Here is a 57,671-nt window from a genome sequence, read left to right on the forward strand (position 1 = left end):
CGGTGCGCGGCTGCCCTCGCAACGCCGCTATCAAGCGCGCGCGCTCAGCCTCCGCGAAGGCGTGCGGATTCCGCGCGACCTGCATCGGGACCTGCTGAAGTTGCTGGAGTAAGCCGGCGCAGTGCGGCTGCGCGGGCAAGCGCCAGGCGCCGCCCGCCCTCACGGCTGCGCAGGCGACCAGACGCCACGCCCATCGATCCGAAAGCCCTGCGCGTCCGCGTCAACGGTAACCAGACATAACGCCGATCGACGGGATTGCCGGGATTCCCCCGGCCTTCGATCTACCGGCAGTGTCGTACTCGCCAGACCCGTAATAGGCGCCGTCACGGTCGCGCAGCCGGCCGGCGCCATGGGCGTGTTGATCGCTACGCACCGGCAATCGCGCCACAACGCCCCAGGGCGGATCCGCTCGGCACCGGCGGCAGCCATGCAAGGGGCTGCCGCCAGCATCGCGAACCCTCACATCACGGCGCGCCTGGGCAGACGCCAACCGGAAACGGCATCTGCAACATCCTGGTTCGCACCGGCCGAACGCGCGCTCGCGCTTAGAACTTCACCGTCGCCCGCGCCCAGTAGTAGCGGCCGAGCAGATCGTAGGTGGCCACGTCGGTGTTGGCGTTGGTGACGTTGTTGGCGTAGTACAGCGGCGGCTGCTTGTCGGCCAGGTTGTCCACGCCCAGTTCGACGCGGGTGTGCCAGGGCTTGAGGTTATAGCCGACCTGCACGTTGTGATAGACGTACGAACCGATGCCGCGCACCACGGCCGCCTGATCGGCGTCGGCCGACAGTCCCTGCCGCGTATCGGCGCTGCCGATCTCGGTGCTGCCGATGTAGCGGATGCGCCACGCCGCGCTCCAGTCGCCCAGGTTCCAGCTCAGCGTGCCCAGCCCGCGCCAGCGCGGGAAGTTGCCGTAGGCGTAGGTGTACTTGCCGGCATTGTGGATGGTGACGGTGCTGGCGTCGGTGGTGTCCGGGTTGATGTCGTAGCGGATCACGTAGGTGCCGTTGAGGCTGGCGTTGAAGCTGCCCCACGCGGTGTCCGGCAGGCGGTAGTTGAGGCTGAAGTCGGCGCCGCTGGCCCACAGCTTGCCGAGGTTCACGGTCGGCTCGGCGATGTAGTTGATGGTGCCGTTGTCGTTGCGGTGGATCAGCGCGCAGAAGGCGCTGGACGCATTGGCGTAGCACTGGTTGAGCACGGTCTGCGCCGACACCTGGGTGATGGTGTCCTGCAGGTTGATCTTCCACAGGTCCGCGCTCATCGACAGGCCGTCCAGCCAGCCCGGGTCGTAGACCACGCCGAAGTCGTAGGACTTGCCGGTCTCCGGCTTGAGCTGGTAGCCGGCCACCACCGCGCCGGACGCCTTGGCGCCGACCTGGTTGTCGGCCTGCTGGTAGCTGCCGTCGGTGGGCACGTTGGCGCAGGCGGCGGCATGGCCGCCGGTGTAGCCGTTGCACGGATCGGTGACCGACGGCGAATCGCCGACCACGCCGGAGTACAGCTCGTTGATGTTCGGCGCACGGAACACCTGCGACACGGTGCCGCGCAGCAGCAGGTTCTCGATCGGGCGGTATTCCAGCGAGACCTTGCTGTTGGTCTTGCTGCCGACGGTGTCGTAGTCGGAGAAGCGGCTGCCCACGGTCAGGTTCAGCGAATGCACCAGCGGCAGGTCGGCCAGCAACGGGAACAGCGCCTCGGCATAGGCTTCCTTGACGCTGAAGCTGCCGCCGAGCACGGTGGCGCAGAATTCGATCACCCCGCACATGCCGTTCTCGTCGCCGGTCCACAGCGGATCGGCGGCGGTGGAGGTGCTTTCCTTGCGGTAGGACACGCCGGCCGCCAGGCTGACCGTGCCGGCCGGCAGGTCGAACAGGTTGCCGTTGGCGTTGGCCTCGAACTGCTTGACCGTGTAGACGCTGGTCACGATCGGGTTGACCACCAGCGCTTCCAGCGCGGCCTTGTTGCTGGCGCTGTTGAGGTTGAAGATGTCGATCGGGGTGCAACCGGCGATCACCGCGCCGGCGCTGCCGCACTTGACCGTGCCGTCGCTGTCCAGGAACGAGGGCCCCACCGCGGCGTTGAAGCCGGCGTAGTCGAGGAAGCCGTAGTTGATCGACTTCTGCTTGACCTTGCCGTAGTTGACGCTGGCGTCCCACTGCCAGGAGCTGTCGCCGAAGCTGCCGCGCAGGCCGGGATTGATCTGGAAATTGTAGGTGTTGTACTCGTAGCGGCGGTTGCCCAGCACCGTGGCGCGGGTGTTGAAGTTGTTGTACGAGGTGCCGGTGCTGCGGTCGGTGCCGAAGTTGACCCCGAACGGGTTGTAGTAGCTGTCGGCCGAGACCAGGAAGTTGTCGCCGTTGGCGAAGATCGGGATCGGCGCGATGATCGAGGACGAGGTGGTCTTGCTGAAGTAGGTGTTGACGTAGCCTTCCAGGTGATCGTTGAAGCGGAAGCTGCCGATCACGAAGGCATTGGTGCGTTCCTGCGGCGTCTGCAGCAGGTTGTACGGCTGGTAGTTGTAGGAATCGGTGGAGGCGACGTAGCAGTGGTACTGGCTGGCATTGGTCGGGCTGGCGCTGCCGCCGTTGAAGGTGACCCGCGAGCAGCCGTTGCTCGCCGCCAGCGCCTTGGCCGCGTCGGAGCCGTCGTTGAAGCTGATGCTGCCGGTCGGCGTGGCCGAGGAACCCTGCTTCACCGGCACCCCGTCGATCAGCGACAGCGCATCCTTGGAATAGCTGCGCGCGCCGGCCGAGACCGGATCGATGTTGTGGTAGGACAGGCCGGCGACGATGCTGCCGCGCTCGCCGGTCTTGCCGGCGGTCAGCGAGAAGTTGCGGCGGTTGCCGTCGCTGCGCGAGCTGGTGCCGAAGTCGGTGCTGCCTTCGATGCCGTCGAAGCCCTTGCGCAGGATGAAGTTGACCACGCCGCCGATCGCGTCCGAGCCGTACACCGCCGAGGCGCCATCGCTGAGCACCTCCACCCGCTCGATCATCGTCGCCGGGATCGCGTTGACGTCGTTGCTGGCCAGGCGCGTGCCATTGACCAGGATCAGCGTGCGCTTCTCGCCCAGGCCGCGCAGCGAGATGGTCGAGGCGCCGGTGCCGCCGCCGTTGTTGGTATTGGGGTTGGTCGCGTTGCCGGCGATCGACGGCAGTTCCTGCACCAGATCGCCGAGCGTGGCCTTGCCGGTCGCCTCGATCTGCGCGCGGCTGATCGTCACCACCGGATTGGCGGTCTCGGTATCGACGCGGCGCAGGCGCGAGCCGGTGACCACGATGCTGTCCAGGGTCTGGGGCTTGCCGTCGTCCGCGCTCGCCTCCTGCGCCAGCGCCGACCAGGAGGTGCCCAGCGACAATGCGGCGACCACGGCCAGTGCCAGCGGTTGCGGCACCGATGCGCGGCGATGGGAAGGATGGGGTGCGTGCGGGAACGACATGGGAATCTCCTGAGCGATGGCGACACGTGGCGTAGGCGAAAACGAGGGGCCGAACGGGTCCGCGCCGGCTTGCGCCAGCGGACGGAACGTGCAGAGAGCGACGCCGCTGCAACAGCGGCGCCAGTGATACGCATCCTGCGTCGCGGCTTCAGCAAGGCCGGACGCAATCGCGGGGATGCTTGCTGTCCTTCGCACGCTGCACGTGCGCAGATCCCCGGTCCTGCGGTGGGTGGCGAAGGGCGGTGGCGGATCCTGTCCCGCGCACCGGCCGCTGGCCGGAAAACAAAAGATCATCACGTTTTAACGATGCCATCACAATGTGCCCGTAACCGCGGCCGGCGTCTTGACGCAATTAGCGGTTCTGCATGCGGAATAACGCATGGTCGCGACATGGCGGCGCGATCGCGCGACAGATCGGCAATCTTGTCCGTTGCCTTCGGTTCAGCCAGGCCGCCGTTGCATGCCGGATCGGCGCTGCGTGCAATTCGGCATACAAGGCGTGTGCGACCGCGCCGACGGCGGCCGTCCTTGGCCAGTGCCGGCAGGCCCGAAGCTCGCGCAGGCAGGCGTGCCAGCGTGGCGCACCGCCACCGTGCCGGCATGTCCCGCGTTTCTGTCGGGCTCAGCGAGAGCGTGCAGCAGTCGGCGGCGACAGCCGCAGCAGCACCACGCCATGCGCGGCGACCTGCAGGTTGCGCAGCTCGCTGGCGGGCCGGTTGCCGCCGCGCCACAGATCGCGCCAGCGACGTCCGTGCAACGCGGTGCCGGCATCGTCCGCCGACAGTGCCACCCGATGTGGCTGCGTGTCGCGATTGAACACACCCAGCGCGACGCCGCCATCGGCCAGCGGCTTGCGCCAGATCTCGATCGCGCCATCCTTGCGCACCGCCCTGCCCTGCACGCCCAACGCATCCTGATCGATCGCCAGCACGTCGCGGTTGCGCAGCAGCGCCAGCGTCGCCGGCGCCATCTGCCGCAGGTCGTTGCCGAGCAGCAACGGCGCCGCCGACAGCGCCCACAGCGCCAGGTGCGTGCGGTACTCGTCCGCGCTCATGCCGCCGTTGCCGACCTCGAGCATGTCCGGATCGTTCCAGCCGCCCGGCCCGGCGTCGGCGGGATCGCCGTTGCGCTCGAAACCGATCGCGGCCATCTTCGCGTAGGTGTCCTCGATGTCGCCGGTGGTGCGCCACAGGTGCCCGCCGACCTCGCGCCCCCACTGGCCGACATGGTCGCGGCCGTACTGGCACAGGCTGTAGACGATCGGCCGCCCGCTCGCGCGCAACGCCTGGCCCATCTGCAGATAGGCGCGGCGCACCTGCTGCGGCTCGCGGAAGACGCCTTCGCCCGAGCACAGGTCGTACTTGAGGTAGTCGATGCCCCAGCCCGCCCAGGTGCGCGCGTCCTGTTCGACGTGGCCGTAGCTGCCGGTGTAGCCGGCGCAGGTCCTGGGACCGGGCGAACTGTACAGGCCGAGCTTGAGCCCCTTGCCGTGCACGTAGTCGGCCAGCGCGCGCATGTCGGGGAAGCGCGCGTTCGGCTGCAGGACGCCGGCGCGGTCGCGCTGACCCTGCCAGCCGTCGTCGATGTTGACGTAGACGTAACCGGCATCGCGCAATCCGGAGGCGACCATGGCATCGGCGATGCGGCGCACGGTGGCGTCGTCGATGTGCTCGGCGAAGCGGTTCCAGCTGCTCCAACCCAGCGGTGGGGTCCGCGCCAGGCCGTCGCCCGGCAACGCCGCATAAGCCGGCAGCGGCGCGACCGGAAACGCCAGCCGCGCCGCATCGGCCTCGCTGCCGCGGCTAGCGTGCACGTCGACCTGCTCGTCCCAGATGCGCCCGGCCAGGTGCAGCTGGCCGTGCTCCAGGGTCGCGGTCCACGGTTGCGCCGGCAGCCGCGGATTGCCGTTGTCGATCTGGAAATGGGCCACGTCGCCGTCGATGCGCAGCTGCTGCATCGGCACGTCGCCGTACCAGTCGGTGGTGATGCTGCCCTGCACCTGGCCGTCGCGCTGGACGATGCGCAGGTAACGCGGACCTGGAAACGACGGCCCCTGCGCGATCACCCAGATGCCTTGCAGCGGACTGGCCGGCGCCATCGCCGCGGCCGGCGGCGGCGCATGCGCGCAGCTGCCGCAGCCAGCCACGGCGAGTGCGAGCAGGCCGCGCCACAGCCAGCGGCGGGCGCGGTGAACGGAGCGCGAGCGCGACGCCATCGGGGGATCTCCTGTCAGGGAACGGCGCCGCCGCGCGCAGGCGCGGCAACGGCGCTCATGCGCTCGCGGCCGGGATCAACCAGCCACCGAACAGCGGCCCGGCGGTATCGCCGTGCTGCGGCTCGATGCGGAACGTCAGCTGCGCCGCAGCGCGGGTCAGTTCCGGCGGCAACGGATAGTCGCGATCGACGAAGTCGATGACCTGGCTGCGGTCCACCTGCACTTCCGCCGCCAGCTTGCCGTTGACCAGGAGGTTGAAGCGGCCCTTGTCGCTGCCCCAGAAGCGCAGGCGCAACGCCAGCGGCTGCGCGCTGCCTTTCATCTGGAATTCGACGAAGCCCTTGCCGCGCACGTCGCGGCATTGCTGGCGGCGGTAGGCGCCGCCGAAGGACGTATCGCTGCGCAGCTTGTGCGCCTGCTCGGAGGCGTCGTCGCCGAACTGGATCATGTCCACCGCGGTGGCCTGCAGTGCGGCGCGCTCGGCCTGCTGGCGCGCGCGCCGCGCCGCTTCCTGCGCCCACTGCGCCGGTGCCATGCGCTTGAAGTACAGCGCGCTGCGGCGTTCGTACTGCGCGTAGAACGGCACCAAGGTCAGCCCCGGCGGCTGCGTGGCGGCGGCCAGGAAATGCCCGGGCTGCGGCAATTCGGCGAATCCTGCCAAGGGATCGGCCGCGGCCACCAGCGCCGGATCCGGCGCATCGTAGGGCTCGGCGACCGGGCCCAGATCGGCGGCCAGCGCCAGCGGACCGCGCATCACCACCACCGTGTCGGCATCGCCGGCGGCATGCTCCAGGCGCAACGGCATCGCCAGCTCCAGTTCGATCACGTCGCCGCTGCGCCACTGCCGCTCCAGCGCCAGGTAGCCATCGGCGGACGTGCCGCGCTGGGCCTTGCCGTTGACGCGCAGCGTGTAGCCGTCCTGGCACCAGGCCGGCAGCCGCAGCAGCAGGCGGCGCGGCGTGCGTGCGCCGGCGCGGCGCAGTTGCAACCGCACCTTGCCGTTGTCCGGCACGCCGCTGTCCAGCTCCAGCGCCAGATCGCGCTCGGGCCAATCCAGGGTCGAGGGGATGTACAGGTTGACGTAGAGCGAGGCCGCGTCCTGCCAATAGATCGAGTCGCCGAACTGCGCGTGCGCCTCCATGCCGCTGCCGACGCAGCACCAGAACGAATCGAACTTGTCGGAGAAGCCGCGCTCGCCGCCGCTGATCATCGGCGTCATGTAGGTGAACATGCCGGTGGCCGGATGCTGCGCGGCCATGGTGTGGTTGTGCAGGGTGCGCTCGTAGTAGTCGAAATAGCGCGCCTGCGGCGTCCACTGGTACAGGTGCCGGGTCAGCTTGAGCATGTTGTAGCTGTTGCAGTGCTCGCAGGTCTGCTCGGTCAGGAACGCGGCGATGGTGTCCGGTTCCTGGAAATACTCGCGGTCGGCATTGCCGCCGATGACATAGCTGTAGTGGCCGGTCACCGTCTCCCAGAAGAAACGCGCCGCGGCCGCCGCATCGGCATCACCGGCGACCTCGAACTGGCGCGCCTCGCCGATGAACTTGGGCACCTGGGTATTGGCATGGATGTGCGGCAGCTCGTCGCGGCCGGCCGCGGCCGGATCGATCACCTTCTCGTGGCGCAGGCGCTTGCCCAGCGCGACCCAGCGCGGATCGCCGGTGCGCGCGCCCAGTTCGATGTAGGACTCGTTGAGGCCGCCGAACTCGGTGTCCAGCAGGGTCTGCATCTGCGCGTGGTCGAGCGCGTCGAACACCCCGCCCAGATAGCCGGCCAGCGGCAGCAGCACCTGCAGCGCCTGCGCGTTGCCGGCCAGTTCGTGCGCATCGAGCAGGCCGGCGAACAGTTTGTGCACCGTGTACAGCGGCGACCAGCTGCCGTTGAGATTGAACTTGCTGCCCTTGATGACGCCGCGGCGCACCTCTTCGAACACCAGCTTGCCGCTGTCGATGGCGCCCTTGTCGTTCTTGCGGGTGAGCCCGCCGACGTAGCCGTCCGGATCGCGCGCCTGCGCGCGCGCCAGTTCGGCGACGATGTAGTCGATGCGCTGGCGCAGCGCCGCATCGCGGGTCTGCGCGTGCATCTTGGCCAGCGCGCTGAGGTAATGGCCGAGCGTGTGCCCGGCGATGGTGTCGCCTTCCCAGCCGCCGTAGACCTCGCCCTTGGGCGGCAGGCCGGCGTACTGCAGGAAGTTGTGCAGCAGCCGGTCCGGCTCCAGTTCCAGCAGGTAGCGGCGGTTGGTCTGCAGCGAATCCAGGAACAGCGACGGCTTGAGCGTGACCTGCTTGAGCGGCAGCGCCTGCACCGCGCCGGCGCTGGACGCGGCGGCATCCAGCGGGAAACGCAGCAATCCCGCGGCCACGGCCAATGCGCTCCATTGCAGGAAACGGCGCCGCGACGGATCCAGCGCCGCCGCCGCGTCCGCGGACGCGGTGTGCGCGCAGTGCGCCGTGTGGACATGTCCGGAGCGCGCGCTCATCGGGCACCGCGCGAATGGATGACCACGGGGAACCGAGGGGAAAGGCGAGACGGCATTGCTTGCTCCTTTGCGCTTGGCGGCGGCAGGCGCGGGCCCGACCGCGGCCACGAACGGGCGGCCTGTCGCCACTGTGTCATCGATACGTCATCGCGTCTTGTCGCCACGGCTGCGCGAACATGCGGATTTGTGCCGAATCGCGTCCGCCGCTCACAGCGCCAGGCGGATCCCGCCGTAGTACATGCGCCCGATCACGTCGTACACGCCGGCGTGGTAGCCCAGCTCGAAGTTGGCGCCGCCCGCCTCCGCCCCCGGCACCCGCGGCGGCGCGCGATCGAACAGATTGCTGACCCCGCCGAACAGTTCCAGTCCCGACTTGAGCCGGTAGTAGCCGGACACGTCGCTGTAGAACACGTTGCCGGTCCACACCTTCTGGTAGTCGGTATCGGTGATCTGGGTGCTGTTGCGCATCTTGGAGAAGTGGCGCAGCGACCAGGTCGCACCGGCATGCGCATTGGACCAGGTGCTGCGCAGCACGCCCTTCCAGGACGGCGAGCCGAACACGCCGGCGAAGCGGGTGACCTCCTCCGGCTGGTCCGGATCCAGCGTGTAGTCCTGGCGGATCAGGTGCGTGTAGTTCAGGTCGAACGACAGCGCGCCGGCGTTCTGGCCCCAGCGCTCGGCCAGGTCGTAGCGGTACTGCGCGGCGAAGTCGACGCCGCGGGTCAGGTAGCGCGACAGGTTGAGCTTCTGGGTGACCACGTTGAGCAGGTTGCCATCGGCGTCGCGGCTGACGAAGGAACAGAACGGGTTGTCCAGGGTCGGCGCGTCCACGCACTTGTTGATGACGGTCTGCGCCGGGAACGAATCGATCGCGCCGCGCAGGTCGATGTTGTAGTAGTCCACCGACAGCGAGAAATCCGGCAGGAAACGCGGACGCAGCACGATGCCGACGGTGCGGGTCTTGGCGGTCTCGTTGGCCAGGTCCAGGTTGCCCTTGGTGATGATGTCGCGGTACAGCCAGTAGGTGCTCTTGTCCGACGGATTGAGCTGCGCGCAGTTGGCTGCGGTGTACTGGCTGCGGTCGCTGCGGTAGCGCTGGTTGTAGGTGTTGCACGGATCGGTGATCCACATGCCGCCGATGCTGCTGGCGGTGTACAGCTCGCCGATGTTGGGCGCGCGCACCGCCTTGCCGTAGGTGCCGCGCAGGGTGATGTCCTGGATCGGCGCCCAGTCGATGCCGAACTTGTTGGTGACCGTGCGGCCGGCGGTGTTGTAGTCGGACACGCGCACCGCCGCGTCCACGCCCAGGCGCTGCGCGAACAACCGGTCGGCCAGCAGCGGCAGGTGCAGTTCGCTGTAGAGTTCCTTGACGTCGTACTGGCCGACCAGCGGCAGCTGGGTGGTGCCCAGGCTGGCGTCGTAGGCCGGATTGGCCGGATCGTACTGGGCGATCGCGCCGATGTCGTTGCGCTCCTTGCGGTACTCGCCGCCGAACGCGATCTGCGCTTCGCCGCCGGGCAGGTCGAACATACCGCCGGAGGCATAGGCCGACAGCACCTGCTGGGTCATGGTGGTGGTGGCCCAGTCCGAGGTGTAGCGCAGGTAGGCGATCTCCCGCGCGGTCAGGCGCTTGAACGGGTTCAACGGCACGCAGCCGTTGCCCGGGTCGGTGAGCGTGCTACGGCAGATCGCACTGCCGTCGGCGGCGGTGGTGGAATCCACCGCCAGGTAATAACGCGTGTAGGACACCGTATCGATGTCGCGGTTGCGCTGCTCGGTGCGGCCGTAGGAGTAGTACGCGCTGTAGTTCCAGGCGCGGCCGCCCAGGCTGAAGTCGCCTTCCAGGCCGACCACGCCCTGCAGCAGTTGGCGCCGGTACTGGCTGCCGCCCTGCCCCAGTTCGTCGTCGAAGTGCCGCGCGAAGTAGACCCCGTCGGTGATCGTGCCGCCGTTGGCCGCGCGCATCGCGTCGGTGACGAACGGGCTGTCGGCCGGCACCGCCTCGCTGCCGAACGCGCTCAGCGCGCGCCACGCCGATTGCGAGGTGGTGCGCGAATAGCCGAGGTTGGCGAAGAAGCGCAGGCTGTCGCTGACATCGAAATTGAGCGTGGCGCGGCTGGCGAAGCGATCCGACGGCACCGCCAGGTACCACGAGTCGTAGCGGCCGCCGTACTCGCCGCCGTCGGTGAGCAGGCTGCCCAGTGCGGTGGACGGATCGGCCAGGCTCACCGGCACGCTGTTGACGTAGCCGCCCGGGCCGAGCACCGGCGCGCGCAGCTGGCCGTCGGCGGTCATCGCGTAGTGGCGGCCACCGAGGATGAGCTGCGCGTCCTCGGCGTTGTTGATGTTGCGGTTGTTGTCGGAGATCCAGTAGCGCTGGTTGCGGTTGTTGCGCGTGTACATCGGGTAGCCGGTGGCGGTCCACGGCCGGTCCTGGCCGGACACCGAATCGGGCTCGCGTTCGTAGAAACCGTAGACGGTGACGTTGCCGCGGTTGTCGGCGAAGTTGTGCCCGAACAGCGCATCGACGCTGTTGCTGCGCATGTCGCCGCGGCTGGAGATGCCGTAGCGCGCGCTGGCGTCCAGGCCCTGGAAATCCTTCTTCAGGATGAAGTTGACCACGCCGGTGACCGCCTCGGCGCCGTACAGCGCCGAGGCGCCGCCGGTGATGACTTCCACCCGTTCGACCAGGCTGGAGGGGATGTTGCTCACGTCCACCGCCGAGGTGCCCGGGATCGCCGGCACCTGGCGGCGGCCGTCGACCAGCACCAGGGTGCGCTGGGTGCCCATGCCGCGCAGGTCCAGCGCGTTGACGCCGGGGTTGCCGGCCAGGTTGCTGGTCTGGCTGGTCTGGGTCAGCGCCAGGCTCGGCAGCTGATTGACCACATCGGCGATCTCGGTATAACCGGCCGCGCGGATCTGCTCGGCGCCGATCACGGTCAGCGGCGTGGGGCCGTCCAGCGCGTCGTTGCGACGGATGCGCGAACCGGTGACGACCACGCTGTCCAGGGTCTTGGCGTCGGCGGCGCCGTCGTTGCCGTCGGCGGCCGCGGCCGTGTTGTCGCGCACGGCAGCGGCCTCCTGCGCCGCCGCCGGCAACGCCGCGAGCAGCGCCATGGCGATCGCGGCGCACAACAGGCTGCGCCCTTGTCCGCGTCGATCGCGGCAAGCGGACGGCAGCTGGGGGGAAGGCAAGCGAACGTGGCGCATGGGCGGTCTCTCTGATGGCCGGCCTGCATCGAAATCCAGGCCGCACGACGCCATGCCCTCGCGGCGCGTGGCGGCGAGAACCGGCATCGATCGATGGAGAAGGCCGTGCATCCCCGCACGGCGCAGAATGCGATGCGCGTTGCCGTACATCGCACTTGCAGGGTTTCACGTCGGCAGGTGCAGCGTCTTGTGGAAAAACTTCACCTTTGATGTGGAAATTTGTCGATACGTGTCAATAGATCGCATGGCGCGCCACATCGACGCACTCCACACGGCGCAGATGCTTGCGCAACCGTCAGCGCGCGACCGGCGCCGACGCTGTGGCCTGGCGGTTCCAGTCGGGCGTCGGCGCCTGCTGCAGCCAGCGCACGAAGAAATCCGCCAGGCGGCGCCGGCCGTAGTCGCCGCCAGCGCCGTGGTCGCCGCCCGGCACCACCAGCAGGTCGAAATCCTTGCCGGCCTTGATCAGGCGATCGGCGACCTGGAAGGTGCTGGACGGATCCACGTTCTGGTCCATGTCGCCGGTGACCAGCAGCAGATGCCCCTGCAGTCGCGCGGCGTTGTCGACATTGGACGAGGCCGAATACCACGGCCCGACCGGCCAGCCCATCCATTGCTCGTTCCACCAGATCTTGTCCATGCGGTTGTCGTGGCAGCCGGAATTGGCCACCGCGGCGACGTAGAACTCCGGATGGAACAGCAACGCGCCGAGCGCGCTCTGGCCGCCGGCGGAGGTGCCGTAGATGCCCACGCCCTGTTCGATCGCGTACCACGGATACTGCGCCGCCACGGCGCGGTGCCAGGCGATGCGGTCGGGGAAGCCGGCATCCTTGAGGTTGCGCCAGGCCACGTCGTGGAACGCGCGCGAGCGGTTGTTGGTGCCCATGCCGTCGACCTGCGCCACGGCGAAGCCGAGCGCGGTCAGCGCCGGCACGCGCGCGCTGAAGGTCTTGGGCACGAACGAGCCGTGCGGACCGGCGTAGATGTTCTCGACCACGCGGTAACGCTGCTGCGGATCGAGCCCCTGCGGGCGATGGATCACGCCCCAGATCTCGGTCTTGCCGTCGCGGCCGGGCGCGTGGAACGGCAGCGGCGGCACCCAGCCGGCGGCGCGCAGCCGGCTCAGGTCGGTGCGTTCGACCTGCTGCACCAGCGCGCCATCGGCGCTGCGGCGCAACTCCAGCACCGGCCCCAGGTCCACCCGCGAATACAGGTCGAGCAGCCAGCGTCCGTCGGGCGACAGCACCACCTCGTGGTCGGCCTGCACCGGGGTCAGCGCAGTCAGCCCGCTGCCGTCCAGGCCGATGCGATAGGCGTGACGGTAGTAGGGATCCTCGCCAGGGGTCATGCCCGAAGCGGTGAAATAGATCTGCTGCGCGGCCTCGTCGACGCGCTCGACCTTGCGCAGCACCCACTCGCCGCGCGTGACCTGGCGCGGGGCGCCGCCATTGCGCGTGTCGTACAGGTACAGCTGCTCCCAGCCGTCGCGTTCGGAGGCCCACAGGGTGCGCGCGCCATCGGCGAAATCATGCCGATAGCGTTTGCCGCCGTTCTCGTGGCTGCCGCTGAGATCGGAATACTCGATGAAGGTCGGCGAGGTTTCCTCGATCAGGGTGCGCGCCTGCGCGCTGCGCCCGTCCGCCTCGATCACCCGGTAGCGCTGGTGGCCGCGCTCGTTGTACTCGAAGGTGAAGCCGCTGCCGTCGCTGCGCCACTGCGGCCAGCTCAGCGCGAACGCATTCGGGAACAGCGTCGCCGGCACCGCCCGCGCCTGCCGCGTGGCCAGATCGAACAGCACCGGCTGCAGCACCGGCAGCGCATCGCCGGGCTTGGCATAGACCTGCTGGTGCAGCTTGGGCTGCAACTGGTCCGGCGGCGCCGACTCGATGTAGTAGTGCGCAACGGCGCCGGTTTGACCCGGTAGGCGACCAGCCGGGTCGAATCCGGCGACCAGGCGATGCTGTCCGCCGCGTAGTACTCGGCGGCGCTGCCATCGTGGCTGAGCGCGACCGGCGCGCCGCCGGCGGCTGGCGCGACCACCACGTTGCCGGCCTCGACCCAGGCGCGTCGCTTGCCGTCCGGTGACGCCTGCGCATACGCCGGCCCCTGCTTGAGCGGGATGCTCATGTCGTAGGAATCGGGCGGCAACGCGCCCATATCGGTGCGCGTGCAACGGTACTGCGGCAGGTCGCACTGCCAGCGCACCCGATCGCGCTCGAAGGCGAGCCGGTGCGCATCCAGCTTCACCTCGTCCAGCTGCAACGCCGCCGCATCGACCGGCTTGCCGCTGGCCGCGGACATCGCCGCCGCCAGCCGCGCATGATCGAACGCGGGTTCGTTGCGGCCGCCATCCACCGCGACCCGGCGGTACTCGATCGCCGGTGCGGCGCCGCTGCGCACCAGCGAACGCCGGTACAGGAAATGCCCGGGATCCAGCCATACCGGCTGCGACGGCTGGCGGTCGACCAGCGCCTCGTAGCCTTGGCTCAGCGCCTGCGCGCGCCGATAGTCGTCCGCGCTCGGTGCGGCCGGCGCGCATGGTGCCAGCGCCGCCAAGACGAGCAGCAGTGCGCCCGGTGCGACGACCCGCCGCCTGTTTCGATCCGTCTTCATCCGTCAGCCACCCGATGCATCAAAGCGCGTCGCAGCGCTGCGCATCCGCAACGCCGGCCTGGGCCAGGCGCTGCGCGCGCGTGGCCCACATTTCCCATTCCTGCACCGCCAGCGCGGCATAGCGGCCGTCGCCGCCGGAGGCGTCGAACACCGCGCGCACGCAGCGCGTGGTCACCGGCGCGAAGCGCAGCGTCTGCACGCGGCCGGCGACCGCCCCCGTTGCGGCCTGCGCCAGCGGCAGCCACTGCCCGTCCTTGCGGTATTCCAGATGCCAGCGCGCCGGCGGCGCCACGCCCTCGTTCGCGCCGGGCGGATGGTCGGCCCAGAACACGATGCGGCTGCGCTGCAGCGTCACCGGTTGCGCCCAGCTGTACTGGAGCCACTGCTGCGGCGGATTGTGCGCGCTCCAGCTGCCCCACATCTGCGGCGGCAGCGGATTGCGCTTGACCACGCCGTCGTTGAGCGCGGCGATCCAGTACTGGTGCGGGATGTCCGGGCCGTTGGAAGCGCCGGCGGATGCGTAGCGGGCGACGTTGCGCTGCACCGGCTGCGGCGGCTGCGGCGCGCGCGTGGCCAGCACCGGGCGAATGCGCGCCGGCCGCTGCGTGTCGTCCCAGTCCAGCCGGTCGATCGCCACGCTGCGGCGGAAATGGCCGCCGCCCTTGGCGTCGGCGGTGTGGTAGACCAGATACCACTGGCCCGTGAACTGCACGATGCCCGGATGCGAGGTGGTCGAGGACACCGGCGGCAGGATCACCCCGCGGTAGGTCCACGGCCCCAGCGGCGACGGCGCAGTGCCATAGGCGATGCAGGCGTGATACAGCGTCGGGGTGCAGTCGGAATCCGGCCCGGCGCGGTTGCCGGCATAGGCCATGTAGTAGGTGCCGTGGCGCTTGAACAGCCACGGCGCCTCGAAATAGCCGTCCAGCGTGGTCACCGCCACCGCCGTGCCCTTGGGTGTGACCATGTCGCGTTCCAGCTCGATCCCGAACAGCTTGCCGAAGGTGCCCCAGTACAGGTACACGCGGCCGTCGTCGTCGACCAATACGGTCGGATCGATGTTCTGGATCGTGTTCCTGACCGGCAGTGACTGCGACAGGATCGGCCCTTGCGGGTGCGCGTCGCGCCACGGCCCCAGCGGGCTGTCGGCGACCGCCACGCCGATCGCGAACGGATCGGCGTTGGGCGAGTGTTTTTCTTCGACCGGCGCATACAGGTAGTAGCGGTGGTCAGGCCCCTGCACGATCTGCGCGGCATAGGCGCGGCCGGCGGCGGCCCAGGCGAACACCTGCTCGGGGCGCAGCAGTGATGGGTAGTGGGTCCAGTTGCCGCTGCCGACGTCGGCGGTGACCAGCATCTGCCAGCGCTTGAGTACGAAGTCGTTGACGTCGGGCGGCGCCTCGTCGCGGCCGGCGATGATGTACAGCTTGCCGTCGGCGACCAGCGGCGCCGGATCGGCGGAATAGTCGCGGCCGTCGGCCAGGATCGGATTGCCGGCGCTGTGCACGTTGCGCGCGCGCAACGGTGCGGCCTGCGCTGAGGCAACGGCAAGCGCCAGCAGCAGGCAGGCGCCGATGCGCGCGGCACGGCGCAGGCTCATGGCGCCACCGCCGCATCGACCACGATCTGCAGCCGCACCGGCAACTGCCCGCTGCCGCCGCGCCCCTGCGCGCTGCCGACGATGCTGGACGTGCCCGGCGCCGCATACGCGGCCGGCACCAACGGCGGCCACTGCACCGGCACCCGTTCGCGCGAGCCGTCGTTGTACTGCACGCCGACGAACGCCGGCAGCGCCGGCACCTGCCCGGCACGCACGTGCAGTGGCGGCGGCGCCTGCACCGTGTTGATCTGGCCCGGCGCGGTGGCGCGCACCCAGATGCTGGCGCTGACCGGCAGGCCACCGTCGGCCAGGCCCTGCAGCTGCACGCGGCCTTCGCTGGCCAGCGCCGCCGCGTCGAGTTGCGGCCAGCGCACGCCCAGCCAATCCCAGCTGCCGTCGGCGAAGTAAGCGGCGATGCGCTGCGGCAAGGCCGGCGTCTCGCCCGGCGCCACCCGCACGTCGATCGGCTCGACCGTGTCGGCGCGCTCGGCGAAGACCTGCCATTCGTCGATACCGACCGCGGCATGGCCGTCGCCCTGCGCGGCGGTGTCCAGCACCGCGCGCAACGCGGTGGTGGTGACCGGTGCGAACGCCACGCGGCTCGCTTCGCCGCGCGCGGCGACCGGATAGCCGCCGCGCACCGCGATGTCGCGCCACTGCTCGCCATCGCGGTATTGCAGTTTCCACGCGCGCGGCGGCGCCACGCCGCCGTCGGGCTGGTCGTCCCAGAAGTAGACTGCGGCGCCGTTCAAGCGCTGCGCTTGCCGCCATTGGTACTGCACCCACACCGAGGCCGGTTGCGCGCGGCCCCAGCTGCCCCAGCGGCGATCCGCGGACGGCGCTTGATCCGGCGCGGGCAGCAGCCCGTCGTTGAGCGCCTGCAGCCGGTGGTGGCCGGCAGTGACCTGCGCGCTGGCCTCGGCGTCGCCCTGCACTTCCAGGCCCTGCCCGGCCGGCAACGCCGCGGCGACCACGGCCACATCGGCATGGCCTTGCAACGCGCCATCGTCGGCCTGCAGCCGCAGCGTGTAGGCGCCGGGCGCGGTGAAGCGCACGCCGGTGCTGGCCGCCTGCGGCTCCTCGAAGATCGCCGCGCCGCCGGGCGGTGCCTGCAGCACGCTCCAGCGCAGCGCCAGGGTGCCGTTGGGCAGCGCGTCGTCGCCGACGCGGCCAATCAAACGCAGCGCGCCAGCGCCGACGCCGTCCTGCTGCCAGGCCTCGACCTGCGGCGCCTGGTTGGGCTTGGCCGCCGGCACCCGCGCGCCGCTGGCATAGGCCTGGATTTCCTTGATCCCGGTGCGCAGCGCGCCGGCATGGGTGACCAGCACGCGCAGCCGCTGCACGCGCAACGCGGGGAAGCGCACGCGGTTGCGGTTGCCCTGCGCGATCGGCGCGTCGCGCACCTGGCCGGGCACGGTCTTCCAGGCATGGCCGTCGAAATACTGCAGCACGTACAGCCACGGCGGCGCGTAGCCGGCGCGGGTGCCGGAAGCAAAGCCGTGCTGCTCGCCTGGCGGCGAGGAGCTGCGGTAGAAGTACAGGCGCACGTCGTCCAGCACCTGCGGCCGGCCCAGGTCCAGTTCGATCCAGTCGCTGCGCGACGGCGACCCGGCCGTGCCCCAGAACGGCTCGTTGGCGGTGCTGCCGTCCACTGCCGCCGCGGCCGGGAAGCCGTCGGCGGCATAGCTGGCGCTCACCGTCGCACCCTGCGCGAGGTTGTGCGCGGTCGCCGGCAGCGTGGTATCCACGCCGGCATCGGCCAGCACGGCGGTGATCCGCGCATCGGCGGCGAAGCGCACCTGCGCCGGTGTCTGCAAGGCGATGGACTTGGAACTGACCACACGCAGCTGCGCGGCGTCCGCATTGACCGCATCCGGCAGCGCCTGCACGCGGCCGCTGGCCGGGTCGTAGAGCACATGCGCCAGGCGATCGACGGTGAACGCCAGCTTCCCGTCCAGGTACAGCGAATAGCCCTTGGGCACCGCGCCGCCGTAGTGGCGGCCGTCGCGGTCCCAGACGATGGCCAGGTCGCGATCGCGGTAGCGCACCGCGTCGGCGGCGAAATGGTCCCAGCCGATGTCGATCGGATACAGCTCGATCCTGCCATCGCTGCGCGGACGCAGGCCCATCGCGTCCTCGATCACGGTGAAATTGGTCGCGCCGAGCTGGGTGTGGTGGATCCACGAGCGGTAGCCGATGCTGCCGCCGTCGGCAGCGCTGCCCTGCGCCCAGAACTCGTTCTGGTCCGGGTAGCGGTTGTCGCCGTCGATGTAGTGCGCCCAGGCGTTCCAGTACAGCAGCTTGCGGTAGCTGCCCGCGTCCAGGTAGGGGCTGGGATAGTCGCGCAGCGCGCTGCCGAGCAGGCGGAAGGCGACGGTGGAGTTGATCACCGAGAAGTTGTTGCTGCCGCCGGCGCCGCGCGCCTGCCGGTCGGCCTGGTTGGCGGTGTAGAACGGGAAGATCGGATACTGCCGCGCGTCGGCGAACAGGCGCAGCGCACGCACGTACTTCGGATCGTAGTCGGCATCGCCCTGCCTGGGCATCAGGCCGACGCTGAACGGGTAGTAGTTGTTGGTTTCCTTCCAGTCCACCGGCAAGCGCGCGCCATCGGCCTGGCGCTGCTTGAGCAGGTCGCCGTGCAGGCCCATGCCGTCGGCGCTGGCGCTGTGGTCCTGCCATAGCACGTCGAGCACGGCGCGGCGGATCTTCGCCGCCAGCGCCTGCATCCGCGCGGCAGTGGCGGTATCGCCGGCGAGTTGCGCGGCCTGCGCCGCGGCCAGCGCGTTGGCGTAGACGTAGGCGCTCTCGCTGCGGTCCATGCGCGGCTCACCGTGCTGTTTGGCCCAGTCGAAGGACACCGCGTCGGCGTCGTTGCCGGTCATCGCCGCCCAGTCGTACTCGATCAGGCCGTTGCCGTTGCGGTCGTAGGCGCGCAGCAACGCGTCCACGTCGGCGCTGGCGTAGCGCGCCAGCCTGGCCGCCACCGCCGGCGGCCCGCCGTGCAGCTGGTAGGCACGCCACGCGGCGGCGCTCAGGTATTGGGCGTAGGAGTTGGACCAGTTCTCCGGCGCGCCGGGATTGTCCACGTACTTGCCGCCGCCGGCGGTCTCGCCGGCGCCCAGCCACGAGCCGTAGGCGTAGCTGGGATCGCGCAGGTACTTCAGGTCGTCGATGAACATGCCGGTGGTCAGCACGATCGCATTGTCGTAGCCGAGCACGCCTTCGATCGCCACCGGGAACTGGTAGTCGTTGCCGGGCACCGCGGCGTCGAGGAAATTGAAGCGCAGCAGCCACCAGCGGTAGAACAACGTCTTGTCGATGTTGTCCTCGGGCGTGTCCAGGTACGGCAGGTTGTCGGCCCACCAGCGGTTGTAGGCGACCACGTGCTCGGTATAGGCCTGCTGCGGCGATTGCGCGGCGATGCGCCGGTACTCCTGCAGCGACGCCGGCAGTTCGCGCGTGACCAGCCCGAGCTGCACCTTCAGCGCGGCCGCCTCGCCGGTCGCCGGCAGCGCCACGCGGCGCGCGATGGAATTGCCATCGACCGCGAAGCCATCGCCGGACAGGCGCGGGAACACCGTGGTGATCGCGTTGTGGGTGGCGAATGCGCCGGTGAGCTCGGCGCCGTCGGCATGCGTGGCCATCGGCGAGATCGCACGCAGGGTCAGCGTGCGCGCCACGCCGTCGCTGCTGGACAGCGTGGCCTCGGCCACCGCCACGTTCTGCTCGCTGATGAACTTGACCAGGCGCAGCCGCACGCCAGCGCCGGCATCGAGATACACGCTGCTGAAGTAGCTCGGCGTCTGCCGCCGCTGCGCGCTGTCCTCGACCAGCTGCAGCGGCTTGCCGTCGAGCTCGGCCTGCAGCCGGAACAGCGCGTCGTGGCCGGTCTTGTGCGCGTAGGCGACATCGCCGACGAAGCCCGGCTGCTGCGGCTGGTGCGTGTACATGTACGCGGCGCGGCCGCGGCTGAACAGCCAGTTGTTGCTGTCGTCGAAACCGCCGCCGGTGCCGCTGCGCGCGAGCATGCGGTCGATCCAGAAATCCTTGCCCGGCGCAGTGCCGGCGCCGGCCGCCAGGTCGGCGGCGAACACCCGCTGCAGATGGCCGCCCGGCGCGAAGGCCACGCCGCTGTCGGGGATCGGCGTGGGCGTGCCCTTGAAGCGTGGGTAGCCGAGCGCGGCGTTGTCCTGCACAGCCTGCGTCGCCGGGGCGACTGGATCGGCCTGCGTCGGCAGACTCGGCAACATGCCCGCGCCCCCGGCCAGGGCCAATGCCAGCCATACCCGCGGCAGCGTGGCGCCCAGCCTGGAAGAATCAACCATCGATTTCATGCAATCCCATCACGGCAGCGGATACAGGCGCCGCAGTGCGCCGTTGCGCTTCGCCGGCGGCCGCAAGCGGCACCAGCGCAGCGCAACGGCGACCGCGACCGCGATGCTCAGAACTCCCAGCGCAGCTTGCCCCAGGCGTAGCGTCCGACCGTGTTGTAGGTGGACGCATCGGTATTGGAGGCATTGGAGTAGTAGCCATAGTAGAGCGGCGGCTTCTTGTCGAAGACGTTGTCCACGCCCAGCGATGCGCTCAGGTGCGCCTTGTCGAACTTCCGGCTCACCGAAACGTCGTGATAGATGTAGACCGGCACGCCGAAGTAGACGCACTTGCCGCTGGCATCGGTGTTGTAGCAATAGCCTTCGAAGGCGCTGCCGACGGTGCTGTGGCCGACGTAACGCGCCGTCCAGCTCGCATGCCACTGCGCGTAGTCCCAGCCGACATTGAGGTTGGCGCGCCAGCGCGGCAGGTTGCCGCCGGTGCCGGAGGTCTCGCCGACATAGTTGTGGCCGTCGTCGCCGACCAGGTACTCGGACATGTAGGTTGCATCCAGGCCCAGGCGGAAATTGCCCCAGCGCTCGGTGTCCCACTGGTACTTGGTGGCGAAGTCGTAGCCGCGGATCTGCACCTTGTCGTAGTTGATCGCATACGGCACGGTGACGCTGCTCAGCTGGCCGGTGGAACTGCGTTGCACCAGCGCGCAGAAACGCGCGTCGCCCTTGTAGCACTGCTCCAGCACGTAGGTGTAGTCGGTGCCGGAAATCATGTCGGTCAACTCGACCCGCCACGCATCCAGGTTGGCCGAGAAGCCCGGCAACCAGTCCGGATCGTAGACCAGGCCCACGTCGTAGGAATGGCCGGACTCGGGCTTGAGGTCGAACCCGGCGTTGGCGTCGCCGGTGACGTAAACCTTCATCGTCCCGGTGTTGACGAAGCTGCCGTCGGTGGGCACGTTCTGGCACGCCCCCGCGGGCGCGCCACCGGTGTAGCCCTCGCACGGATCGGTATAGGTGCCGACGTCGTTGGTGCCCTGGTACGGCGAGCCGTACAGGTCGCCCAGCCCCGGCGCGCGGAACACCTGCGCGGCGGTGCCGCGCACCAGCAGGTCGGGGATCGGGCGCCACTCCAGCGCCAGCGAACTGTTGGTGGTGCCGCCCCAGGCGCTGTAGTCGGAATAGCGGCTGCCGATGTCCAGGCTCAGCGAGTGCACCAGCGGCAGGTCCTTCAGCAGCGGCACCAGCAGCTCGGCATAGAGCTCCTTGACGTTCTCGGCGTGGCCCTGCTGCATGATGCAGCCGTCCATGTAGTCGCAGGCGCCGTAGGCGTCGGCCATCGCCACCGAACTCTGCGTGCCCTGGTGGAAATCGTTCTTGCGGTACTCGGCGCCGAACGCGGCCTGCAGGTCGCCGGCCGGCAGCGCGAACAGCGTGCCGTTGAGCGCCAGGTTGACGTTCTTGCTGCTGCTCTCGTCCTTCAGATCGACCGGCAACAGGGTCGAGTTCAGCGCGGCGATGGTGGCCGGATCGGACAGGTTGAAGACGTTGTCGTTCTGCATCACCTCGGCCAGCTCGGAGGTCACCGCAAAACCGTAGCGCACCAGCTTGTCCTTGTACTTGGCGTAGCCGACGCTGGCATCCCACTGCCAGCTGGAATCGCCGAAGGCGCCGTGCAGGCCGGCGACCAGGTTGGTCTGCGCCATCGACGAGACGTACTTGCGGCTGAACAGCGAGGAACGCAGGTAGTAGTCGCTCAGGTCCGAACCGAACGGATTGTAGGGATTGGCGGCGATGTCCACGCCCAGCGAACTGGCGCTGATGCCGTAGGGCTGCAGGTGCGAGGTGGTCTTGCTGTGCGTCCACAACAGGTCGACATAGGCCTGGATGCTGTCGGTCACGTCGTAGGTGGCGCGCATGGTGAAGTTGGTGCGCTCCACCGGGGTGATCATGTACTGCGTGTCGTAGTAGTTGTACCTGTCGCCCGATTCGCTGCCGAACGCATGGAAATCGGCGGCAGTCAGCGTGCCGGCGCCGAGGTTGCTGTTCGGGGTGAGTCTGGAACCATCGCTGAGCACGGCGCGGGTATTGCTGCCGGTCATGTTGCCGATGACGCCGTTGGTGTAGCTGAGCTGGCTCCGCGCGAAGCTGCGGTCGCGGTTGTACAGCGCGTTCTGCGAGTTGTGGCTCAGCCCCAGCATCACGCTGCCGCGCTCCCAGGTCTTGCCCCATTCCAGGTCGAAATTGCGGCGGATGCCGTCGCCATGGCCGCTGATGCCGTAGTCGGCTTCCAGCGCGACGCCGTCGTAGCCCTTCTTGAGGATGATGTTGACCACGCCGCCGATGGCATCGGAGCCGTAGATCGCCGAGGCGCCGGCGGTCAGCACTTCGATATGGTCGATCATCGAGGCCGGGATCGAATTGAGGTCCACGCCCGGGCTGGCGCTGACGCTGCTCGCCGGGCCGCTCATGCGGTGGCCGTTGAGCAGCACCAGGGTCCGCTCCGGCCCCAGGCCGCGCATCGACACCAGCGCGCGGCCATGGCTGAAGCTGCTGTTGATCGAGGTGTTGGCCTGGTAGCCGGCCATCACCGACATGTTCTGCAGCAGTTCGCCGACGGTGGACTTGCCGCTGTCCTCGATGCGCTGGCGGTCGATGGTGACCACCGGGCTGGCGGTCTCGATGTCCACGCGGCGGATATGCGAGCCGGTCACGGTGACGGTATCCAGCGTGCTGGCCGCGGTCTCGGTGGACGTGGCCTCCTGCGCCAGGGCGCAGGGCGCGATGGCGGCGAGCGCCAGCGCGGTGCCGATCGCGGCGGCCAGCGGACGCGGCCGCTGCGACCAGCGCGGGCGGATGGAAGGCGATGCAACGCGGGCAGACAAAGACGACATCGGATTCTCCTTTGGGCTGCGATGGCCGCCGGTCGGCAGCCACGGCAAGCCGATCCAGGGACGGTCACGCTGAGCGCAAGCGGTCGTTGGCGAAGGGAGTAAGGCGGGACGCCGTACGCAACAACCGCGCTGGGTGGGAGATCCCAACGCCGCTGATGCGACAACGCGAAAAGGGTCCATTGCGCTGCGTCCGGCAGCCTGTCCATCGTGCGGAAATCTCCCCCATGGATATCACCGCATGGACACAATGTGCGCGTAGCGTAGTAGGGCTGTCTTGTCGTATTTATCGGTGAAACATGCGGAATACCGCACTGAATCGCCCGCGCAGGGACGTTTCCGACTTTTTCGCCACTCAGCCGTAGGCGGCCGAAATCGTCATCTGCCGCGCTCCTCCGGCGGGCACCAGCACGCGTTCCTTGCGCGGCCCGGACAAGGCCACCGCGCGCCCGTCGATCAGCACCTCGCGCAGCTGCGTGCCGGCCGGCACACGCAGGGTTAGCCAGGTGCGTGCCGGTGCCTGCTCAGGCAACCTCAGCGTGCCGTCGATGCGCTTGCGCGCCGGATCGCCGCGCAGGCTCAGCGACACGGCGCCCCAGCGCGTCGGCGCGGCGGCGATCGCGATCGCCTCGCCGCTGCCCAGCCACGCGCGCGGCAGCGCGCGCGCCAGGAACAGTTCCTCGCCGGCGCTGTCCTCGAACACCAGCATCCAGCGCAGCAGCAGCGGGATGGTCATCTGCGCCGGGATGCAGAACAGCGGCATGCCGCCGGTGATGCCGCTGACCTCGCCCGCGGTCCAGCTGCCGCGCGTGTGCACGTGGTAGCGGTGCGCGTACAGGAACAGCAGGTATTCCTCGATCCGGTCCAGGCGCAGCAGCTGCTGCGCGTAGCCGTAGGAGATGAAGCCGAGCAGGTCGCGCCCGTCCGGGGTCGGCGGGGCGATGTTGCCGACCACGCCGAGGCTGGTGCCGCCGTGGCCGCGCACGCAATCGATGACCAGGTGCGCCAGGTCGTCGGGCAGCACGTCGGCCTGCAGCAGTTCGGCGTAGGCGCGGTGCGGCCAGCCCTGCTCGCTCGGGCTCTCCTGTTGCAGCGACTGGCGGAAGGTCAGCTTCACTCCCGGCAGCGGGCCGATGTAGGCCGGCTTGAGATCGCGGCGGATATTGGCACGCAGGGTCTTGTGCAGCTGCGCGGTCAGTTGCTGCGCGCGCCGCCGCCACTGCGCCGCGGTGGCCTGCGCGCCCGGCCCGGCGATCGTGGCCCACACCGCGGCGATGTCCTGCCAGCCGCGCACGGCCAGCGCGCTGTTGGCGTAGTACGGCTTCCACCACAGGCTCGGGTCCGGGAACAGGCAGGCATCGGATTCGTTCCAGCCGTGGATCAGGCCGTACCCGGGCGCCTTCGCCGGCAGCTGCAGGCTGGCGTCGTGCAGTTCCAGCAGGATCTGGACTGTCGCCTCGATCTTGCCACGGTGCTTGCGCAGCAATGCCGCATCGCCGGTATAGCGCAGGTAGCGCGCCAGCAGCGACAGGGTCAGGCCGAACTGGCCGGTCTCCGCGCCGCGCATGTTGACCATGCCGTCGTCCTGCACGAAGTCGCTGAAGTAGCCGTCCAGCACCGCGCCGGCCTGGGCGAAGCGGCCCCACTCCAGGTTCGCGTACAGCGAGCTGGTGAAGGTGTCCTGGAAACCGTCGTATTCGTTGCCGTAGTAGTCGCGGTCGACCGCGCCGTATTTCGGATAGGTGCCGCCGGGGCGCACCACCAGTTCGCGGGCGAAGGCGAAGCGCGCCATGTCGCTCCAGCTGGCATCGGGCAGCTGTGCCTGCACGGTGTCGGCGAGCAGGCCCTGCCAGTAGCCGGCGAAGGCCAGCAGGCCGCGGTAGAAGTCCTCGGCGCTGCGCGGGCCGCGCCGCGGCGGGTAGTCGGGATAGCTGTAGCCGTACACCACCTTGGTCACCTGGCCATGCTCGACCAGCGCGCTGCGGTGCCAGGTCTGCACGATGAAGCGATCGGTGGCGAGCACGTCGGCGAACAGCAGCACGTCGTAGTAGCGGCCCTCGCCGGCCGGCACCACCTTGCGCACCGCCGGCATCCAGCCGCCGATCAGGCCTTCGTGGCGGCGTGCGACCAGCTCGGCCTTGCCCAGTTCGGGGAAGGCGTGCAGCGCGCGATAGGCGCGGGTACGGCCGTCCGGATACACCGGCATGGTGTCGGCGCACTCGCGGGTGCCGACGAAGGTGGTCCACGGCAGGCGCCCGTTGTAGTCCTTGGGATCCAGTTGCGAGGCCGGCGGCGGCGCCGCGTCGCGCACTTCCTCCGCGCGCGGATCGCCGTCGCGCAGCAGACGGTCGGCGAGCAGGTCGGCTTCGGCCAGCGCCACGTCGGCAAGCTTCATGCCGAAGTACGGCGCCTGCGCACTCGGGTAGACCGCTTCGGTGCGCTTGCCCAGCACCAGCGCGCCGCCGGGGCCGAGCAGGGTCAGGTCGCCGTCGGCGCTGCGCAGGTCTTCGTACACCTGCCACTGCGCGCCGGCCTCGACGAAGCGGCATTGCAGGGTGTGGCCGGCGAGCGCATCGGCGGCCAGCGGCTGCAGCCGCGGCGATGCCGGCGCGGGCGACGCGGCCGGCGTGGCGTTGGCGGGCGCGGCGATGCCCCCGGCCAGGGCTTCGACACCGGCCACTGCGCCGACCGCCAAGCCCTGACGCAGGAAATCTCTCCGATCCATATAGCGTCCCCCGATGAGCAATAGCGCATCATCGTGCGCCGCAGGGGCCGTCACGTCTTGTGTGCTGTGTCGAGGATCGGTGCGGAAAACTGCATAGCGTTGGCGCTGCGGGGGCAGTTGCACGAGGCTTCGCCCGTACCCTCATCCGCCCCTGCGGGGCACCTTCTCCCGATGGGAGAAGGGAACAGCGCTGGCCCCTCTCCCGTCGGGAGAGGGGTTGGGGTGAGGGTCCGGCGCGAAGCGTCTCGCGGAGTTGGGTGCACGAGGCTGCGCACGTACCCTCACCCGCCCCTTCGGGGCACCTTCCCCCAAGAAGGGGGCCATGGTCCCGGTGGGAGGAGGAAGCGCGTCCTGGCCTCAGGCCAGGACGTCTAGCAGGCTGCCGATGGTGTCGTCGGCCGCGCGCAGCACCCGCGCGTTGGCCTGGAAATCGTTGCGTGCGGACAGCCCGCCGACCATGTCGTCGACCAGGTCGCTGCCCTCGCCGCCCGCCGCCTGCACCTGGACGCTCACGCCGCCGCCGGGTGCTTCCTGGTTGGCCGTGACCTGGCGCTGGAAGCCCTCGGTGGCGGCGTTGGCGACATTGTTCGCGCGCGCCTGCAGCCCGGAGGCGGCGGCGCGCATGCCGGACAGGGCGATCGAGGACACCGAAGCGATGGAACTCATGCGCGTTTGCTCGTCGGGCGGCCGGGTTGCGGCCACAAGGTCAGTAGGTTCCCACGGTCACCCGCAGCACGTAGGGATCGGCACGCCGGAAGTTGAGCCCGTAGTCGGTCTCGTCGCCGTTCAACAGGCGCACGAACCGCCACTGCCCATCGACGTAGCGGCCCTGCTCCACGCGCAGCAGTTGCCCGTATTTGCCATCGGCACGGTCGCGCACAAATTCAACCCGGGAATTGAAACCTGTGACCAGGAACACGTTCGGCTGCAATTCCAGCACCAGCGCGCGGCCGTCGTGCTGCGGGGTGCCGGGCAGGATCGCCGGCGCCTCGCCCCAGCCCGGCGCGCCGAACGACACCTGCGCCTGCCACGGCCCGAAGCGCAGGCTCTGCTTCGGTACCCCGGCCTTCTCCACCGCCGCCTGCAAGGTGCCGGCGAACGCGCCGGCGGCCAGTGCGCGCTGCAGCGGCGCGAGCAGGCCGAAGCCGGCCGCATGCGCGGCGAGCGCGGCCTGGTTGTCCGGCGTGTCCTCGTTGCCGTCGATGCCGAACACCGAAAAACCGATGCCGCCGCGGCCGAGCACGTGGAAGTGGTACGGCGCGGTGGCCGCCTCGAAGCCGGTCTCCGACACCCAGGCCGGATTGTCGGCGCGCGCGTACTGGCCGACCACCTTGGTGTACTCGTCGTAGTCGCTGGTGTAGATGTCGGTGCCGATGAAGTCGATCGCCGGCGTGGCCAGGCGCCACAGGTCGAACACGTTCCAGGTGGCGCCGCCGGCCGGGTATTCCTCGCCCGCTTTGGTGCGGCCCTTGTAGCGCAGCCAGGTGTTCACGTACAGCGGCAGCGGATACGCGGCCTTGCCGGCGGCGGCGACCTGCTGGATGTAGCTGGCGTTGCTCCAGGCGCTGAACATTTCCTCGGCATCGCGGCCGAACACCTGGCTCCAGCTGCCGGCCGGCTTGCCCAGGCGCTGCAGCACGTCCGCCGGCACCGCGGCATCGAACGCACGCTCGCCGGCGGCGCCATGGTCGCGCACGGTGCCGATCGCGCCGGGTTCGTTCTGCACCTGCACCGCGATCACCGTGTAGCGGCCGGCGTCGATCCTGCGCAGGTGCTGCATCAGCGCGGCGAAGGCGCGCGCATCGGCCTGCAGGTTGGCCGCGGAATGCGGCGACAGCACATCGACCGGTTCGCCCTTGGCGTCGCGCATGCGCGGATAGGTGGCCGGATCGCGCTTGATCCATTCCGGCACGTAGTGCATCTGCCCGTTCTTCCAGGTGCCGAACCACAGCACGATCAGGCGCAGCCCGCGCGCGCGGCTCTGCTCGACCAGCGCATCGACGTTGCGGTAGTCGTAGCGGCCCGGCTCCGGTTCGAACTGCTCCCAGTACACCGGCGCCTCGACCGTGTTCGCATGCAGCGCCTGCACCGCGTCCAGCGCCTGCGGCAACACCTGCGGCCAGGCGCTGGAGTTGTGCAGCTGCGCGGCCATGATGCTGTACGGCGCGCCGTCGACGAACAGCGCGTGGTGGCCGTCGCGGCTGACGTAGCGCGGCATCTCTTCGGCAGTGGCCAGTGCGGGCGCCAGCGTCAGGAACGCGGCGAGGATCAGGGGGCTGTGGGGTCGGGACCCGGGACGCGGGACGCGGGAGTCGGAAAAGCCAAGAGCGCGGCGCTTCGACACGATCGGCTGTGGCTGTTGCCGGTGCTGTTCCGGGTCCCGGGTCCCGGGTCCCGAGTCCCGCCGCAAACATCGCCACATCCTCATCTCCCCTCTAGTTCGCATTCCAGCGCGGCGTCGGCGCGCCCAGCAGATGCCGCACGAAGAAGTCGTACTGGCGCCGCTGCACGTAGTCGATCGGACCAGTGGAGCGGCCGACCGAATGCTCGCCGCCGGGCACGTTGAGCAGGTCGAACTCCTTGCCGGCCTTGATCAGCGCATCCACCACCTGCGCGGTCGAGGCTGGATCGACGTTGCTGTCCTGCTCGCCGACGATCAGCAGCAATTCACCGCGCAGCCTGGCCGCGTTGTCCACCCCGGAGGCGGCGGCGTAGCTGGCGTCCACCGGCCAGCCCATCCACTGCTCGTTCCAGCTGATCTTGTCCATGCGGTTGTCGTAGCAGCCGGCGAACGCCACGCCCACCTTGTAGAAGTCCGGATGCCGTTCCAGCGCGCCAAGCGTGCTCTGCCCGCCGGCCGAGGCGCCGTAGATACCGACCCGGCTGATGTCGTAGGACGGATCCTTGGCCGCCAGCGCCTTGTGCCAGGCGATGCGGTCGGGGAACCCGGAATCGCCGAGGTTCTTCCAGGCCACGTCGTGGAACGCCTTGGAACGGTTGGCGGTGCCCATGCCGTCGATCATCACCACGATGAAGCCCAGGTCGGCCTGCGCCTGCATGCCGATCTGCTTGTCGCCGCCGGAGTGGTAGCCGAACGGCCAGAAGGTCTTGGGCACGAAGCTGTCGTGCGGGCCGGCGTAGATGTTCTCGATCACCGGGTATGTCTTGCGCGGATCGTAGTCGCGCGGGCGCACCACCATGCCCCAGATGTCGGTGCGGCCGTCGCGGCCCTTGGCCACGAAGGTCTGCGGCGCGCGCCAGCCGGCGGCCTGCAGCTTGCCGATGTCGCCGCGTTCCACCACCTGCAGCAGCGTGCCGTCGATGGCGTGCAGTTCCATCACCGGCGGCAGGTCCGGGCGCGAATAGGTGTCCACGTAGTGGCGGCCGTCGTCGGCGATGGCCACGTCGTGGTCGGCGTCGGCGGTGGTCAGCCGGGTCAGGTGGCGGCCGTCGAAATCGACCGCGAACAGCTGCCGGTAGTACGGGTCCTTGCCCGCATCCATGCCGCTGGCGGAGAACCAGATGCGGCGCTGCGCGTCGTCCACGCGCAGCACGTCGCGCACGATCCACGCGCCCTTGGTGATCTGCGTCTTGACCTTGCCGGTTTCGCCATCGAACAGATAGAGATGGCGCCAGCCGTCGCGCTCGGAGATCCACAGGATCTCCTGGCCGAGGCCGTCCACGTCGTGGCGGTAGCTGCGGTCGGCGTAGACGAAGGTCGTGGCGTCCTCGCCCACCGCCACGCGCGCGCGGCCGCTGGCCGCGTCCACCGCGATCGCGCGCATGCGCTGGAAGCCGCGCTGCACGTAGTCGAACACGAAGCTGCGGCCGTCCTTGCGCCACTGGATCGGCGACAGCTGGTAGGGATTGGCGAACAGCGCGTCGTCGATGGCGATGCGGCGCGCGCCGGTGGCCGTGGACAGCGCGGCGATGTCGAACAACACCGGCCGCTCGATATCCACCGCATCGCCAGGCTTGGGGTACAGCTGGGTGCGCACGCGCGGCTGGCCGCCGCCGGGCGGCGCCGCCTCCACCCGCGTCACCCGCCGCGCGAAACCAGGGCGCACCTTGTACACCGCCAGCCGCAGCGAATCCGGCGACCAGGCCAGCGTTTCCGGATCGTAGAAATCGTCGGCGCGGCCGTCGTCGCTCAAGCGCACCACGCGGCCGTCGGCGACGCTGCGCAACACGATGTCGTTGCCGTCGGCGAGCGCGTCCCAGCGCCCGTCCGGCGAGCGATGCGGCGTATTGTCGGCGGCCACCGCCGGATCGCGGACCACGCCGAAGCCGCGCGGCCGCGGCTGCGGGCCGGCCTCGGCGCGCGCGCAGACATAGTCGGCGAGCGTGCAGCGCCACGGCGCGTAGTCGATCTGGAACACGATCGCGGCGTTGTCGCGTCCGGCGTCGGCCGCATAGCTGAAGCGCTCGAACGGCAACCGCAGCGCCGGGTACTCGGTCCCGGCCGCGGCGCTGAGCCCGCGCGCCAGCCGCAGCGCATCGAACGCCGGCTGCTTGCGCTGGCCGGCCACGTCCTCGAGCACGAAGGCGAAGCCGCCGGGTACCGTCTTGCGGTAATAGAACGTGCCGTCGTCGCGCCATTGCGCCGGCCAGGTCACGTTCTCGGTCAGCGTCATCCACGCCTCGCGCAGGCCGAGCGAGCGCTGGTAATCGGCGACGCTCGGTGCGGCCTGGGCGCTGCCGGCGGCGATGGACGCCGCGGCCAGCACGATCGATGCAACGAATCTGTTCATTACGCTCCGATATCCCCCACATCATGCTGTTGTTGGAGCGGCTTCAGCCGCGACAACGTGCTGAAACGTTCTGTCGCGGCTGCAGCCTCCTACAAAAAAAGAAAACTCATTCCCCGTCGTCCTCTTCCAGCGCCAGCTCGTCGCTGCGCAGCCCGGTGCGCGCGCCCCAGTGGTAGCAGCCGAACGCGATCACGGCCACGCTCAGCGTGTCCCAGGGATGCGCGATCTGGCCGGTGCCGCCGAAGGTGCCCAGGTAGGAGACCAGCAACACCAGCACGAAGAACCCGATCAGCCACAACGCACCGCGCACCTGCCGCCACAGCTGCGCGCGTGCGGCCGCGCTGGGCAGCCTGTACAGCACGTACAGCGCGAACATCGCGACCTGCAGGCCGAGCAGCCACGACAGGGTGCTCCAGGTGGACCAGTAGACGATCAGTGCGGCGACGATGAACGACAGCGGCCCGAGCACGGCGAAGCCGCGCAGCAGGAACGGCCGCGGCAGCTGCGGCGCGCTGCGGCGCAGCGCGGCCACGGTCACCGGCGCCACCGCATAGCTCAGCACCAGCGCCGCCGACACCACCTGGATCAGCGTTTCCCACGACGGGAACGGCAGGGTCCAGAACACCGACAGCGCCAGGCTCAGCCAAAGCGCCGGGCGCGGGATGCCGGACTTGGCGTCGACCCGGGTCAGCACCGACAGGAAGCCGCCGCTGCGCGCCCAGCCGTAGACCACGCGCGGCGTGGCGTTCATGTAGATGTTGCCGGTGCCGCTGGGCGAGATCATCGCATCGCAGATCACCAGCGCCGCCAGCCAGCCCATGCCCAGCGCCAGCGCGATGTCGTGGTACGGCAGCGCGAACGCCTTGTCGATGCCGCCCCAGCCCTGCGCCAGGTACGCCGACGGCACGCTGCCCAGGAACGCCAGCTGCAGCAGCACGTAGATCACCGTGGACAGCGCCACCGACAGGATCAGCGCGATCGGGATGTTGCGCTGCGGATCGCGCACCTCGCTGGCCACCGACACGATCGGGGTCAAGCCGAGGTAGGCGAAGATGATGCCGCCGGCCGAGATCGCCGCCTCCACGCCGGCCGCGCCGGATGGCGCGAAGCCCTGCACGTGCAGGTTCTGCGGATTGAAGTGGGCCATCAGCAGCACGATCACCAGCACCGGCACCAGGAACTTGAACACGCTGACGATGTTGTTGGCGGTGGCGAAGGTCTTGACGCTGAAGTAGTTGAGCAGGAAGAACGCCACCAGCAGCGCCAGCTGCAGCAGCCAGCCGGCCACGCTGGGATGGGTGCTGCCGGCCTGGTTCAGCGACGGGAACCAGGCCGCGGCGTACTGCCGCGCCGCCTCGACCTCGATCGCGATCAGGCTGGAGAACGCGATCAGGGTGATGAAGCCCATCAGCCAGCCGAGCAGCGCGCCGTGCGAGTACTCCGGATAGCGCACCACCCCGCCGGCACGCGGCAGCGCCGCGCCCAGTTCGCAATACACCATCCCCAGCAGCAGCACCGCCACGCCGCCGGCGATCCACGACACGATGCCGGCCGGGCCGGCGATGGCCGACACATGGCTGGCCGAGAACAGCCAACCGGAGCCGAAGATCGAACCGAGCCCGATGAAGGTCAGGTCGGTCAGGCTCAGACGCTTGTGGAACTTGCCTTGTGTGGTCATGGTGTCCCCGCTGGAAAGGTTGTAACCGATTCCTAACTACCTGCAGTTGTCCCTTCTCCCCCCGGGAGAAGGTGCCCCGAAGGGGCGGATGAGGGTGCGGGCGCAGCCTCGTGTCGTTTCGACCGCATGAGGCTGCACCCGTACCCTCACCCCAACCCCTCTCCCGATGGGAGAAGGGCTTTGGTTATGTCTACTGTTTTGGCGCCTCCTGCGACCACGGCGATTTCCCGCCCTCGGCGATGAAACGGTCGATGCGCTGCTCCAGCACCGGCAGCGGCACCGAGCCGGTTTCCAGGATCGCGTCGTGGAAGGCGCGGATGTCGAACTTCTCGCCGAGCGCGGCTTCGGCCTTGCGCCGCAGCTCGATGATCTTCAGTTCGCCCAGGTAGTAGGACAGCGCCTGCCCCGGCCAGGCGATGTAGCGGTCGACCTCGGTGGTGACCTCGTGCTCGCTCAGCGCGGTATTGTCGCGCAGGTAGGCCTGCGCCTGTTCGCGGGTCCAGCCCTTGTGGTGGATGCCGGTGTCGATCACCAGCCGGCACGCGCGCCACATCTGGTAGGTCAGGTAGCCGAAGCGGTCGTACGCGGTGTCGTACATGCCCATCTCCTGCCCCAGGTATTCCGAGTACACCGCCCAACCCTCGCCGTACGCAGAAATGAAGGTGTAGCGGCGGAAGTCCGGCAGGTTGTCCTGTTCGGCCGCCAGCGGCATCTGCAGTGCATGGCCCGGAGAGGATTCGTGCAAAGTCAGCGCGGTCAGGTTGTACAACGGCCGCGACGGCAGGTCGTAGGTGTTGACCAGGTAGATGCCCGGGCCGCCGCGGCCGCCGGTGTAGAACGGCGCCAGCTCCGCCGGCACCGGTTCGATCGCGAAACGCCGCCGCGGCAGCCTGCCGATGTAGTCGCCGACCTTGGCGTCCACCCGCTTGGCGATCCAGGCCGCGTCCTTGAGCAGTTCCTCGGGGGTCTTGGCATAGAACTTCGGATCGGTGCGCAGATAGTGCAGGAACGCGGGGAACGTCTGCTGCCCAGGCGGGGTCTTGAAACCGCTGTCGGCAATCGCCTGGTCCATCTCCTTGCGCAGCCGCGCCACTTCCTTCAATCCGACATCGTGGATCTGCTCCGGACTCATGTCCAGCGTGGTGTATTCGCGGATCTGCGCGCGGTAGTAGGCGGCGCCGTCGGGCATCGATTCGGCGGCCAGCGCCGGGCGTACCTTCGGCTGGTACTCCTCGCGCATGAAGCGCAGCAGCCTGGCATAGGCCGGGATCACCTGCTGCGCGATCGCCGCGCGCGCCTGCGTGCGCAGCTGCGCCTGCACCGCCGCGGGAATCGCCGCCGGCATCTGCTTGAACGGCGTGTAGAACAGGTTCTGCTCGCCCTGCGCCTGCGCGACCTCGGCGATCGACTCGGTGCGGCCGTCCAGGGTGACCTTCGGCTGCGCGAAACCGCGTGCCAGGCCCGCGCGCATGTTGGCGATCTGCTCATCGAAGTAACGCGGGATGTCGGCCAGCTGGCCGAGATAACGTTGATAGTCCTCGCGGCTGTGCAGCGTGATGCGTGCGGTGAAGCCAAGATCGCTCCAGAACGCGCTGTCGCTGTTGAACGGCATCTCCCAGGCGCGGAAACGCTGCTGGTCGAGCAGCACCTGCAACTGCTGCCGGTAGACCTGGTAGTTCACCTGATCCTGCGCCGACAGCTGCGCCGGGTCGATCGCCTCCAGCTCGCGCAGCGCCTGCTGCCAGTACGCGGTGCGCTGGTCCTGCGTGGCCGGATCCACCTTCGGCAAATGGTCCGCGGCCTCGCCCTGGCTGTCTTCGTCGTCGGCGCCGGCGGACTGCTGCTGGCGCCATTTCCACTCGCGCAGGTACAGCGCCTTGAAGCGTGCGCCGGCATCGCTGCTCGCCGCGGCGGACGCAGGTCGCGCGGGTTCGGCGGCAGTCGCGACGCCCGGCCCTGCAAGCGCGCAAAGGATCCCCAGCAGCAGCGGTGCACGAAGTCGGCGGTTCAGGCTCATTGCGGTTTCTCCGGAGTGGCGGATGGGGCGGCCTTGGCCTGCGCGATCCAGGCGTCGATGCGGGCATCGAGCAGGTCCAGCGGCATCGCGCCGCCGCCGAGGACTTGGTCGTGGAAGGCGCGAATGTCGAAGCGTGCGCCGAGTTCGCGCCTGGCCTTCTCGCGCAGCGCCAGGATGTCCAGTTCGCCGAGCTTGTAGCCCAGCGCCTGGCCCGGCCACACGATGTAGCGGTCGGTCTCGGCCTGGATGCTGGGCTCGTCGTCGGACGGATGGGCGTGGAAGAAATCGACCATCTGCTGCCGGGTCCAGCGCTTGTAGTGCACGCCGGTGTCCAGCACTAGGCGGTTGGCGCGCAGCAGTTCGCCGGCCAGGCGGCCGTAGTCGCTGTACGGATCCTGGTAGAAGCCCACGTCCTTGCCCAGGCGCTCGGCGTACAGCGCCCAGCCTTCGACGTAGGCGTTGTAGCCGGACTGCTGGCGGAACGGCGGCAGCGGCAGGCCCTGCGCGAGCGAGATCTGCAGGTGATGGCCGGGCACGCCCTCGTGATACGCGGTGGCCTCGATGTTGACCAGGGTGCGCTGCGCGTAGTCGCTGGTGTTGACCATCACCAGCGCCGGCTTGCTGCCTTGCGCGTCGCTCTGCCAGTACTCGGCGCCCGGCGCGGTGCTGCGGAACTCGGCCATCGACCGCACTTCCAGCGGCGTCTTCGGCAAGGTGCCGAACAGCCTGGGCAGCTGCGGCTGCATCTGCGCGATGTCGTCGCGGTAGCGCTGCAGGATCTGCTCGCGCGAGCTGGCGAAGAACTTGCGGTCGCGCGCCACCGCCTTGCGCAGCGCGGTCAGGTCGGCATAGCCGAGTCGCTTGGCGATGGCGCGCATCTCGCCTTCGATGCGCGCCACTTCGGCCAGGCCGATCTGGTGGATCTGCTCGGGCGATTTGTCGGTGGTGGTCTGGGTATGGATCGCGTAGCGGTAGCGGCGCTCGCCGTCGGGCAGCGACCACAATCCTTCCTGCGCACGGCCCTGCGGCGCGTATTCGTCGGCGACGAAATCGGCCAGCTTGGCGTAGGCCGGACGTACCTGCTGGTCGATCGCCGCGAGCATCGCCGCGCGCAGGCGCGCGCGCTCGGCCGCCGGCACCGCATCGGGGAAATTCTTCAGCGGCAACGCGAACGGGCTGTCGGCGCCGGCCGGCGCGGCGATCTCGCGCAGCTGCGCCGGAATCCGCTCGAGCAGGTATTTCGGCTGCACCAGTCCGTCCCTGGCGCCGGCGCGCGACAGCGCCACGATCTGGTCGAGCAGCGTCGGAATCGCCTGCAGGCGCTTGATGTAGTCCTCGTAGTCCTTGACGCTGGCGAACGGGAACGCCTGCGCATAACCGGGCAACGCCAGCTGGATGCCGCCGACCGGCTCCAGCGGCATCTCGTCGTTCTTCAGCTCGATCGCTTCCAGCCGGTCGCGCAACTGGCGCAGCATCATCTGCAGGCTCAGCTGGTCCTGCGCCGACAGCGCCTTGCCGTCGACCGCCTCGAAACGCTTCAGGAAATCCGCGGTGGCCTGTCGTTCGTCCTGCAACGCCGCCGGCGAGTAATCGCTCCAGCGGTCGTTGTAGCGGGTGTCGCCGATGATGCTGGCGAACTCCGGATGGTGTTCGAGCTGGTACTGCCACTGCGCGTCGAGCAAGGCGGCGAAGGCCTGCTGCGGCGTTTGCGCCGGTGCGGCCGCAGCGGCCGCCGGCTGCGGCGAGGCGGGCGTCGTGGCCGGCTGGCAGGCGGCCAGCAATGCCGCGGCCAGCGCGCCGGGAACGAACAGGCGGGCGAATCTCATCGATGGACTCCGGTAAGCGAGTGGAACCTGCGCGGCGGCCCGACGCTGGCGGCCGCCGCGCGCATCAGGCGAACGGCCGGTCGATCGCCGGCGACGGTGGCGTGAACCACTGCGCGCCGTCCTCGGTGACGTAGAAATGGTCCTCCAGGCGCACGCCGAACTCGCCCGGCACCACGATCATCGGCTCGTTGCTGCAGCACATGCCCGGTGCCAGCGCCAGCGCGTTGCCGCGCACCAGGTACGGCGCCTCGTGGATGCTCATGCCGCAGCCATGGCCGGTGCGGTGCGGCAATCCCGGCAAGCGGTAGTCCGGTCCCAGCCCGGCCGCCTGCAGCACCTCGCGCGCGGCCTGGTCCACCGCCGCGCAGCTCACGCCCGCACGCACCGCGGCGAACGCGGCCGCCTGCGCATCGTGCTCCAGCTGCCAGATGCGCCGCTGCTTCTCGCTCGGCTCGCCGAAGATGTAGGTGCGGGTGATGTCGGAGTGGTAGCCGTGCACGGTGCAGCCGGTATCGATCAGCACCAGCTCGCCCGGACGCAGCGCCTGCACCCCGGGGATGCCGTGCGGGTACGCGGTGGCGTGGCCGAACTGCACGATGCAGAAGGTGGACCCGTTGTCGGCGCCGAGCGCGCGATGCGCCTGGTCGATGAAGCGCACCAGTTCGGCGGTGGTGATACCCTCGTGGATCAGCCCGGCGGCCAGCCGCTGCACCTGCAGGGTCATGTCGCAGGCCTGCTGCATCAACGCCAGTTCCGCCGCCGACTTGCGCATGCGGCAGCCATCCACGATCGGCGCCGCATCGCGGATCGCGACCCGGTCCAGCACCGCGCTCAAGCCGCTGTGCACGGCGAAGGCGATGCCCGGATCCAGGGCCAGCGCCTGCGCGCCGAGTTCGCTCAGCGCCTCGGCGACCAGCGCATGCGGATCCTCGTGCTCTTCCCACAGCCGCTTGCGCACCGGGATGCGCAGCACCGCGTCCAGCGAACCTTCCTCGAACGCCGGGCAGATCAGCAGCGGATCGCCCTCGGCGGTCAGCAGCATCGCCACCAGGCGCTCGCTGGCGCCCCACGGCACGCCGGTGAAATAGCGCAGCGAGGCGCCGGCGCCGATCAGCAGCGCATCGGCGCCCTGCGCGCGCAGCAGCGCGCGCGCCCGCTCCAGCCGCTGCTGGTATTCCTGCGGCTGGATCGGCGGCGCCTGCGCCGGCCACGGCGCCAGCTGCGCACGCGCCATGGCCAGGCTCAGCCCGCCGATCTGCGCGGTGGCGCTCATGCCGCGCGCTCCACGTCGGCCACGCTCCACTGGCCGTCGATCAGCCGCTGCACGCCGCCGGGATTGCGGTCGCGCAGCAGCTCCGGCAGCAGCGCATCGGGCAGGCCGTCGTAGCTGTGCAACGCGGCGAAACGGCGGATCGCGGCCGGCATGCCGACCGCGGTGAAGCCCGGATGGCCGGTGCTCGGGTACGGCCCGCCGTGGTTCATCGCCGCGCTGACCGCCACGCCGGTCGGCATCTTGTTGCAGATCAGGCGTCCCACCCGCGGCCGCAGCGCCGCGGCCAGCGCGGCGAACAGCACGTCGTCGCTGCCGTCGGCGGCGCGGTACATGGTGCCGGTGAGGTTGCCCTCCAGGCTGTGCGCCAGCGCGGTCATCTCCGCCAGGCCGGCCACGCGCACCACCAGGCTGACCGGGCCGAACGCCTCGGTCTGCAGCGCCTCGGGCTGTTGCAGGAAGGCCTGCACCGACACCGCCAGCAGGGTCGGCGCGTGCCGATAGCCCGGCGCCGCTGCCGCCTCGCCGCCGGCCAGCACCGCAGCGCCGGCATTGCGCAGCGTGGCCACGCCGCGCTGCAGGTGCTCGAGCACGCCGCGCGAGAACAGCAGGCTCGGCGCGGCGTTGGCGAAGTGCGCGCTGGCCGCGGCGACGAACGCATCGCCGGCCTCGCCCTCGGGCACCACCACGATGCCGGGGTTGGTGCAGAACTGGCCGCTGCCCATCGTGCACGAGGCGAAGAATTCCTGCGCCAGCGCGGTGCCGCGCTCGGCCAGCACGCCCGGCAGCAGGAACACCGGATTGACGCTGGACAGCTCGACGTAGGCCGGCACCCCGGCGCGGTCGGCCGCGGCCTTCAGCGCCAGTCCGCCGGCACGGCTGCCGGTGAAACCGATCGCGCCCAATCGCGGATCGCCGGCCAGTTCCAGGCCCAGCGTGTTGTCGAAGTGGTACAGCAACTGCACCGCCGCGGCCGGCAGGCCGTTGTCCAGCAGGGCCTGGTGCGCGAGCTGCGCCAGGCGCTGGCTGGTGGCCGGATGCGAGGGATGCGCCTTGGCGATGACCGGATTGCGCGCAGCGATGGCCGAGGCGAAATCGCTGCCGGCCACCGCGTTGAACGCGAACGGAAAATTGTTCGGGCCGAACACCAGCACCGGCTTGTGCAACGGTCCCAGCTGCGCGCGCAGCCCGGCCGCGGTGTCGATCACCGGCTGTGTCCAGCTATGGCGGCGCACCGCCTGCGCGGCCTGGCGCAGCTGCCCGCTGGCGCGCGGCAGCTCCACCTTGGCCAGGCGCGGTTCGACCGGCAAGCCGGTCTCGGCATGCGCCAGCGCGACCAGTTGTTCGACGTCGGCATCGATCGCCGCGGCGTAGGCGTCGAGGAACCCGGCGATGCGCTCGGGCGCCGCCGCGGCCAGCGCGTCGGCGACCAGCACCGCCGCGCTCAGCGCCGCTTCCAGGTCGGCGGCGCCGCTGACCGGGAACTCCGGTCCGATCGCGTTCCCGTCGCGCGGGTCCTCGGCGCGGAAGCTGCCGCGCGCTTCCAGCGACGGCTGCCAATGGCCGGCAAGCAACAGCGGCTGCATGCTCATCTCAGAGCCCGGGGTGGGTGGCGATGGCGTGGTCGATCACCTTCAGCGCCGCTTCGCGCTCGGCGCCGTCGACGACCAGGCGCGGCGCGCGCACGCGCTCGCTGCCCAGGCCGACCTTCTCCTGCACCAGCTTGATCAGCTGCACGAACTTGGGCACGGTGTCCAGGCGCAGCAGCGGCAGGAACCAGTCGTACAGCGCCTTGGCCGCCGGGTAGCCGCCGTCGCGGGCCAGCTCGAACAGCTTCACCGACTCCTTCGGATACGCGTTGACCAGGCCGGCGATCCAGCCCTTGGCGCCCATGCTGAGGCCTTCGACGATCGCATCGTCCATGCCCACCAGCAGCACCAGGCGGTCGTTGAGCAACTCGCCCAGCGCGGCGAAGCGGCGCACGTCGCCGGAGGATTCCTTGACCGCTTGCAGGTTCGGGAATTCGGCGGCCAGCTCGGCGATCTGCGCCGGGCTGAAATCGGTCTTGTAGGCGACCGGGTTGTTGTACAGGATCACCGGCAGGTCGGTGGCGGCGATGACCGCACGCGCATGCGCGCCCATCTCGCGCCAGTCGGTGGAGTACACGTACGGCGGCAGCACCATGAGCCCTCCGCAGCCGATCTGCTTGGCCGCCTGCGCCAGGCGCACGGCCTCGTCGGTGGACAGCGCGGCGATGCCCGGCACCACCGGGATGCGGCCGTCCAGCGCCTGCACCAGGGTCTTCAGGATCGCGACCTTGTCGTCGAAGCTGAGCGTGGCGGCCTCGCCGAGCGAGCCCAGCGGCACGATCGCGGTGCAGCCGGCGTCGACCATGACCTGCGCATGCTTGGCCAGGAACGCGTGGTCGATGCTGCCGTCGGCGTTGAACGGAGTGGTGATGGCCGGCAGCACGCCGTACCAGAAGGAAGCCTTGCTCATGGGATTACACCTTGTCGAGGGTTGTGAGTGGAGGTTCGGGAAGAAGTGGATCGGGAAGCGATTGGGCGAGCGCGTCCAGGCGCACCGGGAACAGCGGCGGCCGGCGGCCGTCGTCGGAAAAATCGTCGTGCCGCGGCGCCAGCCCCAGCTCGGTCAGCGCGCTGCCGCAGATGCGGCCCTGGCAGGCGCCCATGCCGCAGCGCGAGACCAGCTTGGCATCGCGCAGGTCGGCATGGCCGCACAGCGCCGACAGCGGCACGTCCTCGCAGCGGCACACCAGCGTGTCCGGTGCGGCCAGCGCGTGGATGCGCGGGTCCAGCGCGAACTGCCGCTGCAGCAGCGCGGCGAACGCGCGCGCGCGCCGCCGCGGCGCTTGCAGCGCCTGCGCCGCGGCGCCCTGCCCGGCCGCCAGGTGTCCGGCGATGGCGCCTTCGATGCGCGCGCAATCGCGCCCGCCGATGCCCAGCGCCTCGCCGGCCGCATACACGCCTGCGACGCTGGTACGCAACTGCGCATCCACCGCCACGCACGGATGCGCGCCGCTGCGCGCCAGGCGGCAGCCGAGCAGTTGCGCCAGCTCCACGTTCGGCACCAATCCGTAGCCGACCGCCAGCTGATCGCAGTCGATGCGGCGGCGCCCGCGCGGGCCGTCGATCTCGACGGACTGCAGCTGGCCATCGCCCTGCGCCGACAGCACCACGCTGCCGGCGTGGTAGCCGACGCCGGCCAGTTGCGCGCGCAGGGCCAGCGCCTGCAGCGCCTTGTCCGGCCAGCGCCACGGCAACTGCGCGGCGAAACCGGCCAGCGCGCGCAGCGGCGCCTGTTCGACGATGCCCAGCACCTGCGCACCGTGGCGGCGCAGCGTCGCCGCGCTGGCCAGCAACAGCGGCCCGCTGCCGGCGACCAGCACGCGCTTGCCGGCCAGCGGCCAGCCCTGCTTGGCCAGCGCCTGCGCGCCGCCGGCGCCGGTGACGCCAGGCAAGGTCCAGCCGGGGAACGGCAGCAGCAGCTCGCGCGCGCCAGTGGCCAGCACCAGCGCGTCGTAGCCGATCCAACGGGTGCCCTGCGGGCCGTCGGCCAGCAGTTGCCGATCCTGCGCCATCAGCAATTGGGTCTGCGCCAGAAATGCGATCTTGCTCGCCGCCAGCTGCGCCAGCGTGCGCGCGGCCAGCCGCGGCGGCGCATGGGTCACGTCGTGGCGCCAGATCTGGCCGCCGGCGCGCGCCTGCAGGTCGACCAGCGCCACGCGCCGGCCGTGCCCGGCGGCGGCCAGCGCCGCCGCCAGTCCGGCCGGACCGGCACCGGCCACGACCACGTCGTACTGCAGCGCGCGCGGCTCAGCCATCGGTCCACACCTGCATGCCGTCGCGCACCGGAGTGATGCAGGCGCGCAGCTGGCCGACGCCATCGATATGCACCCGGCATTCGCTGCACACGCCCATGCCGCACAGCGGCGCGCGCGGCTGGCCGTTGCGCGAACGGCGGAAATGCACCGCGACCTGCGCCACCGCTGCGGCCACGCTGCTGCCGTCCAGTACCTCGACGGCCTGACCGTTGATCTGCAGGCGCAGCATCGGCGCGCTCACGACAGCGCCCGCGCCGGCGCGAACGGCGCCGGGTCCAGCACGGGAGTGCGCTGCAAAACCAGATCCAGCAACAGCCGCGCGCTGCCCAGCGCGGTGGTCACGCCCAGCCCTTCGTGGCCGGCCGCGACCCACACGTCGGCACGCTCGGGCACCGCGCCCAGGTAGGGACGGCCGTCGGGCGTGGCCGGACGCAGCCCGGTCCAGACCCGGATCGCCTGCAGCTGGCGCAGCCCGGGCAGGAACGCGAACGCGCGCTCGAGCATGCGTTGCAGCATCGGCATCGACACGCTGCGGTCGCTGGCATCGAATTCGCGCGAGGAACCGATCAGGATCTGCCCGGTCGGCCGCGGCTGCACGTTGAATGCCACGCTGCTGCCGTCGCTGCCGTGCGCGCTGTCGGCATAGCCCAGCTCCAGCAATTGGTGGCCGACGAAGCCCGGATAGCGGTCGGTGATGACCAGCTGGCCCTTGCGCGCGCGCATCGGCAGTTCCGGCAGCAACTCCGACAATGCACAGCCGGTGGCGACCAGCACCGGCCCGCTGAGGGTACTGCCGTCGTCCAGGCGCAGTCCGCCGGCGGCCAGCGCCAGCGCGCGGCGCCCGGCGAACAGCTGCGCACCGGCGGCGAGCGCACGCTCGACCAGATGCCGCGCCATCCGCGGCGGATACACCACCGCTTCGGCGGCCACGCGCATGCCGCCGGCCAGCCCCGGCACCAGCGCCGGCTCCAGCCGGTACAGCGCCTCGGCGTCGATCGCCTCGGCGCGTACCCCGGCCGCGGCCAGGCGTTGGATCTTGGCCGGAATCGCCTCCAGCTCGCGCGCCTGCCGCGCCACCCACAGCGTGCCGCAGCGGCTGAACTCGGCCGCCGGCAACTGCGCGAATGCTTCCCACAGGCGCAGCGAATAGGACGACAGCGCCAGTTCCGCCGGATCCTCGTCCATCGCCACCAGATGGCCCATCGCCGCGGCGGTGGAACCGCCGCCGATCGTGCCCGACTCGACGATCGCCACCCGCAGCCCGGCGGCGGCGGCCGCATCGGCGCAGGCCGCGCCGACGATGCCGGCGCCGACGACGATCAGGTCGAAGCCGCTCATCCGGCGCCAATGCCCCAGGCGAACGGATCCTGCGCATCGATCAGCAACTGCGCGCGGGCGGTGATGTGCGCCTGCCCGGTGATCCGCGGCAGCACGCCGCGGGTGCCCGGCATGTAGCTGCCTTCGAACAGGCTGCCGAGGATGCCCTCCTGCCGCCACACCTGGCCGGCGGCCAGCTTGCCGTCGGCGGCCAGGCACGCCAGCTTGGCGCTGGTGCCGGTGCCGCACGGCGAACGGTCGTAGGCCAGGCCCGGGCACAGCACGAAGTTGCGCGCGTCGGCGCCGGTGTCCGGCGCCGGGCCGTTGATCTCGATATGGTCGATCTCGCCGTCGTCGGCGCCGCGGATGCCGGCCGCCTCCAGCGCCAGCCGCAGCGCCTCGGTGTACGCGGTCAGCGCGCGCTGGTTGCGCAGCTCCAGCGCACACGGCGTCTGCTCGGTGATGAAGAACCAGTTGCCGCCCCAGGCCACGTCGCCGCGCACGCGGCCGTAGCCGGGCACCTGCACCTCGATGCCGGCGGCATGGCGGTAGCTTTCCACGTTGTCCACCGAGACCCGGCCGTCGCCGTGCAGCTCCACCCCGACCGTGCCCACCGGGGTCTCGATGCGGTGCGTGCCCGGCGCCAGCCGGCCCAGCTCGGCCAGCGTGCGCACCAGGCCGATGGTGCCGTGGCCGCACATGCCCAGGTAGCCGACGTTGTTGAAGAAGATCACCGCCGCGCAGGCGTCGGCCGCGATCGGCGGCAGCAGCAGCGCGCCGACCATGGTGTCCGAACCGCGCGGTTCGCAGGCGATGGCGCTGCGCCAGCGATCGAAGCGATCGCGGAACAGATCGCGCCGTTGCGCCAGCGGGCCGGTGCCCAGGTCGGGGAAGCCGGCGACGACGACACGGGTCGGTTCGCCGCCGGTATGCGAGTCGATCACATCGAGTGTATGCATAGGCCCATGCTCACATTCCGGGCCGCCGGCGGCTAGCAGCGTTTGCCTGTCATAAATGCGGAAGTTCGCATAACCCGAGCCTCCCGCCAGGTCCGACTTAGGCTAGGATCGGTCATCGGGAGTGGGCATGCCATGGCGTGCCCACCGCCGCCGCCTACAACCGCCCGGTGAGTGCAGATGGATACTTTGATTTCCGCGCTGGAAATGCAGACGCTGTTCGATGCGCTGCCGGACGTGGTGTTCTTCGTCAAGGACCGCGACGGCCGCTACACCCACGTCAACCTGACCCTGGTGCGGCGCCTGGGCAAGAAATACCGCGCCGACCTGATCGGCAAATCGGCGCTGGAAGTGTTCCCGCTGCCGCTGGGCGGCAGCTATCTGATGCAGGACCGGCGCGTGCTGTGCGGGGAGATGATCGAGAACCAGCTCGAGGTGCACCTGTTCCCGAACCGCACCCCGGGCTGGTGCCTGACCTTCAAACGCCCGCTGTGCGAGCAGGACGAGGTGATCGGCGTGGTCGGCATCTCCCGCGACCTGGGCCAGCCCGACAGCCGCCATTCGGCCTACGAGCGCATCAGCCGCGCGATGGAGCACATGCAGACCCACTACGGCGACAACCTGCGCGTGCAGACCCTGGCCGACCTGGCGGAACTGTCGGTGGCGCAGCTGGAGCGGCACTTCCGCCGCGTGTTCCAGCTGACCCCGCAGCAGTTGCTGACCAAGATGCGGATCGAAGCGGCGATGCGCCTGCTGCACGGCGAGGAGAGCATCGCCAGCATCGGCCAGCTGTGCGGCTTCGCCGACCAGAGCGCGTTCGCGCGCCAGTTCAAGGCCACCGTCGGCATGACGCCGCGCGATTACCGGTCGATGAAGGGGAAGCTCTGAGGGGCCGGGATTGGGGATTGGGGATTGGGGATTCGTAAGGGCGCTGCGCCTGCAGGGTGCAGGAATGTCGCTTTTACGAATCCCGAATCCCCAATCCCCAATCCCGGCCCCAACAGCCACAGTGGTAGCATTCCCGGTTTAAGGTCACCGCGTTATCCATGGTCAGCCTATTCCGTCGCAACAAGCCCCAGGACCACGCTGGCGATAGCCGCAGCACCCAGCGCTACAGCATCGAGGAACTGGCCGCCGCCTTCCCCAAGCCGGCCGGCGCAGCGCCGGCCGCCGAGCCCGCCGCCGTTGCAGCGCCTGTCGCTGAACAGGCACCGCCGCACGCGGCGCCAGCCGCAGCGCCAGTGGCGCGCGACAGCGGCCGTCCGAGCGCCGACGCCGCACCGCTGCCGCCTGCCCCGATCGCCGTGCCGCCCCCCGGCGCAACGCCGCTGCCGCCACAGGCGCCGACCGCGCCAGCGGAAGCGCGCGTTCCCGCCCCGGCCGTTCCCGCCGTGGCGACGCCCAGCGCGCCGATGCCCACGCCGGCGCCGGCGAGCGCGCTCGCCGCAGGCGACGACCTGCAGCGCAGCGACGCCGCGCCGGCCGCGCCTGCCGGCAAGCCCGGCTGGCGCGAGCGCCTGCGCAACAGCGCCATCGCGCGCAGCTTCGGCGGCCTGTTCTCGCGCAATCCCAAGCTCGACGACGACCTGCTCGACGAGATCGAGACCGCGCTGATCACCGCCGACGTCGGCGTGCCGGCCACCACCGCGCTGATCGAGAACCTGCGCAAGCGCATGAAGGCGCGCGAATTCGTCGATGCGCAGGCGCTGCTGCGCGCGCTGCGCGCCGACCTGATCGCGATCCTGCTGCCGGTCGCCAAACCGCTGCAGATCGACCGCACTGCCAAGCCGTTCGTGGTGCTCACGGTCGGCGTCAACGGCGTCGGCAAGACCACCACCATCGGCAAGCTGGCCAAGCGCTTCAAGGACGACGGCCACAGCCTGATGCTGGCCGCCGGCGACACCTTCCGCGCCGCCGCGGTGGCGCAGCTGCAGGCCTGGGGCGATCGCAACGGCGTCACCGTGATCGCGCAGGGCCAGAACGCCGACGCCGCCTCGGTCGCGTTCGACGCGCTGCAGGCAGGCAAGGCGCGCGGCACCGAGGTGCTGATCGCCGACACCGCCGGGCGCCTGCACACCCAGACCGGGCTGATGAACGAGCTGGGCAAGATCCGCCGCGTGCTCGGCAAGCTCGACCCGGCCGCGCCGCACGAAGTGCTGATGGTCATCGACGGCACCACCGGCCAGAACGCGCTGTCGCAGCTGCGCCAGTTCCACGCCGCGGTCGGCGTCACCGGGCTGGTGGTGACCAAACTCGACGGCACCGCCAAGGGCGGCGTGGTGTTCGCGCTGGCGCGCGAGTTCGGCATCCCGATCCGCTTCGCCGGCATCGGCGAGCGCCCGGAAGACCTGCGCGTGTTCGACGCCGAAGCCTTCGTCGACGCGTTGCTGCCGGAAGCGCTGGGCGCCTGACCTAAAGCCCCTCTCCCAGCGGGAGAGGGGTTGGGGTGAGGGTACGGCGCGAAAGCGTCTCGCTGCCCCAACTACACTGGGCTTCGCCCGCACCCTCATCCGCCCCTTCAGGGCACCTTCTCCCGGTGGGAGAAGGAACGACTCGATGCCAGCATGCGCCAGCCCCCAGACACCTTCGCCCCCCGCCTGCTCGCCTGGTTCGACCGCAACGGCCGCCACGACCTGCCCTGGCAGCATCCGCGCAGCCCCTACCGCGTGTGGCTGTCGGAAATCATGCTGCAGCAGACCCAGGTCGCGGTGGTGATCCCGTACTTCCTGCGCTTCCTGCAGCACTTCCCGACCCTGCCCGACCTGGCCGCGGCCGGCACCGACGCGGTGATGGCGCAATGGGCCGGGCTGGGCTACTACGCCCGCGCGCGCAACCTGCACGCCGCGGCCAAGCGCTGCGTGGAGCTGCACGGCGGCGAACTGCCGCGCGATTTCGACGCGCTGCACGCGCTGCCCGGCATCGGCCGCAGCACCGCCGGCGCGATCCTGAGCCAGGCCTGGAACGACCGCTTCCCGATCCTGGACGGCAACGTCAAGCGCGTGCTGACCCGCTACCACGGCATCGCCGGCTATCCGGGCCTGCCGGCGGTGGAGAAACCGCTGTGGGCGATCGCGCAGGCGCACGTGGCCGCGGTCGCCGACGGGCGCATGGCCGACTACACCCAGGCGCAGATGGATTTCGGCGCCACCCTGTGCACCCGCGCCAATCCGGCCTGCGTGCTGTGCCCGCTGCAGGACGACTGCGTGGCGCGCCGCGATGGCCTGGTCGAAGCGCTGCCCACGCCCAAGCCGGGCAAGACCCTGCCCGAGCGCGAGGCGCTGGCGTTGCTGCTGGAGAACGCCGCCGGCGAACTGCTGCTGCAGCGGCGCCCGCCGAGCGGCATCTGGGCCTCGCTGTGGACGCTGCCGCAGGCCGAGAGCGAGAACGAACTGCGCGCCTGGTTCGAACGCGAGACCCGCGGCCGCGACTTCGACGATGCCGAGCCGATGCCGCCGATCGTGCACACCTTCAGCCACTATCGGCTGCACCTGCAGCCGCTGCGCCTGCGCAAGGTCGCCTTGCGCGACGCGGTACGCGACAATGACGCCCTGCGCTGGGTCGCGCCTGCCGGCCTGTCCGCGCTCGGCCTGCCCGCCCCGATCCGCAAACTGCTCGACGGCCTCTGATCGTCGCCCGCCGCGCCACCAGGAACCGCCATGTCCCGCACCATCTTCTGCCAGTACCAGCAACGCGACGCCGAAGGGCTCGACTACGTGCCGTATCCCGGCGACATCGGCCAGCGCGTGTTCGCGCAGATCGGCAAGGCCGGCTGGCAGGCATGGCTGGCGCACCAGACCATGCTGATCAACGAGAACCGGCTGTCGCCGCGCGACCCCAAGCACCGCGCGTTCCTGGAGACGGAACTGGAGAAATTCCTGTTCCAGGGCGGCGCGGTCAAGCCCGAGGGCTATGTGGAACCCGAACAGGAATCCTGAGCGCGACGGAAGCCCCGCGGCACCGACGAATGGTTTCTGCGGCAAAGCTGCTTGCAGCGCTCGGTCGAGGCGCCATCCCCTTTGTGGGAGCGACTTCAGTCGCGACGAAGCTTTACAGGTACCACCCGTCGCGACTGAAGTCGCTCCCACAACGACTTGCGGCGAGCCATCCGTCGTCGTTTCAGGAGCGGCCTCGGCCCCGACATGATCCGCAGCCGACAAGCTCACCGATTCGCTTGTCACGACCATCACCGAGGTCACCCGACGCGGTCCCTGCCGACGCGCGACCAGCCGACCGGGCCTGCCACACAATCCGCTTCCTGCATCATGGCACCGCACCTGGCGCCCCATACGCAACGCGGTCGCCGACTTCCTGCAGCAGCGCGAACCGCGACGCGCCGGTACCGCGCCCTACCCGCCCGGCGCCTGCTGCGCCCGCTCCTGCACCTTGGCCTCGCGCAATTCCTTTTCCGACGTGCGCAACGCCTTGATGTCGAGCGGGCGGATGCTCTGGATGCGGCACGGCAGGCGAATCGCGCCCGGGCTGCCGCCGATCACCAGCACGTCGTCGAAGCGCGCCGAGACCCGGTCGCTGAAGTGGGTGATGGCGATCGTCGGCGCGTAATCCAGATCGGCGCAACGGCCGCTCAGCTCCAGCAGATAGGCCTGGTTCGGCCGCGTCCACACCGCCAGTGCGCTGTCGCCGAGCGCGGTCCAGCCGCTGAGCCGGTTGAAGTACTGGAAGTCGCGCACCGGCGCGGCGGCGTGCGCGCGGTACAGCGCCAGGCGCTCGTCGTCGCTGATCCGGTTGCTGGCGCAGCCGGCCAGCGCGGCCAGTCCGAGCAGTGGCAGCAAGAGGCGTTTCATGGCGAATGCTCCCGAGGGCGAGATGCAAATCATGCACCCGTGCCACCCACCTTCCCGTGGCCGCCAGCCGCACATTCAGCCATCATGCGGCTGCCGTCGCCCCCGCGGCTCGCTCAGCGCTGCGCGGTCTTCGCCGATTCGCAGAAGCGCTGCCGGTATTCCAGCGCCTTGGGCATCAGCGCCTGCAGGTTCTGGATCCGCGTGCCCGGGTTGGGGTGCGTGGACGAGAACTCGGGCGGCGCCTGGCCGCCGCTGCTGGCGCTCATCCGTTCCCATAGCGGCACCGCCTCCTGCGGATCGAAGCAGGCCGCGGCGGCCAGCATCAGCCCGACCTCGTCGGCCTGGGTCTCGTGGCTGCGCGCGTACGGCAGCAGGTAGCCGTAGCCCATCGCCGCCATCGCCATCTGCTGCTGTTGCGGGTCCATGCCGCTGGCCGCGCCGGCCATCTGCCCGATCTGGGTCAGCTTCTGCTGCGCCATGCGTTGCGCACCGTGGCGCAGCAGCGCATGCGCGATCTCGTGGCCCATCACCACCGCCATCGCATCGGCGTTCCTGGCCACCGGCAGCAGGCCGGTGTAGACCGCCATCTTGCCGCCGGGCAGGCAGAACGCATTGGCCTGCTCGGACTCGATCACGTTGACGTCCCAGTCGAAACCGCGCGCATAGTGCTTGGCCTGCATGCCGTGCTCGGCGGCCAGCGCGTCCTCGACCACGTCGACCTTGGCGATCAGCCGCTGCGCGATCGCGCGTACCTGCTTGGCCACCTGCGACTGCGGATCGACCGGATGTTCCTGCGCCAGGATCTCCTGATAGGCCTGCAGCCCCAGCGCCTTCTCGTCCTCGACGCCTAGCGAATTGTCGATCAGCACCTTCTCGCCGGTGTAGGGATCCTCGGCGCGGTTGGAGAACCAATAGAAGCCCGCGTACACGGCGAAACCCAGCAGCACCAGCCAGCGTACCCCGCCCAGCGACCCGCGGCGGCCCCCGCCCTGTTCCCCGCCCTGGCGGCCGAAGACGTTGCTCATGTCCAATCCCCTTGCTGGCTGGTGGGCGGCGACGGCGCCTGCCGGTGCCGCGCACTGTAACGACGTGCGGTGCGCGGCCGCGTCAAATTCCGCGCACCAGGCGGAAACCGACCCTGGCGCTGGTGGTGTCGGAGTCCTGCATCAGCCGCCAGGCGGCACGGGTCTGCTCCGGCGCGTTGGCCCAGTTGCCGCCGCGCACCACCCGCGAGCGGCAGCCGGGGTTGTACCAGGCGGCACCGTCGGCCGGCGCGCGGCGGTAGCTGGAATGCCAGCAATCGGCGACCCACTCGCTGAGGTTGCCGCCCATGTCGTGCAGCCCCCAGGCATTGGCCTTGAAGCTGGCGACCGGGGCCGGCCCCCAGAAGCCGTCGGCATAGCCGACGAAGGCGTTGTTCCAGTGCCGGCCGCCGGGCGAGACGTCGCCGCCGCCGGTGAAGTTGCCGGCGCCGCGCGGCGGCGTGCCGGCGTTGCCCCATGGATAGCGGCCGCGGCCGCCGGCGCGCAGCGCGTATTCGAACTCGGCCTCGCTGGGCAGCCGGTAATGGCGCCCGGTCTGCTGCGACAGCCAGGCCGCATAAGCCTCGGCATCGCGCACGCTGACGTGCATCACCGGGCTGTTCGGCGCGGCGCGCGCGCCGTTGTAGCCGGACTGCCAATCCACGCCGCTGCGGCGCACGAAATTGCCGCTGCGCTCGTCGTAGACGATCGAATGCCCGCGCCGGGTCGCACGCGGCCGCGCGCCGCTGACCTCGACGAAGCGGCGGAACTCGGCCACGGTGACCTCGGTGATCGACATCGCGAAGCCGCGGTCGAAACGCACGTAGTGCAGCGGCTGCTCCGCCGGCATCGCGCCCGGCTCGGTGTCGCTGGCGCCCATGCGGAAACCGCCGTGCGGCACCACGATCATCTGCGGCCCGCGTTCGCCGTCGCTCATGCCGTCGGTGAACACCTGGCCGGGGCGGAAGCTGCCGTAGTGGGTGGCCAGGTCGATGCGCTCGCGCAGCATCGCCGCCACCGGATCGCCCGGATCGGCGATGCGCAGCACCTCGCCCAGCTTCTCGCGCGCCGCCTTCAGTCCGGCCGGCGTGGCCAGGTCGCGCAGGCCGGCGTCGCGCAGCGCAGCGATGCGCGCGGTGCGTACCCCTTCCACCCGCGCGCGCGCGTCGCGCACGGTGGCGGCGCCGTCGCGGATGCGTGCCGCACGCGCCAGCCAGCTGCCGGCGGCGGCGAAATCGGACACCGCCGCGGCCGCCTCGGCGCGCCGGATCAGCGCGCTCTCCACCGCCGCCACGCCCTGCCGCGCGCGCGCATCGCCGGCATCCAGCTGCAGCGCTTCGCGGAAGTTGGCGAGGGCGCCGTTGCCGTCCTCGCCGAGCCGGCCGGCGCGCAGATCGTCCTCGCCGGCGCGGTCGTAGGCCAGCACCCGCTGCGCGGTCTCCACCCGCTGCTGCAGGCGCCGCACCGCCGGATCGTCGGCATCCAGCGACAGCGCCACCATCGCGATGCGATCGGCGCGCTCGAGCGCCTGCTCCTGCTGCTCCGATACGCGCAGCAGGTCGCCGCCGAGTTGCAGCAGCCGGCGCCGCGCCTTGTGCAGGCCGTCGCGCGCGACCGGGTCCTGCGGCGCCAGCGCGCGGATCGCCAGGTACAGCGGGATCGCCGACTGCGCGTCCTCGAACAGGCGATCCTCGGCCAGCGCGCGCGCGGCGTCGCGGCGCGCCTGCGCCAGTTGTGCGCGCTCGAGCGTCGGCAGCGGCGGCTGCCAGCGCGCCACCGTCTCGGCGGCATCCTCGCCGCCGATGGTGACGCTGGGCGCCTGCACCGGCTTGCCGGCCGCCGCTGCCGGCACCTGCGCCGGCCTGGCGGGCGCCAGCTTGGCGGGCTGCGCCGGTGGCGCAGGCGCCGGCCCGCTGCAGCCGCACGCCAGCGCGGCCAGCAGGGTCCAGGCGATCACAGGGCCGCTCGTACGCACGCTTCCTCCCAACGACATTGGCCTCCAGATGGCATCCGCGCCACTGCGTCGGTGCGGCCGGCGGGCCGACGTTAGGCTATTCTCGCCTGCCTGAGCAAACCCTGCATTCGACGGAAACCACGTGCCCTATTGGATCAAGCAACCCGCCGAGCTGGCCGAACGGCTGGCGCAGCGCCCGGCCAGGATCGGCCTGGATACCGAATTCGTCCGCGAACGCACCTACTGGCCGCAACTGGCGCTGGTGCAGATGGCGGTAGCCGACGAAATCCTGCTGATCGACCCGCTGATTCCCGGCATGCCGCAGGCGCTGGCGCCGTGGCTGTCGGACCCGGCCATCCTCAAGGTCATGCACAGCGCCAGCGAGGACCTGGTCGCGTTCAAGTGCGCCTGCGGCGCGCTGCCGCGGCCGCTGTTCGATACCCAGATCGGCGCCGGCCTGGCCGGCATCGGCGCCGGCATGGGCTACCAGAAGCTGGTGCTGGAGATCACCGGCGTGCACCTGGCCAAGGGCGAGACCCGCTCGGACTGGCTGCGCCGCCCGCTGTCGCCGGCGCAGCTGGACTACGCCGCCGACGACGTGCGCCACCTGTTCGCGATCCACGACGCATTGCAGGAAAGGCTGCACACGCTGGACCGCAGCGCCTGGCTGCACGAGGACGGCGAGCGCCTGCTCGGCACCGTGGAGCACGACGAGGGCGAGCGCTGGCCGCACCTGGGCATGCGCTCGGCGCAGTTCATGGACCGGCCCTCGCAGCAGCGCCTGTTGCGCCTGCTGCGCTGGCGCGACGTGCAGGCCCGGCACAGCGACAAGCCGCGCAGCTGGATCCTGGACAACGAACTGGCCGCCACCCTGGCGCGCTTCCCGCCGGCCGACCGCCAGGAGCTGCAGGCGCTGCTGGACAAGCACCCCAAGGCGCCGCGCAAGCTCGGCGACGCGCTGTGGCAGGCGCTGACCACGCCGCTGCCCGACGAGGCGGACGCGCCGCTGGCGCTGGCCTCCAGCGACGACAACAAGGCGGCGTTGAAGCGGCTGCAGGACGCGGTGTCCGCACGCAGCGCCGAACTCGGCCTGCCCGACGGCCTACTCGCCTCGCGCAAGCACCTGGAAGCCTTGCTGGAAAGCGGCCAATGGCCGCAGCCGCTGGCCGGCTGGCGCCGGCGCGAACTGGAGGCGACGCTGCAGCCGCTGCTGGGCGGCGCAGGCTGAGGATTCAGAGCATTTGCAGAGCCGCTTCAGCCGCGATGGGCGTTACCGGCACATCCGTCGCGGCTGAAGCCGCTACCGGGTCTGTCGCCGGCGAACAGCGGCGCAACGGTCGCAGCGACGACCATGTCGCCGCCCGGCCTTCGGTCGTTCCAGGCGCATTTCCTTCAGCGCCCGCTTTCTCTGCCGCGGTTTTATCCGCGGCAAAGCGCGGGCGCCACCAATGCCGCGCATAAAACCATCACGCATAAAAAAGGCCAGGAGACCTGGCCTTTTTCGACCGATCAGTATTTGACCAGCGGAAACTTCAGATCCGGGTGGCGCGCCTTCCATTCGTTGTAGGCGGCGGTGCCTTCCCATGCGGCGAACGCCTTCGGCGTGCGGCCACGGCCGGACCAGGTCTCGCCGGTGTGCGGCAGCTGGTACTTCGGCTTGACCTCGCTGCGGCCGCCGGCGGACTTGGCGCTGGCCGGCTTCGGCGCCGCGCTGGTCACGTAGGCGGCGATCTCGTTGCGCTGCTTGGCGCTGAAGAACTCGGCGAACTGCTCGAGCAGCGACAGGATGTTGGCGTGCGCGGCGCTGGTCTCGCCTTCGCGCGCCTGCTTCTCCTGCTCTTCCAGCTTGCGAATCTCTTCCTGCAGCTTGGCCTTGGCTTCGGCGATTTGTTGCAAGTTGCGAACTTCCGTCATTTTTCAAAGACCCGTGGATAAAAATTTTGGAACGGACGGAATATTTCATCCGGAACGACGAAATCGTCTGGCGAGGATTTCGGCCCACGATTATATCGACTCTGCCGGGCGGCTGCCCGGATACGGCGCCGACTTCCCGCGTTCAGCGGCAGCCCCGGCCACAGCCGGCCGGCACCTGTGCGAAGGCCCCGCGCGCGCCACGCCGCCGCCCCGCATCGCCCCTCTTGGCACGCATGCCCCGGGCCAGTTAGACTATGCGTCTGATGTGGGGCGGTAGCTCAGCTGGGAGAGCGTCGCGTTCGCAATGCGAAGGTCGAGGGTTCGATCCCCTTCCGCTCCACCATTGGACATGCGAACACAAGAAAGCCGGCTTTGCCGGCTTTTTTGTGTTCGCCAGGCGCCGCCGCCAGGGCGCCACGAACGCGTCCATGCGCTCGCGGCCGGCGGACGCGGTGTCCCGACTCAGGCCGGCGCGCGCTGCCCGGCGCCGGTGTCGTCGGCGATGCGCGCGACCATCCGGTTGACCACGCTGGCGTCCTCGCCGATGCGGAACTGGCCCACCATCCCCACCAGGGCCAGCGCCTGCTGCTCCATGCTGCGCGCCGCGGCAGTGGCCTCCTCCACCAGTGCAGCGTTCTGCTGGGTGGTCTCGTCCATCTGGGTCACGGTCTGGTTGACCTGCTCGATCCCGGCCGACTGCTCCTGCGAGGCCGAGGAAATCTCGGCCATGATGTCGGTGACGCGCTGCACCGAAGACACGATCTCGCTCATCGTCCGGCCCGCGTCGTTGACCAGCGCGGCACCTGCCTCGACACGCCCGACCGAATCCTCGATCAGCGACTTGATTTCCTTGGCGGCACTGGCCGAACGCTGCGCCAGCGTGCGCACCTCGCTGGCCACCACCGCGAAGCCGCGGCCCTGGTCGCCGGCGCGCGCGGCCTCGACCGCAGCGTTCAGCGCCAGAATGTTGGTCTGGAAGGCGATGCCGTCGATCACCGCGATGATGTCGGCGATCTTCTTTGACGACGTCTCGATGCCGACCATGGTCTCGACCACCTTTCCGACCACCTGGCCGCCGCGCGAGGCGACATCGGCCGCGCCGCTCGCCAGCGTGCTCGCCTGGCGCGCGGACTCGGCGTTGTGGCGCACCGTGGAGGTGAGTTCTTCCATCGAAGCGGCGGTCTCCTCCAGGCTGGCCGCCTGCTGCTCGGTACGCCGCGACAGGTCGTCGTTGCCGGTGGCGATCTCGCCGGCCGCCAGATTGATCGCATCGGCGCCGCTGCGGATCTGCGCGACGATCTGGCTCAACTGCGCGGCGCTGCGATTGGCGCTGTCGGCCAACTGCCCGAACGCCCCAGGATACCGCTGATCCACCTGATGGGTGAGGTCGCCTGCAGCGACGGCGACCATGACATCGCCCACATCCGCAAGCGCCGCCTCGGCCTCGGCCATCATCGTGTTGAGCGCCTGCACCATCTCGCCGAACCCGTACTGGAAACGGCTGCGGTCGCCGCGCTTGCTGAAGTCGCCGGATGCGGCGGCCTGCGACAGCTGCAAGATCGCATCCTTGACCGCTTCCAGATTGGACTTGGCCGTGTCCATGGCCAAGCTGATACGCTGCTTCTGCCCGGGCAGACGCGCCATGTCGCGCGCAAAATCGCCGATCGCATAGCGTTCCAGCAACTCCACGATCTGCGTGGACACTTCGATATGCGAGCCGGCCAGGGCATTGATCGCTTCAGCCATGTCGCCATAGGCGCCAGGGAAGCGCTTGGCGTCCATGCGGTAGTCCAGCTCGCCCGCATCATGCCGCTGCTTCATGTCCAGCTGGCTGGCGTTGAGCTGGCGCAGCTGCAATTGCAGCTGCTGCATGTCGGCCAGCAACGAGTTGCCTGCGTGCTGCAGACGCACGTCCTCGTCCAGGCCGCCGCGCGCGATACGACGCACGACCTCGGCCGCGTAGGCCGGCTCGCCGCCCAGCTGGCGCATCAGGCTGCGGCGAATGCGCAGCCCCAGGAATACCGCGATCGCGACGCCGGCGAATACGCCGCCGATCGTGACCCATTGGCCAGCGGTGACGCGCTTGGCGCTCTCGGCGCTGCGCTTGACCAGCAAGCCGCGCTCCATCGCCTCGTACTGCGCGATCAACTCCCGGAATCCATCCATCTGCCGCTTGGCGGCGTCGGCGGACATGTGCGCGTCCGCCGATTCGCTGGCGGCACCGGCGGTACCGGCACGGCGCCATGCGATCATCTGCGATTGCGTGGCGACGAAGCCCTGGTAGGCTTGCCGCATCCGCTGCAGGCGCTCCTGCTGTACGGGGTTGTCCGCGGTCAGGCGCTTGGCCTCGCTCCAAACGCTTTCGAAATCGGACTTGCCCTGGTGGAACGGCTGCAGGTAGCTTTCCTGCCCGGTGAGCGCGAAGCCGCGCGCGCCGGTTTCGATATTGAGCATGCTGCTGAGCATGCGGTCGCCCTGGGTGATGACCTGATAGGTATGCGCATCCATCGCAGCGGCGGAAGCGAACTTGCGGAAACTGACCAAATTCAGCGTACCCACCAGCAGTAGAATGCCGATCAAGCTGCAGAAGCCGATCGCCAGGCGCTTGCTGACGGTAAGATTATCGAAGGACATGGAAAGGATATCTCCGGATTTGAATCGGTAGGGAGGAGGACGACGGCTGAACGTCGCGCTGCGAGACAGCGGCCTCTGGCAAGAACGCCACGAACTTGCCGGACAGCACTCCTTGGGAATAGCGGCACCGATATCCGAAACTTTATAGGCATTGCCAACTACGCGCTGGCGCATCCCCGACACTCCACGCACGGCGAAGTCGCCGCGAACGATCGGCGCGATTAAACGCGGTGCGTGATGGAAGCGGCGTGAAAAAAAGATGACCGCCACGTCCTCGGTCGTGGCCGCCGGCGCTCGTTCGCGCACGCGGTGGCCGCGCTAGCGGCAACCGCGCGCGACAGCGGCACGCGCGCGTTGCACGCTCCCCTACCGCGGCAATCGCCGGCGGCAGCTTGTCGAAGTGCCGGGGTTGCGAGGGGGACGGCGCGGCGACTCAATCGGCGCGCGTATCGCCGGTGCCGGGCCGGCGCTCATGCGCATCGCGCAGCTTCTGGTCCTCCAGCCCGGGGCGCAGCTTGCCCGCCTCGTCCTGCGCGCGATCCTGCCGACCTTCCTGGATGCCCTGCTTTTCGCCCTGCTGTTTGTCGTCGTCTGCCATGGTCCAAACCTCGCGATGGCGGGCCGATGCCCTGTCGCGCAGACACTAGCGAGGCTGCCGTGATGCGCATATCACGACGAGCGCATGCCGGTTCAGACGATGCGGCTGCTGGCGCGTGCACACCCACTTGCGGCGCATCCGCCGCGGCTCCGTGGCGGATGCGCCGGTGCGCGGCACGGCGGATCGTCGCCCTCCTTGTGCCGGACCGCGCAGGTGCAGCTGCGCCGCCTCAGGCCGCCGCCGGCAGCGCCACGTCGGCGCTATCGTCCACGCGCAGCAGGCGCGCGCGATCCAGCAGGATCACCAGCCGGCCTTCCAGCTTGCCCATGCCCTGCAACAGCTCGTCGCGCAGGCCGCTGCCGAACGACGGCGCCGCCTCGATCTGCTGCACCGGGATGTCCAGCACTTCGTTGACCGCATCGACCAGCAGGCCGAACGCCCGGACCGTGCCGGCTTCCTCGGCGGTCACGATCACGATGCAACTGCGCCGGGTGATGCGGCTGGGCGCGCGGCCGAGCCGCAACTGCAGGTCCAGCACCGGCACCACCGCGCCGCGCAGGTTGATCACGCCGCGCACGCAGGCGGGCATGGTCGGTACCGGCGTCGGCGCACGGTATTCGATGATCTCGTGGATGCCGACGATGTTCAGGCCGAACAGTTCCTGTTCCAGTTGGAAGGTCAGGAACTGCGCCGGCGCCTGCTCCGCCTGCAGCGGCACGGCCGCTGCGTTGTCCGGATGCGTGCCCATGGTCTGCTCCTCAGAAGCTGGCGAACTGCGATTCGTCCGGACCCGCCGCCATCGCGTACGCCGGCTGCGGCGCACGCGGGCGCACGCGCCTGGGCTCGACGCGGCCGGTGATCGCCTTGGCGCTGGGCTTGTCCGCAGCGCGCGGCGGGCGCGGCGCCTCGGCATGACCAAACCGGAAGAAGGCCATCGACTGCTGCAGGTACTCGGCCTGCGAACTCATCTCCTCGGCGGTCGCGGCCAGTTCCTCGGACGCGGTGGCGTTCTGCTGCGTGGTCTGGCTCAGCTGCACCACCGCCGAATTGATCTGCGCCACGCCGGAAGACTGCTCCTGCGACGCGGCGGCGATCTCCTGCACCAGGTCGGAGGTCTTCTTGATGCTTGGCACGATGGTCTCCAGCAGGCGCCCGGCCTTCTCCGCCAGTTCGACGCTGGAGCCGGCGACCTCGCCGATTTCCTGTGCGGCCACCTGGCTGCGTTCGGCCAGCTTGCGCACTTCCGCGGCGACCACCGCGAAGCCCTTGCCATGCTCGCCGGCGCGCGCCGCCTCGATCGCGGCGTTGAGCGCGAGCAGGTTGGTCTGGTAGGCGATGTCGTCGATGATGCCGATCTTCTGCGCGATCTGCTTCATCGCCGACACCGTGGCGACCACCGCTTCGCCGCCCTCCACCGTCTCCCGGGCGGCCTGTGCGGCCATGCCGTCGGTGATGCGCGCGTTCTCGGTGTTCTGCCCGATCGAGGCGGTCATCTGCTCCAGCGAGGCGCTGGTCTCCTCCACGCCCGCGGCCTGCTCGGTGGAGGCCTGGCTCAGCGACTGCGCGGTGGCGCTGACTTCCTCCGAAGCGCCGGCC

The 57,671-nt window shown here is 69.9% G+C and carries 34 protein-coding genes, 1 tRNA gene and 3 pseudogenes (2 of these 38 running past the window's edge); 7 read left to right on the plus strand and 31 right to left on the minus strand.

Annotated elements, in window-relative coordinates; translation table 11 throughout:
* Nucleotides 1-112 carry the end of an Ldh family oxidoreductase gene (locus NRY95_13870; protein ID UYC18592.1) on the plus strand. 914 nt of this gene lie to the left of the window's left edge, so only the last 112 of its 1,026 coding nucleotides appear in the window; the start codon falls outside the window, past its left edge; its stop codon occupies nt 110-112.
* A gap of 433 nt (nt 113-545) precedes the next feature.
* Here NRY95_13870 and NRY95_13875 read toward each other — a convergent pair whose 3' ends face one another.
* From NRY95_13875 to NRY95_13980, 22 genes and pseudogenes are all read right to left on the minus strand, one after another.
* Complete coding sequence (locus NRY95_13875) at nt 546-3,434, minus strand: TonB-dependent receptor (GenBank protein ID UYC14820.1); 2,889 nt, start codon at nt 3,432-3,434, stop codon at nt 546-548.
* Nucleotides 3,435-4,056: 622 nt separating this feature from the next.
* Entirely contained in the window at nt 4,057-5,649 is a 1,593-nt protein-coding gene (locus NRY95_13880) for a glycoside hydrolase family 27 protein (protein ID UYC14821.1), read from the minus strand.
* A 55-nt stretch (nt 5,650-5,704) separates the two neighbouring features.
* The gene (locus NRY95_13885) at nt 5,705-8,128 is read right to left on the minus strand and encodes a glycoside hydrolase family 127 protein (GenBank protein ID UYC14822.1); all 2,424 of its coding nucleotides are present in this window, start codon (nt 8,126-8,128) and stop codon (nt 5,705-5,707) included.
* A gap of 207 nt (nt 8,129-8,335) precedes the next feature.
* A complete protein-coding gene (locus tag NRY95_13890) occupies nt 8,336-11,245 on the minus strand; it encodes a TonB-dependent receptor (GenBank protein UYC14823.1) in 2,910 nt (969 codons plus the stop codon).
* A gap of 388 nt (nt 11,246-11,633) precedes the next feature.
* Nucleotides 11,634-13,951: pseudogene (locus NRY95_13895) on the minus strand (S9 family peptidase).
* Between the two features lie 19 nt (nt 13,952-13,970).
* Nucleotides 13,971-15,551 (minus strand): family 43 glycosylhydrolase, encoded by a 1,581-nt coding sequence (locus NRY95_13900; protein UYC14824.1) that lies wholly within the window; start codon nt 15,549-15,551, stop codon nt 13,971-13,973.
* Nucleotides 15,548-19,801: an Ig-like domain-containing protein gene (locus NRY95_13905; GenBank protein UYC18593.1), complete on the minus strand. Its 4,254-nt coding sequence runs from the start codon at nt 19,799-19,801 to the stop codon at nt 15,548-15,550. Before NRY95_13905 ends, NRY95_13900 begins: the two co-directional genes overlap by 4 nt.
* A 191-nt stretch (nt 19,802-19,992) precedes the next feature.
* Nucleotides 19,993-22,770, minus strand: coding sequence for a TonB-dependent receptor (locus tag NRY95_13910; GenBank protein ID UYC14825.1), 2,778 nt, complete (start codon nt 22,768-22,770; stop codon nt 19,993-19,995).
* 352 nt (nt 22,771-23,122) lie between these two features.
* Entirely contained in the window at nt 23,123-25,492 is a 2,370-nt protein-coding gene (locus NRY95_13915; protein UYC14826.1) for a Tat pathway signal protein, read from the minus strand.
* A 357-nt stretch (nt 25,493-25,849) separates the two neighbouring features.
* Nucleotides 25,850-26,158, minus strand: coding sequence for a flagellar basal body protein (locus NRY95_13920; protein UYC14827.1), 309 nt, complete (start codon nt 26,156-26,158; stop codon nt 25,850-25,852).
* Nucleotides 26,159-26,198: 40 nt separating this feature from the next.
* Complete coding sequence (locus NRY95_13925) at nt 26,199-27,710, minus strand: DUF5597 domain-containing protein (protein ID UYC14828.1); 1,512 nt, start codon at nt 27,708-27,710, stop codon at nt 26,199-26,201.
* Nucleotides 27,711-27,927: 217 nt separating this feature from the next.
* On the minus strand, nt 27,928-30,243 hold the full coding sequence (locus tag NRY95_13930; protein UYC14829.1) for a S9 family peptidase: 2,316 nt from the start codon (nt 30,241-30,243) through the stop codon (nt 27,928-27,930).
* A gap of 106 nt (nt 30,244-30,349) precedes the next feature.
* On the minus strand, nt 30,350-31,921 hold the full coding sequence (locus NRY95_13935; protein ID UYC14830.1) for an APC family permease: 1,572 nt from the start codon (nt 31,919-31,921) through the stop codon (nt 30,350-30,352).
* A gap of 190 nt (nt 31,922-32,111) precedes the next feature.
* Entirely contained in the window at nt 32,112-33,938 is a 1,827-nt protein-coding gene (locus NRY95_13940) for a DUF885 family protein (GenBank protein ID UYC14831.1), read from the minus strand.
* Complete coding sequence (locus NRY95_13945) at nt 33,935-35,764, minus strand: DUF885 family protein (GenBank protein UYC14832.1); 1,830 nt, start codon at nt 35,762-35,764, stop codon at nt 33,935-33,937. The genes NRY95_13940 and NRY95_13945 overlap by 4 nt, the downstream gene beginning before the upstream one ends.
* A gap of 64 nt (nt 35,765-35,828) precedes the next feature.
* A complete protein-coding gene (locus NRY95_13950; GenBank protein ID UYC14833.1) occupies nt 35,829-37,037 on the minus strand; it encodes a Xaa-Pro peptidase family protein in 1,209 nt (402 codons plus the stop codon).
* The gene (locus NRY95_13955) at nt 37,034-38,626 is read right to left on the minus strand and encodes an aldehyde dehydrogenase family protein (GenBank protein UYC14834.1); all 1,593 of its coding nucleotides are present in this window, start codon (nt 38,624-38,626) and stop codon (nt 37,034-37,036) included. The genes NRY95_13950 and NRY95_13955 overlap by 4 nt, the downstream gene beginning before the upstream one ends.
* 1 nt (nt 38,627) lies before the next feature.
* Nucleotides 38,628-39,533, minus strand: a complete 906-nt coding sequence (locus tag NRY95_13960; protein UYC14835.1) for a dihydrodipicolinate synthase family protein — start codon at nt 39,531-39,533, stop codon at nt 38,628-38,630.
* Between the two features lie 4 nt (nt 39,534-39,537).
* The gene (locus tag NRY95_13965) at nt 39,538-40,878 is read right to left on the minus strand and encodes an NAD(P)/FAD-dependent oxidoreductase (GenBank protein UYC14836.1); all 1,341 of its coding nucleotides are present in this window, start codon (nt 40,876-40,878) and stop codon (nt 39,538-39,540) included.
* Nucleotides 40,871-41,107, minus strand: a complete 237-nt coding sequence (locus tag NRY95_13970; GenBank protein ID UYC18594.1) for a (2Fe-2S)-binding protein — start codon at nt 41,105-41,107, stop codon at nt 40,871-40,873. The genes NRY95_13965 and NRY95_13970 overlap by 8 nt, the downstream gene beginning before the upstream one ends.
* A gap of 8 nt (nt 41,108-41,115) precedes the next feature.
* Nucleotides 41,116-42,216, minus strand: a complete 1,101-nt coding sequence (locus NRY95_13975; GenBank protein ID UYC14837.1) for an FAD-binding oxidoreductase — start codon at nt 42,214-42,216, stop codon at nt 41,116-41,118.
* A complete protein-coding gene (locus NRY95_13980; GenBank protein UYC14838.1) occupies nt 42,213-43,154 on the minus strand; it encodes a 4-hydroxyproline epimerase in 942 nt (313 codons plus the stop codon). The genes NRY95_13975 and NRY95_13980 overlap by 4 nt, the downstream gene beginning before the upstream one ends.
* 177 nt (nt 43,155-43,331) lie before the next feature.
* On the opposite strand from NRY95_13980, the gene NRY95_13985 reads away from it, so the two are divergent.
* The 4 genes from NRY95_13985 to NRY95_14000 all read left to right on the plus strand — a co-directional run bounded on the left by NRY95_13985 (nt 43,332) and on the right by NRY95_14000 (nt 47,086).
* On the plus strand, nt 43,332-44,039 hold the full coding sequence (locus NRY95_13985; GenBank protein ID UYC14839.1) for an AraC family transcriptional regulator: 708 nt from the start codon (nt 43,332-43,334) through the stop codon (nt 44,037-44,039).
* Nucleotides 44,040-44,197: 158 nt separating this feature from the next.
* Nucleotides 44,198-45,562, plus strand: a complete 1,365-nt coding sequence (gene ftsY, locus NRY95_13990) for a signal recognition particle-docking protein FtsY (GenBank protein ID UYC14840.1) — start codon at nt 44,198-44,200, stop codon at nt 45,560-45,562.
* Between the two features lie 153 nt (nt 45,563-45,715).
* Entirely contained in the window at nt 45,716-46,777 is a 1,062-nt protein-coding gene (mutY, locus tag NRY95_13995) for an A/G-specific adenine glycosylase (GenBank protein UYC14841.1), read from the plus strand.
* Between the two features lie 30 nt (nt 46,778-46,807).
* Nucleotides 46,808-47,086 (plus strand): oxidative damage protection protein, encoded by a 279-nt coding sequence (locus NRY95_14000; GenBank protein UYC14842.1) that lies wholly within the window; start codon nt 46,808-46,810, stop codon nt 47,084-47,086.
* A 411-nt stretch (nt 47,087-47,497) separates the two neighbouring features.
* Here NRY95_14000 and NRY95_14005 read toward each other — a convergent pair whose 3' ends face one another.
* The 3 genes from NRY95_14005 to NRY95_14015 form a co-directional block, all read right to left on the minus strand.
* Entirely contained in the window at nt 47,498-47,953 is a 456-nt protein-coding gene (locus NRY95_14005) for a DUF6491 family protein (protein UYC14843.1), read from the minus strand.
* 113 nt (nt 47,954-48,066) lie between these two features.
* Complete coding sequence (locus NRY95_14010) at nt 48,067-48,978, minus strand: M48 family metallopeptidase (protein UYC14844.1); 912 nt, start codon at nt 48,976-48,978, stop codon at nt 48,067-48,069.
* Between the two features lie 82 nt (nt 48,979-49,060).
* On the minus strand, nt 49,061-50,968 hold the full coding sequence (locus NRY95_14015; GenBank protein UYC14845.1) for a formylglycine-generating enzyme family protein: 1,908 nt from the start codon (nt 50,966-50,968) through the stop codon (nt 49,061-49,063).
* A gap of 103 nt (nt 50,969-51,071) precedes the next feature.
* Between NRY95_14015 and rnd the strand changes: the two genes are divergently transcribed.
* Nucleotides 51,072-52,157 carry a ribonuclease D gene (rnd, locus tag NRY95_14020; GenBank protein UYC14846.1) on the plus strand — a complete coding sequence of 362 codons (1,086 nt, stop codon included), beginning with the start codon at nt 51,072-51,074 and terminating at the stop codon, nt 52,155-52,157.
* A 281-nt stretch (nt 52,158-52,438) separates the two neighbouring features.
* Here the strand turns inward: rnd and NRY95_14025 are convergent, their stop codons facing one another.
* A complete protein-coding gene (locus NRY95_14025; GenBank protein UYC14847.1) occupies nt 52,439-52,843 on the minus strand; it encodes an H-NS histone family protein in 405 nt (134 codons plus the stop codon).
* Between the two features lie 267 nt (nt 52,844-53,110).
* On the opposite strand from NRY95_14025, the gene NRY95_14030 reads away from it, so the two are divergent.
* Nucleotides 53,111-53,186, plus strand: a tRNA-Ala gene (locus NRY95_14030).
* Between the two features lie 119 nt (nt 53,187-53,305).
* Here the strand turns inward: NRY95_14030 and NRY95_14035 are convergent.
* From NRY95_14035 to NRY95_14055, 5 genes and pseudogenes are all read right to left on the minus strand, one after another.
* Nucleotides 53,306-54,151, minus strand: a pseudogene (locus tag NRY95_14035) (methyl-accepting chemotaxis protein).
* A gap of 72 nt (nt 54,152-54,223) precedes the next feature.
* Nucleotides 54,224-55,297: pseudogene (locus tag NRY95_14040) on the minus strand (CHASE3 domain-containing protein).
* A gap of 613 nt (nt 55,298-55,910) precedes the next feature.
* Nucleotides 55,911-56,075: a hypothetical protein gene (locus NRY95_14045; protein UYC14848.1), complete on the minus strand. Its 165-nt coding sequence runs from the start codon at nt 56,073-56,075 to the stop codon at nt 55,911-55,913.
* Nucleotides 56,076-56,304: 229 nt separating this feature from the next.
* Nucleotides 56,305-56,823, minus strand: coding sequence for a chemotaxis protein CheW (locus NRY95_14050; GenBank protein UYC14849.1), 519 nt, complete (start codon nt 56,821-56,823; stop codon nt 56,305-56,307).
* Nucleotides 56,824-56,833: 10 nt separating this feature from the next.
* Nucleotides 56,834-57,671, minus strand: the 3' portion of a protein-coding gene (locus NRY95_14055) for a methyl-accepting chemotaxis protein (GenBank protein ID UYC14850.1). 824 nt of this gene lie beyond the right edge of the window; only the last 838 of its 1,662 coding nucleotides appear in the window; its start codon lies beyond the right edge, outside the window; its stop codon occupies nt 56,834-56,836.

The sequence above is a fragment of the Xanthomonas campestris pv. phormiicola genome (assembly GCA_025666215.1).
In the GTDB taxonomy this organism is placed as follows: Bacteria; Pseudomonadota; Gammaproteobacteria; order Xanthomonadales; family Xanthomonadaceae; genus Xanthomonas_A; species Xanthomonas_A campestris_A.

Bases quoted from the DNA above. Each gene is read 5' to 3' on its own strand.
- NRY95_13945 (UYC14832.1), bottom strand. From the start codon at position 35,764: ATGAGATTCGCCCGCCTGTTCGTTCCCGGCGCGCTGGCCGCGGCATTG.
- NRY95_13980 (UYC14838.1), bottom strand. From the start codon at position 43,154: ATGCATACACTCGATGTGATCGACTCGCATACCGGCGGCGAACCGACC.
- NRY95_14000 (UYC14842.1), top strand. From the start codon at position 46,808: ATGTCCCGCACCATCTTCTGCCAGTACCAGCAACGCGACGCCGAAGGG.
- NRY95_13930 (UYC14829.1), bottom strand. From the start codon at position 30,243: ATGAACAGATTCGTTGCATCGATCGTGCTGGCCGCGGCGTCCATCGCC.
- mutY (UYC14841.1), top strand. From the start codon at position 45,716: ATGCGCCAGCCCCCAGACACCTTCGCCCCCCGCCTGCTCGCCTGGTTC.
- NRY95_13965 (UYC14836.1), bottom strand. From the start codon at position 40,878: ATGGCTGAGCCGCGCGCGCTGCAGTACGACGTGGTCGTGGCCGGTGCC.
- NRY95_13890 (UYC14823.1), bottom strand. From the start codon at position 11,245: ATGGCGCTGCTCGCGGCGTTGCCGGCGGCGGCGCAGGAGGCCGCTGCC.
- NRY95_14025 (UYC14847.1), bottom strand. From the start codon at position 52,843: ATGACGGAAGTTCGCAACTTGCAACAAATCGCCGAAGCCAAGGCCAAG.
- NRY95_13970 (UYC18594.1), bottom strand. From the start codon at position 41,107: ATGCTGCGCCTGCAGATCAACGGTCAGGCCGTCGAGGTACTGGACGGC.
- NRY95_13910 (UYC14825.1), bottom strand. From the start codon at position 22,770: ATGTCGTCTTTGTCTGCCCGCGTTGCATCGCCTTCCATCCGCCCGCGC.
- NRY95_13960 (UYC14835.1), bottom strand. From the start codon at position 39,533: ATGAGCAAGGCTTCCTTCTGGTACGGCGTGCTGCCGGCCATCACCACT.
- NRY95_13940 (UYC14831.1), bottom strand. From the start codon at position 33,938: ATGAGCCTGAACCGCCGACTTCGTGCACCGCTGCTGCTGGGGATCCTT.
- NRY95_13975 (UYC14837.1), bottom strand. From the start codon at position 42,216: ATGAGCGGCTTCGACCTGATCGTCGTCGGCGCCGGCATCGTCGGCGCG.
- NRY95_13935 (UYC14830.1), bottom strand. From the start codon at position 31,921: ATGACCACACAAGGCAAGTTCCACAAGCGTCTGAGCCTGACCGACCTG.
- NRY95_13875 (UYC14820.1), bottom strand. From the start codon at position 3,434: ATGTCGTTCCCGCACGCACCCCATCCTTCCCATCGCCGCGCATCGGTG.
- NRY95_13955 (UYC14834.1), bottom strand. From the start codon at position 38,626: ATGAGCATGCAGCCGCTGTTGCTTGCCGGCCATTGGCAGCCGTCGCTG.
- NRY95_13900 (UYC14824.1), bottom strand. From the start codon at position 15,551: ATGAGCCTGCGCCGTGCCGCGCGCATCGGCGCCTGCCTGCTGCTGGCG.
- NRY95_14005 (UYC14843.1), bottom strand. From the start codon at position 47,953: ATGAAACGCCTCTTGCTGCCACTGCTCGGACTGGCCGCGCTGGCCGGC.
- ftsY (UYC14840.1), top strand. From the start codon at position 44,198: ATGGTCAGCCTATTCCGTCGCAACAAGCCCCAGGACCACGCTGGCGAT.
- NRY95_14010 (UYC14844.1), bottom strand. From the start codon at position 48,978: ATGAGCAACGTCTTCGGCCGCCAGGGCGGGGAACAGGGCGGGGGCCGC.
- NRY95_13920 (UYC14827.1), bottom strand. From the start codon at position 26,158: ATGAGTTCCATCGCTTCGGTGTCCTCGATCGCCCTGTCCGGCATGCGC.
- NRY95_14015 (UYC14845.1), bottom strand. From the start codon at position 50,968: ATGTCGTTGGGAGGAAGCGTGCGTACGAGCGGCCCTGTGATCGCCTGG.
- NRY95_13915 (UYC14826.1), bottom strand. From the start codon at position 25,492: ATGGATCGGAGAGATTTCCTGCGTCAGGGCTTGGCGGTCGGCGCAGTG.
- NRY95_13925 (UYC14828.1), bottom strand. From the start codon at position 27,710: ATGCCGCGCTACGTCAGCCGCGACGGCCACCACGCGCTGTTCGTCGAC.
- NRY95_14045 (UYC14848.1), bottom strand. From the start codon at position 56,075: ATGGCAGACGACGACAAACAGCAGGGCGAAAAGCAGGGCATCCAGGAA.
- NRY95_13985 (UYC14839.1), top strand. From the start codon at position 43,332: ATGGATACTTTGATTTCCGCGCTGGAAATGCAGACGCTGTTCGATGCG.
- NRY95_13880 (UYC14821.1), bottom strand. From the start codon at position 5,649: ATGGCGTCGCGCTCGCGCTCCGTTCACCGCGCCCGCCGCTGGCTGTGG.
- NRY95_13950 (UYC14833.1), bottom strand. From the start codon at position 37,037: ATGAGCGCCACCGCGCAGATCGGCGGGCTGAGCCTGGCCATGGCGCGT.
- NRY95_14050 (UYC14849.1), bottom strand. From the start codon at position 56,823: ATGGGCACGCATCCGGACAACGCAGCGGCCGTGCCGCTGCAGGCGGAG.
- NRY95_13905 (UYC18593.1), bottom strand. From the start codon at position 19,801: ATGTTGCCGAGTCTGCCGACGCAGGCCGATCCAGTCGCCCCGGCGACG.
- NRY95_13885 (UYC14822.1), bottom strand. From the start codon at position 8,128: ATGAGCGCGCGCTCCGGACATGTCCACACGGCGCACTGCGCGCACACC.